This is a genomic window from Streptomyces sp. MP131-18 (assembly GCF_001984575.1).
In the GTDB taxonomy this organism is placed as follows: domain Bacteria; phylum Actinomycetota; class Actinomycetes; order Streptomycetales; family Streptomycetaceae; genus Streptomyces; species Streptomyces johnsoniae.
Map to the genome: position 1 here is coordinate 6,339,967 of NZ_LZNS01000001.1, position 49,694 is coordinate 6,389,660.

Consider the following 49,694-nt stretch of genomic DNA (forward strand, 5'->3'; position numbering starts at 1 on the left):
CGTCGCGTCGCTGGCCGCGGATCTTGCGGCGGCCGGCAGTACCGTCGACGTACTCTCCTGCGATGTCGCCGAACGGGACGAAGTCGGGGCTCTGCTGGACCGGATCTCCGCCACAGGACCCGAACTGTCCGCCGTCGTGCACTCGGCCGGGACGGCGACCGGCGCGCTGGTGGTGGACACCACCGCCGCCGAGCTGGAGGCGGTGTCCGCGGTGAAGGTCGGCGGGGCGCTGCATCTGCACGAGCTGACGCTCGAACGGGGCCTGGATCTGGACGCGTTCGTGACGTTCTCCTCTGGCGCGGCCGTATGGGGCAGCGGCATCCTCGCCGCGTATGGCGCGGCGAACGCGGCGCTGGACGCGCTGGTGGCGCGGCGCCGGGCCGCGGGCCTGGCGGGTACGTCCGTGGCGTGGGGTCTGTGGGGTGGCGGCGGTATGGGCGCCGGCGAGGCCGGCGAGCAGCTCAGCAGCTACGGGCTGCGCCCGATGGCTGCCGAGCGCGGTATCCAGGGCCTGGCCCAGGCGCTGGACGACGGGGAGGACCAGCTGGTCGTCGCCGATATCGACTGGGACCGCTTCCTGCCGACCTACACCGTCTTCCGGCCCAGCCCGCTGCTGTCCACCGTGCCCGAAGCCATCCGCGCCAACGCCGCGGAGGCCGAGAACGAACAGGAAGCGGAGACCTCGATCGAGGCCGCCGCACTGCGCAAGCGGCTCGCCGCGGCGCCGTCCCCGCTCGAACGGGAGACGATCCTGCTCGACGTGGTCCGCGAACACGCCGCCGCCGTGCTCGGTCACACCGGCGCGGCGGCCGTCCAGCCGGACACCACCTTCCTGGAACAGGGCTTCAACTCCCTGTCGGCCGTGGAGCTGCGCAACCGGCTCGCCCGGGTCACCGGCCTGCGCCTGACCGGCCCGATGATGCTCGACCACCCCACCCCGACCGCGACCGCCGCCCACCTCAGGGAGCTGTTCGCGACGGACCAGGCAGGGGAGGGCGGCACGGACCAGCCCGCCCCCCGCTTCCTCCTCCCCGCCGCGCCCCAAGCCGACGGGCCCCCGGCCGGTCCCCCCGACCCGCGCGCCGCGGCTTCGAGTTCCCTGACGGCCCTCTACCTGCGGGCCCACAGCTCCGGCCGCGGGGCCGACGCCATGCGGATGATCACCGGCCTCGGCGCCTTCCGGCCCTCCTTCACCAGCCCGGAGGAACTGGCGGGCATCCCGCCCCTCGTACCGCTCACCCGCGGTCCCGAGGGGCCCACGCTGATCTGCCTGCCGTCGTTCGGCGGCACCGCCGACGCGCAGGAGTTCGTGCGCCTGGCCCACGGCTTCCGCGGCAAGCGGCAGATCCTCGCCGTCACGGTCCCCGGCTACATCCCCGGCGAGCCGCTGGCCGCCGGCCCGGACGCGCTGCTCGACCTCTACGCCGGAACCGTCCTGGGCAGCCCTGAAGCGGCCGCGGACGCGGGCCCGTTCGTACTGGTCGGCTACTCGTCCGGTGGGGTGACCGCGCACGCCCTCGCCGCCCGCCTGGCCGAACGCGGCCGCCCGCCCGCGGCGCTGGTGCTGCTCGACACGTTCACGCCGGACAGGGCAGGCGTGTCCGACGAGGTGATCTCCGAGCTTCCGGCCGCCGTGCTCGCCAACAACGTCGGCGCGGACGGCATCGGCGGCGACGACTGGCTGATCGCCTGCGGCCACTACTACGACTTCGACTGGCGCGCCCACCTGCCGCACGCCGCCGGCCTGCCGACACTGCTCATCCGTCACGCCGACGGCGACGACGGGGCGGCCGACTTCGTCCAGGTCCCGTGGGCCTACTCGGGCGACGTCACCCCGGTGGCCGTGCCGGGCGACCACTTCTCCATGATCGGCTCCCGCGCCGAGACCACCGCGCTGGCCGTCGAATCCTGGCTCGCCACGCGCTTCACCGCCACTCAGGACAGGGACGATGACTGACCAACAGGAGCAACAGGCCGGGCGGCACCGCCTCGCCGTCGTCGGCGCAGGCGTCATGGGCACCAATATTTCCGCCCTCGCCCTCGGCCACGGCGTGGACGTCACGCTCGTCGATGTCGAGGACGCGATCCTGGCCTCGGCCGGCCGGACGATCCGTCACAAGCTCAAGCACGCCCAGCTGATGAAGGCCCTCCCGGCGGACCGCCCCCGCGGCACCCTGGTCACCACGACCTCGCCGGCCGACCTCGCCGACGCCACCACCGTCATCGAGGCCGTCGTGGAGATCGCCGAGGTCAAACGCAAGGTGCTGACCGAGGTTTCGGAGCTCGTCGCGCCCGGCACCCTGCTCATCTCCAACACCTCGTGCATCCCCGTCGACGAAATGGCCGGCTGGGTCGCCCGCGGCGACGAACTCGTCGGCGTGCACTTCATGAACCCCTCCTACCTGATCAAGATGGTGGAGGTGATCCGCGGCACCGCCACCAGCGAAGCCACCATGACCGCGGTCGGTGACCTGCTGACCGCCCTGGGCCGCGACGCGCTGGTGATCAACGACGCTCCCGGCTTCGTCATCAACCGGCTGCTGCACCCGCTGATCAACCGGGCGGCGATGCTCGTGCAGGACGGCGTCGCCACCGCGGAAACCGTGGACGGCCTGCTGGAAGGCTGCCTGGGCCACTCCACGGGACCGCTGCGCACCGCCGACCTGATCGGCATCGACAACCTCGTCGACTCGCTGCGCGTGCTGCACGACCGCACCGGCGACCCCGAATGCGATCCCTGCGAGCTGATGCTGCAAAAGGTCCGCGACGGGGACCACGGCCGCAAGACGGGCCGCGGCTTCTACGACTACCACTCAGCTACGGAAAGGCACACACGATGACTGCCGTGCAAGGCGGTACCGACGGCGCCACCGTCGAGAAGGAGCTGACCGCCTTCCTCGCCGAGCAGACGGGCACCGAGCCCACTGCCGACCAGGACCTCTTCGCCACGGGCGTCATCTCCTCGATGTTCGCCCTGCAACTGGTGGTGCACCTGGAGGACGAATACGACATCGAGATCGTCGGCCCCGAACTGTCCATGGACAACTTCCGCAGCGTCCGCACCATGTCCGCGCTGGTACTGCGCCTCCAGGACGCCGACACGGGCAGCCGGGACGAATGAACGTCGACACCGCCGAGATCGACGCGCTCGTCGGCGACGGGCCGGCCGCCTGGGACGCCGCCGGCCGCATACCCGTCGAACTGCTGCGCCGGCTCGGAAAGATGGGCGTGCTGTGCGCCGAGGTACCGGCCCGCTTCGGCGGGCCGGGCGCCGACAGCCTCGCCAACGGAGAACTGACCGCCCACGTCGGCGCCCTGTGCAGTTCGCTGCGCAGCATCATGACGGTGCAGGGCATCGCCGCCGCCACCGTGCGCCGCTTCGGCGACCGTGAGCAGCGCCGCCGCTACCTCGGGCAGCTGACGGACGGCGGCCTGGCGTGCGTGGCGTTCAGCGAGCCGGGCGCCGGCTCGGACCTGAGCGGCATGGCCACCCGCATCCGCCCGGCCGCCGACGACACCGGCGACCTCCTCGTGTCCGGCGAGAAAATGTGGATCACCGGCGCCGCCTACGCCGACGTCCTCGTGGTCTTCGGCCTGCACGAGGACGCCGGCTCTGCCGCGATGGTCCCGGCCGACGCCCCCGGCGTCCGCATCGAGCCCGTTCAGGACCCGCTGGGCTGCCGCGCCGCGACCCACTGCCGCGTCGTCCTCGACGACGTCAGAATTCCCGCCACAGCCGTCCTCGGCGGCGGCCGTCAGCCGCTCCCGCTGCTGTTCACCACCGCCCTCTCCTACGGCCGCATGTCCGTCGCCTGGGGCTGCACCGGCATCCTGCGGGCCTGTCTGGCCGCCGCCACCGCCGACGCCCGCACCCGCGAACAGGGCGGCGCCCCGATCGCCGAGCACCAGCTGGTCGCCCGGCACCTCGCCGAGCTCTACACCTCGGAACGGATCGCCACCCAGGTCTGCGGCCACGCCGCCGAGCAGTGGGACCGCGGCGCCCCGGACGCGGCAGTGGCGGCCGTACTGGCCAAGCAGGTCGCCGCCACCCACGCGGCGCGCGGCGCCGCCACGGCCGTCCAGGTCCTGGCCTCCCGCGGCTTCACCGACGGCCATGTGGTGGCCCGCGCCTACCGGGACGCCAAGGCGATGGAGCTGATCGAGGGCAGCACCGAGATCTCCCAGCTGATCCTGGCCCGGCACGCCCTCGACGTCCTTTGACGGGCCGCTGCCGTGCACCCCACGAGCCCACCACGACGCAGTAGTAGACGCCCTCGAAGGAGAGACCCGTGTCCGACGCTCCCACCCTCGTGAAATGCCTGGTCTGGGACCTCGACAACACCCTGTGGCGAGGCACCCTGCTGGAGGACTCCGAGGTCGCGCTGCCGGATGAGATCCGCCGCACCATCATCGAACTCGACGCCCGCGGCATACTCCAGGCCGTGGCCAGCAAGAACGACCACGACCACGCCTGGGAGCGGCTGGAACAGCTCGGCGTCGCCGAGTACTTCGTGCTGCCGCAGATCGGCTGGCACCCGAAGTCCCAGTCCATCAAGGAGATCGCCGACCAGCTGAACTTCGCGATGAAGACGATCGCCTTCATCGACGACCAGCCCGCCGAACGGGCCGAGGTCGCCTACCACCACGCCGAAGTCCGCTGCTACGACGCCGACCAGGCGGCCGAGCTGACCGGCCTGCCCGAGTTCAGCCCCGCCGTCGTCACCGTCGACGCCGCCCGCCGCCGCGACATGTACCAGGCGGGCTTCCGCCGCACCGCGGAGCGCGAAAGCTTCACGGGACCCGACGAGGAGTTCCTGCGTTCCCTCGACCTGGTCATGGAGATCAAGCCCGCCGACGAGGGGGACCTGTCCCGCGTCGAGGAACTGACCCTGCGCACCAGCCAGATGAACGCCACCGGCGTGTACTACTCCGACGCCGACCTGCGCGCCCTGATCGCCGACCCGGGGCACGAGGTCCTCACCGTCACCCTCACCGACCGCTTCGGCCCGCATGGCGCCGTCGGCGTGATGCTGCTCGGCTACCACGAGCGGGTCTGGCACCTGAAGCTGCTGGCGACCTCCTGCCGGGTGGTGTCCTTCGGCGCGGGCGCCGTTCTGCTCAACTGGCTGATCACCGAAGCGGCCGAGTCCGGCGTCCACCTGGCCGCCGACTTCCGCCGCACCGACCGCAACCGGATGATGGAGATCGCCTACCGGTTCGCCGGTTTCACCGGCGACGCGTGCGACTGCCTCGCCGAGCTGCCCGCGGAGACCGCGCCCGACCGCGCGGACATCGAGTTCCGCCACCTGGTGGCCGAGCGCCGCCCCGGCCCCACCACCATGAGCGTCGTGGGCCCCGCCCTGGGGGCCGAGGACGCGGCGGGAGCCGCCCTCGCCTGACCACCCGCGCCGCCGACCCGCCCGAGGACCCTTCGCCGAGGGACCTCGGGCGGAGCACGTGGGGGAACGTCAGGGGCGGCCCAGGATGCCGCGGTCGTATCCGACCGCGACCGCCGCGGCCCGGTCCTTCACGCCCAACTTGCCGTAGACGTGGGAGAGATGCGTCTTGACGGTGGCCTCGCTGATGAACAGCTCGGTCGCGATCTCGCGGTTGGACGTGCCCCGGGCGACGAGCGCGAGGACCTCGCGCTCGCGGGCCGAGAGCGTCTCGCCGATGGGCGCGGCAGGGCCGCGCACGGCGCTCAGCAGCCGGGAGGCGATCGCGGGGGAGACGACCGTACGGCCCGCCGCCGTGGCCCGCACAGCGGCGAACAGCTCCTCGCGGGGCGCGTCCTTGAGCAGGTATCCGGTCGCGCCCGCCTCGATCGCGGGGATCGTGTCGGTGTCCGTGTCGTAGGTGGTGAGGACGAGGACCCGGGCGCGGGAGCCGCGGCGCGTCAACTCGGCGATGGCGTCGACACCGTTGCCTTCCGGCATGCGCAGGTCCATCAGGACGACGTCGGGGTCGAGGCGCAGCGCGAGGCCCGTGGCCGCGGCGCCGCTCGAGCACTCCCCGAGCACGGTGAAACCGGGGGCCGCGGTGAACATGGCGCGCAGCCCGTCCCGTACGACGGGGTGGTCATCGACGAGCAGCAGCGTGATGTCAGTCATGTCGTCACCACACTACGCGAGTGAGAATCGCGTACTCCTCGGCGTCCGGTCAATACCGAGGAACGAATCCGGTGGCCGGGACGCATGGCGGAGGCCGCCGCCCGTCGGGGGCGGCGGCCTGTGCCGGAACGTGGGCGTGCCGCCCTCACACGTCGAAGTACAGCTCGAACTCGTGCGGGTGCGGGCGGAGTTGCATCGGGGCGATTTCCTTCTCCCGCTTGAAGTCGATCCACGTCTCGATCAGGTCGGCCGTGAACACGCCACCGGCCTGGAGGTACTCGTTGTCCGCCTCCAGGGCTTCGAGGACCGCGGGGAGCGAGGTCGGGACCTGCGGGAGCTCGGCGTGCTCCTCGGGGGCCAGCTCGTACAGGTCCTTGTCGATCGGCTCGGCCGGCTCGATCTTGTTCTTGATGCCGTCGAGACCCGCGAGCATCAGCGCCGAGAAGGCGAGGTACGGGTTCGAGGAGGGGTCGGGCGCGCGGAACTCGACGCGCTTGGCCTTCGGGTTCGACCCGGTGATCGGGATGCGCATGGCGGCCGACCGGTTCCGCTGGGAGTAGACCAGGTTGACCGGGGCCTCGAAGCCGGGCACCAGACGGTGGTAGGAGTTCACCGTGGGGTTGGTGAACGCCAGCAGCGACGGTGCGTGCTTGAGGATGCCGCCGATGTAGAAGCGCGCGGTGTCCGACAGGCCCGCGTAGCCCTGCTCGTCGTAGAACAGCGGCGTCCCGCCCTGCCACAGGGACTGGTGGACGTGCATGCCGGAGCCGTTGTCGCCGAAGATCGGCTTGGGCATGAACGTCGCGGTCTTGCCGTTGCGCCATGCCACGTTCTTGACGATGTACTTGAACAGCATGAGGTCGTCGGCGGCGGCGAGCAGCGTGTTGAACTCGTAGTTGATCTCGGCCTGGCCCGCGGTGCCGACCTCGTGGTGCTGGCGCTCGACCTTGAGGCCGGCCTCGATCAGCTCCAGGGTGATCTCGGCCCGCAGGTCCGCGAAGTGGTCCACGGGGGGCGCGGGGAAGTAGCCGCCCTTGTAGCGGACCTTGTAGCCGCGGTTGCCGCCCTCCTCGATGGCGCCGGTGTTCCAGGCGCCCGCCTCGGAGTCGATGTAGTAGTAGCCGGCGTTCGACTTGGTCTCGAAGCGGACGTCGTCGAACACGTAGAACTCGGCCTCGGGGCCGAAGTACGCGGTGTCCGCGATGCCGGAGGAGGCCAGGTACGCCTCGGCCTTCTTCGCCACGTTCCGCGGGTCGCGGCTGTACGCCTCGCCCGTGATCGGATCGTGGATGAAGAAGTTGATGTTGATGGTCTTGTCCTTGCGGAACGGGTCCACCCGCGACGTGGACAGGTCCGGGACGAGCGCCATGTCGGACTCGTGGATGGCCTGGAAGCCCCGGATCGACGAACCGTCGAACATCAGGCTCGCGGTCGGGTCGAAGGTCCCGACCGGCACCGTGACGTGCTGCATGATGCCCGGCAGGTCGCAGAATCGGACGTCGATGAACTTGACGTCGTTGTCCGCGATGTACTTCTTGATCTCGTCGGCGTTTCGGAACATCCGGTGTCCTCCTAGTCCCGGCCGGAGGGGGCCGGGAACGTGCAGCTCGGGGATGACCCAGTGCGTGGGCCTGCCGGGGCCGACCCTAAGGACAGGCCATTTCTCAAGGATGACCCGTTTGTTTCGCCACTGTTAACCGGACTTCTCATCTGATACCGCTGACGACCCGCCCGGGCGGGCGCGCTACGGTTGAGGCGTGGACAATCGGCAGGCACTTGGCTCATGGCTCTCCGGGCCCCGCGCGGCGGCCGAGGACATGGGCATCGACTTCGGTTACCGCGGACAGCGGCTCGGCCTCCCCGAGGAGGGCCCCGGCTCGGTGGCGCCCCTGGGCAAGCGGGTCGGCGCCATTCTCGTCGACTGGGGGCTCTGCTTGCTGATCGCATACGGTCTGCTCACCCAGGAGCCGGCCTCCGTCAGCAACTGGACCCTGATCGTCTTCGTCGTGATGACCCTGATCACCGTCGGGACGCTCGGCATGACGCCGGGCAAACGGCTGTTCCACCTGCGGGTCATCGCCCTCGACGGGCAGCGGCTGAGCTTCCCCCGCGCCGCGCTGCGGACCCTGCTCCTGGCCCTGGCCATCCCGCCACTGGTCTGGGACCGCGACACCCGCGGCCTGCACGACCGCCTCGCCGGCGCGGTCCAGGTCCGCACCTGAGGGGCCCTGAGGGACTTCGAGGGGCCGGGGCCCAGGTTCAGGTCCGCGTCTGAGGAGCGGGTCAGGGTCCGAGGCGCAGGTGCCGGCCCTGCGCGTGCCCGTGCCTTCGGCGTGCGCCCGGCCGGCAGCTCCCGGGACGGAGCCGCGCTTCCCGGCCGGGCGGCCCGCGGTACGCCGCGGGCCGGGCCCGCTCAGCGTCCGCGGCGCTGCACGTTCCCCTTGGGGAGACGCATGCCCTTGGGCATCGGGCCCTTCGGGAGCGGCATGTTGTTCATGAGGTCACCCATGGCCCGCAGCCGGTCGTTCACCTCGGTGACGCGCGGACCGGCGAGCACCCGCGGGAACTTGAGGATGGTGGAACGCAGCTTCTTCAGCTCCACCTGCCCCTCGCCCTTCCCCACGATCACGTCGTGCACCGGCACATCGGACACCGTCCGGTTCATCCGGCGCTTCTCGGCGGCCATCAGGGTCTTCAGCCGGTTCTGATTGCCCTCCCCGACCAGCACCACGCCGCACTTGCCGACGGCCCGGTGCACCACGTCCTGCTGGCGGTTGATCGCCACCGCGGGCGTGAAGACGATGCCGCGCTTCATGTTCTCCAGGACGGCGGCCGCCGCGCCGGGCTGGCCCTCCATCTGGCCGAACGCCGCCCGCTCGGCGCGCCGCCCGAAGACGATCGCCGTGGCGAGCAGCGCGACCAGGAAACCGAGGATGCCCAGGTAGATCGGATGCCCGATGAGGAAGCCGAGGCCGAGGATCACCGCGAAAGTGCCCAGGCCGACTGCCGAGATGATCCAGCCGATCCAGCGGTCGCCCCGCTTGGTCATCTTGTACGTCAGGGCGATCTGCTTCAGTCGCCCCGGGTTCTCGGAATCCTGTGCCTTTTCCTTCCGCGCCATGGCCCAAGTCTACGGGGCAGCACGGCGCACCGGCCCCACGGGTCGCGCGCCTCAGGTACCGGGCGCGGGCAGTACGGCGGGCTCGGCCCGCGCCGCCACCGCCGCGAGGGCGCGCTCCGCGTCGCGCCGGGCCGCCGCGCGGGCCCGGTCCTCCTGCACGGCCGCGTGGGCGTTCGCGAGGGCGGTCTGCCGCCCGGCCCGCAGCAGCATCCCCTCAAGCGCGCGCAGTGTCCCGGTCACGCTCGGGCGCACCGGACTGGCGTACGACATGGACGGCCCCTCCCCAGGCGGTCGGACAACGTGCTCCTATTGTTATCGAACGGTGTTACGGGCCCATGACCCGGGGGTCAATCCCGGTGAAAGGCTCCGTCACGCGGCGGACCGCTGCGCCACCGCCTGCTGGTACAGCCGGCCCGCCCGGTACGAGGAACGCACCATCGGCCCGGACATCACCCCGGAGAAGCCGACCTCCTCGGCCTCCTCTCGCAGCTCCACGAACTCCGCGGGCTTCACCCACCGCTCCACCGGGTGGTGCCGCGGCGAAGGACGCAGGTACTGGGTGATCGTGATCAGCTCGCAGCCCGCCGCGTGCATGTCGCGCAGCGCCTGGCTGACCTCCTCGCGGGTCTCGCCCAGGCCCAGGATCAGGTTGGACTTGGTGACCAGACCCTCCTCGCGGGCCCGCGTCAGCACGCTCATCGACCGCTCGTAGCGGAACGCCGGGCGGATGCGCTTGAAGATCCGCGGCACCGTCTCCACATTGTGCGCCAGCACCTCGGGCCGCGCGGAGAACACCTCGGCCAGCTGCTCGGGAACGGCGTTGAAGTCGGGAATCAGCAGCTCCACGCCGGTGTCCGGCATCAGCCCGTGGATCTGCCGCACCGTCTCCGCGTACAGCCACGCCCCGCCGTCCGGCAGGTCGTCCCGCGCCACGCCGGTCACCGTCGCGTACCGCAGCTCCATCTGCCGCACCGACTCCGCCACCCGCCGCGGCTCGTCCCGGTCGAGCTCGGCCGGCCTGCCCGTGTCGATCTGGCAGAAGTCGCAGCGCCGGGTGCACTGCTCGCCGCCGATGAGGAACGTCGCCTCGCGGTCCTCCCAGCACTCGAAGATGTTGGGACAGCCGGCCTCCTGGCAGACCGTGTGCAGGCCCTCCCGCTTCACCAGGCTGTGCAGCTCGCGGTACTCGGGGCCCAGCTTCGCCCTGGTCTTGATCCACTCGGGCTTGCGCTCGATGGGGGTCTGGCTGTTCCGGACCTCAAGGCGCAGCATCTTGCGGCCATCGGGTGCGACAGCGGACACGTCCGGCTCCCTACACTTTCGATTCTTCGGCGAACTCCAGCGTACGCCTGTGCTTGGGGTCCTCTCAGACCGCCCGGGGCAGCGGGTCCGCGGTTTCCAGCACACCGCGCAGATGCCGCTCCACTACCGGAATCACCTCGGTGACCGGAACATTCCGCCCCAGCTCCTGCGAGATCGACGTCACACCCGCGTCCCTGATGCCGCACGGCACGATGCGGTCGAACGAGGTGTTGTCCGGATCGCAGTTCAGTGCGAAACCGTGCATCGTCACGCCCTTGGCGACGCGGATGCCGATGGCGCACAGCTTGCGGTCCTCGTTGCGCTGCCCGGCGTTGGACGGCGCGTACTCGGGGCCGCTCAGCCGCGGGTCGAACTCCTCGTCGTGCAGCCGCGGATCGAAGTCGAGCGCCAGGCCGCCCAGGCCGGGCCGGCCGGCGCCCTCGTCCTCCAGCGCGTCACCCAGCACCCACACCCCGCTGCGGCCCTCCACCCGGGTCGTGGCCAGGCCGAAGTCGGCGCAGGCCCGGATCACGGCCTCCTCGATGCGCCGCACGTGCGCCACGACGTCCACCGGGCGCGGCAGCTTCAGGATCGGGTAGCCGACCAGCTGCCCAGGACCGTGCCAGGTGATCTTCCCGCCGCGGTCGACGTCCACCACCGGCGTGCCGTCCAGGGGCCGTTCGCTGTCCTCGGTGCGCCGCCCGGCCGTGTAGACCGCGGTGTGCTCGAGCAGGAGACAGGTGTCGGGGATCTCGTCGGCGAACCTGGCCGTGTGCACGCGCCGCTGCTCCTGCCACGCCGCGTGATACTCGACGGCCTCGGCGCCGAACCCCAGATGGACAAAGCGCAGCTCGCTCACGGCCGCGGCTCCTTCGTTTTCGTACACACGTTTCGCGTCTCGACCCCACTCTAGACCCGGGCCGAAGCCATCCTCCCGAGGCCCTCGGGCTCACACATATGGATGAATCCTCGGTCGAGGAGCCGACTAAACCGGGCAGGACCGTTACATTCACGCCGTTCCAGCCGCACAGCCGTAAGGCAGGAGACCGCACCGCCGATGTCCACGGAACGACCCGGAGGCCCGCCCTCCCCGCAGTCCGCCACACCGCGTACACCGAACCGCCAGCTCGCCGCACTCATCGCCGAGGCGGGATTCTCGCACGCCGGTCTGGCCAGACGTGTCGACCAGCTCGGCCTCGAACACGGCCTCGATCTCCGGTACGACAAGACGTCGGTCACCCGCTGGCTGCGCGGGCAGCGCCCCCGCGGTACCACCCCGGCGCTGATCGCCGAGGTGTTCACCCGGCGGCTCGGCCGCCGGCTGTCCGCCCAGGACCTCGGTCTCGAGGCCTGCGCCCCCGTCTACGCCGGCCTGGAGTTCGCCGCCAGCCCCGCCGAGGCCGTCGACATCGTCGCCGGCCTGTGGCGCAAGGACTCCGGCAGCTACGCCGAGCTGCGCAAGATCGCGTTCACCCCGGCCGGGCTCGTCGTGCCGAGCCGGGACTGGCTCATCGGGCGCCCGGACGACCGGGTCGCCCGCGGCGAGCCGCCGGAGGGCGCGCCGCCGGGCCAGGAGGCGCCGCCCGCCGCCCGGGTCCCCGAGCAGGCGCGCGGCGCCGTCCGGCCGCCGCAGCCGGGAGAGCCGGCGGCCCCGGGACGCCCGCCGCAGGCGCAGGGCGTCCGCCGCCCCGTGCCGCCGCCCGCGCGGCCGAGCCGCCTCGACCGGGTCGAACGGGGGCCCGGCCAGCGCGTCACCCCGGGCGACATCGCCGCCCTGCGCTCCGTCGCCGACCTGTTCCGCACGCTGGACCAGGCGTACGGCGGCGGCCACGCCAGGCAGGCGCTCGTGCGCTACCTGGAGAACGAGCTGGAGCCGATGCTGCGCGGCGCCTACGGCGAGCAGACCGGCCGCAAGCTGTTCTCCGCCGCGGCCGACCTGACCCGGCTCGCCGGCTGGACCGCGTACGACATCGCGGCCCACGGCCTGGCCCAGCGGTACTTCGTGCAGGCCCTGCGGCTGGCGCAGGCCGCGGGCGACCGCAGCTACGGCGCCTACGTGCTGGTCTCCATGAGCAGACAGGCGGTCTACCTGGGGCACGGCCGTGAGGCCGTCCAGCTGGCCCGCGTCGCCCAGCAGGGCATGGCCAGCTCGGTGCCGCCGGTGGTCCAGGCCCTGCTGCACAGCGTCGAGGCCCGCGGGCACGGCCTGCTCGGCGAGGTCCGCTCGTGCACCGCGGCGCTCGCCCGCGCGGAGCGCGCCCTGGAGACGGCGCGCACGGCCGACGACGTGCCCGCGTGGGCGCGGTTCTTCGACGAGGCGCAGCTGGCCGACGAGTTCGCGCACTGCCACCGCGACCTCCAGCAGTACCGGGCCGCCGCCAGGCACGCGGAGCGCTCCCTCCAACTGCGCAGCCCCGCCTACGCGCGCAGCAGGCTGTTCTGCCGGATCGTGCTGGCGAGCGCGCGGCTCGGCCTCGGCGACGTCGAGCACGCCTGCACGCTGGCCGCCGAGGCCGCCGCGCAGGCCAACGACATGCGGTCCGTGCGGGCCCACGAGTACCTCCACGATTTCGAACGGCGCCTGGACCCGTTCCGCGACGCCGCGGCCGCGCGCGTCTACCGGGAGAAGCTGGCGGCCCTGGGCTGACCGTCAGCCGGCCCGTGCGGGCGGGCGCAGGCCCGCGTCCGCGAGCACCGCGGCGGCGGCGCGGCGGGCCGAGGCCAGGTCGCCCGCCGGTCCTGGCGCGTCCCGGTGGTCGCCGCACACGTACAGGCCGTCGAGCAGCCGGACCGGGCGGACGCCGGTGTACGGGGGCGGCACGGCGGGGACGGCCTGCGCGTCGTGGTGGGCGGCCAGCAGCTCCCAGTCCTCGGCCGTCGTCTGGTGCATCTCGCCGAGCTGGGGCCGCGCTGCCTTGTCCAGCAGTTCGGGCGGCTCCGCGGCCTGCGTGCCGAGGACGACGGACGTGACCAGCGTCCGGCCCGCGGGGGCGCGGGACGGGTCGGCCGCCGAGGCCGCCACGCTGTGCGCGACAGGACCGCGCGCCCCGGCCTCCACGACGAGCGTGGCCCCCGAGGGCACGGCGGCAGGGGCCGCGTGGTGCAGCACCGTCACCGGCCGGAAGGCGGGCACGCGCAGGCCCGGCAGCAGCCGGGCCGCCTCGGCGGCCCCCGTGGCCACGACCACGCCCCGGCAGCCGAACGTGCCGTGCGCCTCGGTCGCGACCGCCGTCGTGGTCACCGCGGTGGCCCGCACGCCGGTGCGCACCGCGCCCGGCGGCAGCCCGGCCGCGAGCAGGTCCGGCAGCACCGCCGCGCCGCCGGCCGGCAGGCCGAGGCCGCGGCGGGCGAACGCGCGCAGCGCCAGATCGCCCAGGCGGCTGGAGGTGGCCAGCTCCGGGTCGTGCAGCAGCACGGACAGCAGCGGGCGCAGCGAACGCTCGGCTATCCGCGGGGGTATCCCGCGGGTGGTCAGGGCGCCGGCCGCCGTCAGCTCGGGCCGCGCGCGCAGCCGCGCCTCGGGGGAGCGGCCGAGGCGGGCGAGGTTGGCCCGCAGCCAGATCCGTTCGAAGACCGGGTCGCCGGCCGCGTCGGGCTCGCCGTCCGCCGGTTCGCAACGGTCGTCCGCGGTGCCGCCGATCCGCCGGGCCGACCCCTGCCCGCGCAGCAGGATGCCACCGGTCAGGCGGCGCAGGGGCAGCGGGCGCGGGAGGCGGCGCAGGGTGGGGGAGTCGGGCAGCGAGAGCTGGCTGGCGCGGTCGAGGCGGAAGCCGTCGCGGACTTCGGTGGCCATCCGGCCGCCGATCCGTCTTTCCGCCTCGAGCACGGTCACCGTGAGCCCGGCGGCGGTCAGGTAGTGGGCAGCGGCGAGTCCCGCCGCTCCGCCCCCGATGACGACGATGTCGGCGATGTCGGAGAACGCGCGAGGCGTTCGGCGCTTAAGCACGTGGCCTCCCTGGTGAGGTGGTCGGTGCATCCGAGCGGCGGGCTCGCGGCCGGCTGGCGGCCTTGGGTGCTGCTGCCCGCGGTGGCGCGGGCCATGCCCGAACCGGAGCCGACCCTCTCACGCCGGGCGGAATGCGGCAGAGCGCATGCACCGGGCATGGAGGCACACAGGTCGCACACCGGTGCGGGAGGTAGCAGACCAGGTCGTCCCCCGTCGATCCCGCCGGATCGGCCTACGCGGGGCGGGCGACCGCGGCGCGTACCGCTTCTTCGACGGTGGGGTGCGCGAAGGTGAACCCGGCGTCGAGCAGCCGCTGCGGCAGCACGCGCTGGCTGCCGAGCACGTCCTCGGCGAACTCGCCGAGCACCAGCCGCAGCAGTGGCCCCGGCACCGCGCACACGGTCGGGCGGTGCAGCACGCGCCCCATGGCCCGGGTGGCCTCGCGGTTGGTCACGGGGGTGGGGCCGGTGAAGTTGACCGGGCCCGCCACCTCGCAGGTGTCGGCGAGCAGGAAGCGCAGCGCGGACAGGTAGTCCGCCAGCGAGATCGCGCTCCAGAACTGCCGCCCGTTCCCGATCCGGCCGCCGAGCCCGGCCAGGAAGATCGGGAACAGCTTCCCCCAGGCCCCGCCGGAGCGCGCGACCACCAGGCCGGTGCGGGTGAAAACGGTCCGCACCCCGGCCGCGGCGGCCGGTGCCGCCGCGGCCTCCCAGTCGCGGGCCAGCTCCGCGAGGAAGCCGGTGCCGTTGGGGGCGTCCTCGGTCACGGCCCGTTCGCCGGTGTCGCCGTAGTAGCCGATCGCGCTGCCGGACAGGAAGACGCGCGGCCGGGTGTCAAGGGAGGCCATCGCGGCGGCGAGCGCGGCCGTGCCGAGCACCCTGCTGTCGCGGATCACGCCCTTGTACGCGGTGGTCCAGCGCCGGGCGGCCACGGGGGCCCCGGCCATGTGCACGACGGCGTCGCAGCCCTCCAGGGCCGCGGCGTTCAGCTCCTGCTCCCGCCCCGTCGGGTCCCACCTGGCCTCGTCCCCCGCCCGCGGCGGGCGGCGCACCAGGCGTACGACGGCGGCGCCGTCCGCGCGGAGCGCGCCCGCGAAGGCGCCGCCGATGAGACCACTGGTGCCGGTGACGGCGATGCGGCGAGGCGTCATGGGCCCATCCTCGTGGATCACGCCGCGCCCCGGCCAACCGGGGCGCCCCGGGCCGGGGATTCCCCCGGAAAGCCCGACAGGAGATGTCGGGTTTCGCTGCGAGGGTCAGGGTCGTGCACAGGCGCACACGCGTCTGTGCGGGACACGGAAGGACGAACGCGTGGATCAGGAGAACGGGCCACTCTCGGGGAAGATCACCCTCGTCGCGGGCGCGACGCGGGGCGCGGGGCGGGCCATGGCCGTCGAACTGGGCGCGGCCGGGGCCACGGTCTATGTCACGGGCCGCACCACCCGCTCGTCGGTGAGCGAGATCGGCCGCGCCACGGAGACGATCGAGGAGACCGCGGAACTGGTCACGGCCGCGGGCGGCGAGGGCGTCGCGGTGCCGACGGACCATCTGGAACGGGACCAGGTGCAGGCGCTGATGGAGCGCATCGACTCCGAGCGCGGCCGGCTCGACGTGCTGGTGAACGACGTGTGGGGCGCCGACCACCTGTGGGCCGATCACCCGTCCACGGGCAAGATGTGGGAGCAGAGCCTGGACGACGGGCTGCGCATGCTCGAACTGGGCGTCAGGACCCACATCATCACCAGCCACTGCGCGCTGCCGCTGCTGATCCGGCAGCCGGGCGGTCTTGTGGTGGAGGTGACCGACGGCACGGCTGAGAGCAACGCGAAGTACCGGGAGCACTTCTTCTACGACCTGGCGAAGTACGCGCCGATCCGCATGGCGCTGGCGCTGGGCGAGGAGCTGAAGGACGCGGGCTGCACCGCGGTCGCGATCACGCCTGGCTTCCTGCGTTCCGAGGCGATGCTCGACACGTACTTCAAGGTCACCGAGGAGAACTGGCGGGCGGGCATCGAGCAGGACCCGGCGTTCGCGATCTCGGAGTCCCCGGCGTTCGTCGGCCGGGCGGTCGCCGCGCTGGCCGCCGACCCGGACGTGGCGCGCTGGAACGGGCAGTCCCTCTCCAGCGGCGGCCTGGCGAAGGTGTACGGGTTCACGGACACGGACGGCTCGCAGCCGGACGCCTGGCCGTTCATCAGTGCGCTGCTGGCGGGCGAGAAGCCGGACGCGGCGGACTACCGCTGAACGTTCCTCACCGGTACTGGTCCGCGGTCCGCTCCGCCGCCCGCGCCATGCGTGCGCGCAGGCCGGGCGGGGCGAGGACCTCGCACTCCGGGCCCAGAGCGAGGAGCTGTGTGTAGGCGACGTCCGCGGACTCGACGGGCAGGGTCACGGTGATCCGGCCCTGCCCGTCCGGGTCCGCGGCGGCGGACAGCGCCTCGTCGGCCGCCGCCCGGTCCGTGACGTACCGCAGGGCCCGCGCCCCGTCCCGGGTCAGGCGCAGCAGGACCTCCTCGTGCAGGATCGAACGGGCGAAGGCCGCGGACCGTTCGGACCAGAAGGCGGACAGGTCGAACGCCTCGTCCCGTTCGAAGCGGGTGCCCGCCGGCTCGGCCGCGGCGAACCGGTCGACGCGGTAGACCCGGTGGCCGCCGCCGGGCGGGCGGGCCGCCAGGTACCAGGTGCCGGCCTTGAGTACGAGGCCGTACGGTTCGAGCCGGCGGTCGACCTCCGTGCCGTCGCCGCGGCGGTAGCGGACGGCGAGCAGCAGGTCGTCCCAGACCGCGTCGGCGACGGCGGGCAGCAGCTCCGGCGTCTCCGGCGGCTGCCACCAGCCGGGGGCGTCGAGGTGGAAGCGCTGCGCGGCGCTGTCGTGTGCGGAGCGCAGCTCCGGCTGGAGGGCCGCGGACACCTTCAGGCGGGCGGCGGACGCGGCGTCGGCCAGCCCCATGTCGCGCAGCGCGGTGGGCACTCCGGAGAGGAAGAGGGCTTCGGCCTCGCTGCGGCCGAGGCCGGTCAGCCTGGTGCGGTAGCCGCCGATCAGCCGGTAACCGCCGGCGCGGCCGCGGTCGGCGTAGACGGGGACGCCGGCCTCGGCGAGGGCCAGCACGTCGCGGGCGACGGTGCGCTCGGACACCTCCAGCTCACCGGCCAGCTCGGCGGCCGTCATCGTCCGCCGCGCCTGGAGCAGCAGAACCATCTTGATCAGGCGGGCAGCTCGCATGGCACCATGATGACCGTGAGGGCCGGGTCCCGTGCGTTGGCGCGACAATCGGGACCCGGTCCTGCGGGCGAGAGCCGCGCCACTGGGCAGGACAGGAGCTTGGCGGCGCGGCTCGCTTTCCCGGGAACTGTATGCCCCTGATCGATGATCGATCAAAGCTTTCCGGGGAAATTCTTTGCGAATCGGCGAAATTGGCATCCCGTGCCAGCGGAGGCCGGGGAGATTTCCGGCGAATCGCCGCGTTCAGGCACGCGGTGCACAGTTCAGGACGTGCTCCTTCACGAGCTGCCCGATGTGCGGATCACGGCGCAGGAAGGCGTCGATCAGCTCCTGGTGCTCCTCCGCGTACGACCGCTGCCTCGTACCGAGCCAGCGGATCGAGAGCGCCGTCCACACCTCGATGCCCAGCGCCTCCCAGGTGTGCAGCAGCACGCTGTTGCCCGACGCCTTCACCAGCTCGCGGTGGAAGGCCACCGTGTGCCCCACCTGCGCCTCCGCGTCCCCGAGCCGGTCGGCCCGCTGCAACGCCGCCACCTCGGGCACCAGCGCCGACACGTCGGCGGCCAGCCGCGCCGCGGCCAGCTCGGCCGCGATCTGCTCCAGGCCGGCCCGCACGGGGTAGATCTCCTCCAGATCGGCGGCGCTCAGCGCCCGGACCCGGACGCCCTTGTTCGGCGCCGATTCGATCAGCCGCAGCGCTTCCAGCTCGCGCAGCGCCTCACGGACCGGCGTCTGGCTGACGTCGAGTTCGACCGCGATCCGCCGTTCCACGATCCGCTCGCCCGGCTGCCAGCGTCCCGAGACGATCCCCTCCAGGATGTGCTCGCGGATCTGCTGGCGCAGCGAGTGGACGACGGGCGGACTCATCTCACCCTCCTATCGGGCCGTGTGGCGGCCCCAACAGGCCGCGCCCCGCCCGGAGGGTCCGGGCGGGGCGCGGCCGGTTTCTGTTGTGGCGCCGGCCGGTGGCGGCCGGCCGTGCTACAGGCCGAGCTCGCCCTCGAACTCGCCCGCTTCCAGACGCTCCTTGACGGCCGTCAGGTACCGGGCGGCGTCCGCGCCGTCCACGAGCTGGTGATCGTAGGACAGGGTCAGGTAGGCCATGTCCCTGATGGCGATGGTCTCGCCGAGATCCGGGTGGTTCACGACGACGGGGCGGCGCACGGTGGCGCCGATTCCCAGCTCCGCGACCTGCGGGTAGTTCACGATGATGGTGTCGAACAGCGCGCCGCGCGACCCCGTGTTGCTGATCGTGAACGTGCCGCCGGACATGTCGTCCGGCGCCAGCCCGCCCTGACGGACCTTCCCGGCCAGCTCCGCCGTCTTCTTGGCGATGCCCGCCAGGCTCAGGTCGCCGGCCCCCTTGATGACCGGGACCATCAGACCCTTCTCCGAGTCCACCGCGATGCCCACGTTCTCCACGTCGTGGTACGTGATGGTGCCGTCGTCGTTGATCTTGGCGTTGATGACCGGGTGGACCTTCAGCGCCTCGGCGGCGGCCTTCACGAAGAACGGCATCGGGGAGAGCTTGACGCCCTCGCGTGCGAGGAACGACTCCTTGGCGCGCGCCCGCAGCCGCATGACGCGGGTGACGTCGACCTCGACGACGGAGGACAGCTGCGCCTGGTTGTGCAGCGCCTTCATCATGTTCTCGCCGATGAGCTTGCGGATGCGCGGCATCTTCACCGTCTGGCCGCGCAGCGGCGAAGGAGCGGCCGGGGCCGCGGCCTTCGCCGGTGCGGCCGGTGCGGCCGGGGCCGCCGCGGCGGCCTTGGCGGCCTCGGCCGCCGCCAGCACGTCCTGCTTGCGAATCCGGCCGCCGATACCCGAGCCCTTGACCGTGCTCAGGTCCACGCCGTTCTCGCCGGCCAGCTTGCGCACCAGCGGGGTGACGTAGGCGCCGTCCGTGGCGGGGGCGGGCGCCGGGGCGGCCTTCGGCTGGGCCTTCGGCTCCGGCTTGGGCGCCGGCGCCGGTGCGGGCGCGGGGGCCTGGGCGGCGGGCGCCGGCTCCTGCTTCGGAGCCTGCGCGGGCGCGGGCGCCGGCTCGGGCTCCTTCGCAGGCGCCGGCGCGGGGGCCGGTGCGGGCTCCTGCGCCGCGGGTGCGGCGCCGGGGGCGCCGATGACGCCCAGCTTGCCGCCGACCTCGGCCGTCTCGTCCTCGCCGACGGTGATCTCCAGCAGCGTGCCCGCGACGGGCGCGGGGATCTCGGTGTCGACCTTGTCGGTGGAGACCTCGAGCAGCGGCTCGTCGGCGTCGACCTCCTCGCCGACCTCCTTCAGCCAGCGGGTGACGGTGCCCTCGGTGACGGACTCGCCCAGCGCGGGCAGCACCACGTCGGTGCCCTCGGCCGCGCCGCCCTGCTGCGCCGCGGGGGCCGGGGTCGGCGCCGCGCCCTCGGCCGGGTCGGCCGCCGGCTCGGCCCGCGCGGGCTGCTCGGCCTGCTGCGGCTGCTGCTGTGCGGGGGCCGGCTCCGGCTCGGCGGCCGGCTCCGGCGCGGCCGCCGGGGCGCCCGAACCGTCGTCGATGACCGCGAGCTCTGCGCCCACCTCGACGGTCTCGTCCTCGGCCACCTTGATGGACGACAGGACTCCGGCGGCGGGCGCGGGGATTTCGGTGTCGACCTTGTCGGTGGAGACCTCGAGCAGCGGCTCGTCGGCCTCCACATGCTCACCTTCGGCCTTCAGCCAGCGGGTGACGGTGCCCTCGGTCACGCTCTCGCCGAGCGCCGGAAGGGTTACGGAAACCGCCATGGTTTCTGTTGCTCCTTACGAAAAGTGGCAAATGATTACTGCGCGCTCTGGTGATAACGCGGCCGGGTCAGTCGTGGGAATGCAGTGGTTTGCCGGCCAGGGCGAGATGAGCCTCGCCCAGCGCCTCGTTCTGTGTCGGGTGCGCGTGGATGAGCTGCGCCACCTCCGCGGGCAGCGCCTCCCAGTTGTAGATCAGCTGCGCCTCGCCGACCTGCTCGCCGAGCCGGTCCCCGACCATGTGCACGCCGACGACCGCGCCGTCCCTGACCCGTACGAGCTTGATCTCGCCCGCAGTCTTCAGGATCTTGCTCTTGCCGTTGCCCGCGAGGTTGTACTTGAGGGTGACCACCTGGTCGGCGCCGTACAGCTCCTTGGCCCTGGCCTCGCTGACGCCGACGGAGGCGACCTCCGGGTGGCAGTAGGTGACCCGCGGCACCCCGTCGTAGTCGATCGGCACCGGCGAGAGGCCCGCCAGGCGCTCGGCCACCAGGATGCCCTCGGCGAAACCGACGTGGGCGAGCTGGAGCGTCGGGATCAGGTCCCCGACGGCCGAGACGGTCGGCACGTTGGTCCGGCAGAACTCGTCGACCAGCACGAAGCCGCGGTCCATCGCGACCCCGGCCTCCTCGTACCCCAGGCCCTGGGACACCGGGCCGCGGCCGATCGCGACGAGCAGCAGCTCCGCCTCGAAGGTCTTGCCGTCCGCCAGGGTGACAGCCACCCCGTCGGACGTGTACTCCACGGACTTGAAGAAGGTACCGAGGTTGAACTTTATGCCGCGCTTGCGGAAGGCCCGCTCCAGCAGCTTGGAGCTGTTCTCGTCCTCGGCGGGCACCAGGTGCGGCAGCCCCTCCACGATGGTGACGTCGGCCCCGAAGGACTTCCACGCGGAGGCGAACTCGACGCCGATGACGCCGCCGCCCAGCACGATGGCGGACTTCGGCACCCGGTCGAGGACCAGCGCGTGGTCCGAGGAGATGACCCGGTCGCCGTCGATCGTCAGGCCGGGCAGCGACCGGGGCACGGAACCCGTCGCGAGGAGCACGTGGCGGCCGTCGTACCGCCGGCCGTTCACGTCGACGGACGTCGGCGAGGACAGCCGGCCCTCGCCCTCCACGTAGGTGATCTTGCGGGAGGCCACCAGGCCCTGGAGCCCCTTGTACAGGCCGGAGACCACCCCGTCCTTGTACTTGTGCACCCCCGCCATGTCGATGCCGTCGAAGGTGGCCTTCACGCCGAACTCGGCGCCCTCGCGCGCCGCGTCGGCGATCTCCCCGGCGTGCAGCAGCGCCTTGGTGGGGATGCAGCCGTTGTGCAGACAGGTGCCGCCCAGCTTGTTCTTCTCGATCAGGGCGACGTCCAGGCCCAGCTGCGAGGCACGCAGGGCCGCGGCGTAACCACCGCTGCCGCCACCGAGGATCACTAGGTCGAAAACGGTGCTGGCGTCGTTCGCCACGTCACGTTCCTCCAAGGATGGGTTCGCCGCGGGCCGGTCGACGGTGACCGGCCGACGGTCCTGTGTGAGCCGCTGGTCGCGGCCCGTGTGTGGCTCGCCTTGGTGGTTGAGCCCGGCCCTGTCCTGCCGGAAACCCATCTTCGCACGCTGCCGCGCCGGGCCGGATCTCCGGGGCCGACCCCCAGGTCACGGGGCCAGCTCACCGTCCGCGATCCGTTCGGCCAGCCGGATCAGGGTCCGCACCGCGGAACCCGTGCCGCCCTTGGGGGTGTAGCCGTAGGGCGCGCCCTCGTGGAACGCGGGCCCGGCGATGTCCAGGTGCGCCCACCGGGTGCCCTCGGCCACGAACTCCTTCAGGAACAGCCCCGCGGACAGACCGCCGCCCATCCGCTCGCCCACGTTCGCCAGGTCCGCGACCGGCGACTTCAGGCCCTCCGCCAGCTCCGGGGGCATCGGCATCGGCCAGGACTGCTCGCCGGCCTGCCCCGCCGTCTCGTGCAGCAGCTCCCGGAACGCGTCGTCCTCGCTCAGCACCCCGAAGGTGCGCTTGCCGAGCGCCAGCACCATCGCGCCGGTCAGCGTCGCCACGTCCACCAGCGCGTCCGGCGACTCCTCGCAGGCGCGGGCCAGCGCGTCCGCCATCACCAGCCGGCCCTCGGCGTCGGTGTTCAGCACCTCGACCGTCTTGCCGCTGTACATGGTCAGCACGTCGCCGGGGCGCACCGCACCGCCCGAGGGCATGTTCTCGGCCAGCGCCAGCCAGCCGGTCACGTTCACCTCAAGGCCCAGGCGCGCGGCGGCCACCACCGCGGAGAAGACCGCGGCGGCCCCGCTCATGTCGCACTTCATCGTCTCGTTGTGCCCCACCGGCTTCAGCGAGAGGCCGCCGGAGTCGTACGTGATGCCCTTGCCGACCAGCGCCAGCGTCGCCGCGGCGGACGGGTGCGTGTAGGTCACGCGCACCAGCCGCGGCGGGGTCGCGGAGCCCTGCCCGACGCCCATGATCCCGCCGTACCCGCCGTCCTTCAGCGCCAGTTCGTCCATGATCTCGGCCGTCACGCCGTACTCGGGCGCCGCGGCCTCGACCACGGCGGCGAAGTCGGCCGGGGACAGCGCGTTGGGCGGGGTGTTGATCAGGTCCCTGGCCCGCGCGACCTCCTCGGCCACCACCAGCGCGCGCTCCGCCGCCTCGGCGTGCTCCTCGTCGCCCGCGTCGGCGTCGAGCACCGTGATGCGGGCCAGCGCGGCACCGGCCGACGTGGCGTTCGCCCGGCCGCGGAACGCCGTGAACGCGTATGCCCCGAGCAGCGCCCCCTCCGCCACGGCCCCGATCGCCTCCGCGTCGTCGGCGGGCAGCGCGAACGTGGCGTGCTCGGAGCCGGTCAGCGCGCGGGCCGCGGCGCCCGCCGCGCGCCGCAGCGCCTCGGGGCGGTAGCCGTCCGTGGGCTCGGCGCCCAGGCCCACCGCCACCACCAGCGGCACCGCCCAGCCCCCGGGGGCGGGCAGCCGGGTGATCTCGTCCTCGGTCCCCTTGGCCCCGAGCGTGGTCAGGGTGGCGGCCAGGGTGCCGCCGAGTGCCTCGTCGGCCGCCGCGGCGGCGGGCGACCCCGCCGGCAGGACGGGCCCGGACTCGCCCTTGGCGACGCCGATGACCACGGCGTCCGCGGGCACCGTGGTCGCGGGGAGGTTGCTGAGGGTCAGTGCAGTCACGGTCAGATATTCCGTTCTGTCTGTGTCATTTCGTCGTGGGCCGGCCGGCGCCGCGGCAATCCGGCAGAAGACTACGCCGCGCCCCTGTTCAGGTGCCGCCCACCGTCAGCACCAGGAGCGTCACCGTGGTGGCGCCCTCGGCGACCGCGCCGAGAACGTCGCCGGTGACACCGCCGAACCGCCGTCGGCAGTGCTGCACCAGCAGCTCCGCCGCGCTCAGCGCCAGCACCACCGCGCACACGCCCACCACCGCGCCCGCCGCGGCCGGTTCGCCGGCCAGGCCGCCCGCGACGGCCGCCGCCAGCGCCACCGAGCCCGCGACCGCCGCCGCGGTGCCGCGCGGCACCGACCCGGCCACCACCGCGCCCAGGCCGTCCGGCCGCGCCGCGGGCACGCCGGTGCGGCAGGCCCACGTCAGTGCGGTGCGGGAGACGAGACCGGCCAGCACCACGGCCGTCACGGCGTAGCCGCGGCCGTGCCCGTACAGCTCGTAGAGCGCCGCGACCTGCGCGAGCAGCGTGCAGACCAGCGCGATGACGCCGAACGGGCCGATGTCGGAGCGCCGCATGACGTCCAGCGCCTCGGCGGCGGGCTTCCCGCTGCCGAGGCCGTCCGCGGTGTCGGCGAGCCCGTCCAGGTGCAGCCCGCGGCTGAGCGCCGCCATCGTCGTCACGGTGAGCACGGCCGTCAGCAGCCAGCCGGTCTCCAGGGCCAGGAACGCCCACGAGACGCCGCCGGCGGCGAGGCCGACCGCCAGGCCGGCCAGCGGCGCGCACCGCATGCCGGCCCCGGCGATGCTCCGGTCCCAGCGCGGCACGCGCACCGGCAGCACGGTGAGCGTGCCGAACGCGAAGCGAAGACCGCCGGCGGACGCGGCGTTTCCCGGCGGCGGGGGCGCACCCGGGGGGTGCGGTGGCGGTGGCGGCGTGGCGTTCATCGTCCGGCAGCGTAGCGCCAGACGCTGGGATGCCATGGAGTACTGGTGGGAACGCAACATCGTCGAACCGGGAAAGCTGCCGCTGCTGCTGGCCCTGACGGCGTTCATCTGCACGTTTCTGGTGACCCGCGCGGTGACGCGGCTGATCCGCGCCGGCCGCGGGCCGTTCCACGACGTGTCGGCGGGCGGGGCGCACGTGCACCACGCCGTGCCCGGCGTGGTGCTGATGACCGTGGGCGGCTTCGGCGGCCTGGCGGCGGGCGGGCGCGGCTGGGCCGCCGGGGCGACGGCCGTCGTGTTCGGCATCGGCACCGGCCTGGTGCTCGACGAGTTCGCGCTGATCCTCTACCTGCACGACGTGTACTGGTCGGACCAGGGCCGCCGCAGCGTCGAGGCCGTGGTGCTGACGGCGGCGCTGGCCACCATGCTGCTGACCGGCTTCACCCCGCTCGGTGTCGACGACGTCGGCCCCGAGGAACGCCTCACCCGCGGCAGCGCGATCGCCACCGTCCTGATCAACCTGGTCTTCGTGCTGATCACCCTCGTCAAGGGCAAGATCAGGCTTGCCGTCGTCGGGGTGCTGGTGCCGCTGGCGGCGCTGACCGGCGCGCTGCGGCTGGCCAGACCCGGCTCGCTCTGGGCTCGGCGCTGCTACGGGCGCCTGCCGCGCACCGCGGCGCGCGCCGAACGCCGCGCGCGGGCGCACGACGCCAGGTGGGGCCGGGTCCGCCGGTGGGTGCAGCAGGTCGTGGGCGGCATCCCGCGCACCACGGGCAAGGAGTGAGCGCCCGTCAGGTCGCCTCGGCCACCGCGGCGGAATGGTCCGCCGGCCCGGGCTCGGCGGCCTGTGCCGCCCCCGCCGCCTCCGCCGCGTCCTCGTCGGGCCGTTCGGGCAGCTCGGCGGCCAGCGCGCCGGCCGCGAGCACCAGCGGCAGGGCGAGCAGCGCGCCCGAGCCCTCCCCGACGGTGACCCCGTGGTCCAGCAGCGGCTCGAGGGCCATCCGGTCCAGGGCCTTGGCCTGCCCCGGCTCCCCGCTCGCCTGCCCGGCCAGCCACCAGTCCGGGGCGCGGAACGCGATCCGCTGCGCCACCAGCGCGCAGGCCGCCGAGACGACGCCGTCCAGGATGACCGGCGTGCGGCGTACGGCGCACTGGAGCAGGAAGCCCGTCATCGCGGTCAGATCGGCGCCGCCGACGGCCGCGAGCAGCTTGAGCTGGTCGCCGAGCACCGGACGGGCGCGGCGCAGCCCGTCGCGGATCGCCGCGCACTTGCGCATCCAGGCCAGGTCGTCGATGCGCACGCCGCCGCGCCCGGTGACCACCGAGGCGTCGGTGCCGCACATCGCCGCGATGAGCACCCCGGCGGCCGTGGTGCCGCCGACCGACAGGTCGCCGAGCACGAGCAGGTCGGTGCCCGCGTCGGCCTCCTCGTCCGCGACGGCCATGCCCGCGCGAAACGCCTGCTCGGCCTCCTCGGCGGTGAGCGCGTCCTCGATGTCCAGGCGTCCGGAGCCGCGGCGCACCCGGTGACGGGTCACCTCCTCGGGCAGCTCCTCGGGCGGGCAGTCGAGGGAGAGGTCGACGACGCGCAGCGGGACCCCGGCGTGCCGGGCGAGCACGGCCGCCGGGCTGCCGCCGTCCAGCACGGCGCGCACCAGGGCGGCGGTGCCGCCGGCCGGACGGGCGGAGACGCCGAGCGAGGCGACGCCGTGGTCGCCGGCGAACAGGACGGCCCGAGGCCGGGCGACCGGCGTGACCGGCACGTGTCCCTGCGCGGCGGCCAGCCAGGCACCGATTGTGTCCAGCCGCCCAAGTGCCTTGGGCGGCAGGCCGGTACGGGTGCGCCGCTCCTCTGCCTTGCGCCGCAGCCGGACACTCGGGCGCTCGATGAGGTCGCCGAAGTCGTCGAGGTTGAGACCGCCGTCACTCATGCGCACGAGACTACCGCCCGGCTCCCCGGGCGCTCAGCGCAGTGGCAGTGCGGTGCCCGCCACGGTCAGCAGCACGTGCTCGCACTCGGCGGCCACCGCCGCGTTGAGGCGGCCGAGTTCGTCGCGGAAGAGGCGTCCGGACGCGGTGGCGGGGACGATGCCGGAGCCGGTCTCGTTGCTCACCAGGACCACCGTGCGCTGCGTGCCGCGTACCGCCGCGACCAGCGCGGCGGTACGTGCGGCGAGTTCGCGCGCCCCGCCGTCCGCCCACCGTTCCCTCTCCCAGGCGCCCGCCGCGTCCATCGCGTCGGTCAGCCACAGCGCGAGGCAGTCGATCAGCAGCGGCGGTCCCTCCGCCTGTGCGAGCAGCGGGACCAGATCGCAGGTTTCGACGGTGGTCCAGCCCGGCGGGCGGCGTTCGCGGTGCGCCGTGACCCGCGCCGTCCACTCCGGATCGTCCCCGCGCCTGCCGCCGGTGGCGACGTACATCACCTCGGGGAACGCGGCGAGCCTGCGCTCCGCCTCGGCGGACTTTCCGGAACGCGCGCCCCCGAGTACCAGCGTGCGCCGGGGCACATCGGGAATCCGCCGGTAGTCACCGGCGGTGAGGGTGGCGCCGTCCGGTTCGGTGCGCGCCCCCAGCGCGGCCAGCCGGCGGCGCAGTTCCGCGCCCGGCTGGACGTCGTGGTCCAGGTGCACGGCCACCACGTCGGTCGTGAGCGCCGCGGCCCCCGCGCCGCGCAGCCGGGCCAGGGCATCGGGCCTTTGCACCACGTCGAGCAGGCACAGGTCGTACGCGGGCCCCGCGAATTCACCGGCCGGGCCGGCCCCGGGCGGCAGGTACAGCAGCCGCCCGCCGTCTGGCCCGGTGACCGCATAGCCGGTGCCGGGGCCGTCCACCGCGAGCGCCCGCACCCGGTGCCCGTCGAGCAGCGTCAACTCGCGGCCGTCCGGCAGCCGTACCGGGACCGGCAGTTCCCGCGGCAGTTCGAGCGCGGGCCCTTCGTGCGGGTGGCTGAGCAGGACCTGCCGGATGCCGTGGAGGGACTGCCCGGCCCGCGCGGCGGACAGCGCGAGGCCCGGCGTGAGGTCGAGCAGCAGCACGCCGTCGACCAGCACGGCGGTCGCGGTGCGGACCTCGTCCCCGAACGCACGGGCGCAGGCGGCACAGGGACAGCCGGGGCGCGGGAGCCCGGCCGGGGCGCCCGTGCCGAGCAGAGTGACGTGCATGCCCCGATCCTCTCGCCCCGCGCCCGGTCACGCGCGCGGTGGTGCGCTGGGAGCGTCGGCCGTGATTTAGTCTGCGATCAGGCAGTCGGGCGATCCAACAGTCGGTCAGGAAGCGGAGGCTTCGCATGGCGTGGGAGTGGCGGTTCGAAAAGGCGGACGGCACGGCGGCCGAGCCGACCGCGGCCCCCGGCGACTTCGGTACCCAGGGCGATGCCGAGTCCTGGATCGGCGAACTGTGGCCCGAGCTGCTGGCCGAGGGCATCGACCAGGTCTCGCTGTTCGAGGACGGCGTGAAGATCTACGGGCCGATGAGCCTCCACGGCGCCGAGGGCTGAGCCGGCTCAAGCCTCTGCTCGCGCCCCCGCTCACGCCTCGCCGAGCGCGACCTCTGCGGTGCGCCGTTCGCCGTTGCGCTCGTAGGTGACCTCCACCTTCTCGCCCGGCCGGTGCCCGGCCAGCGCCTCGGCCAGCGAGACGACGTCGGTGACCTCGTCGTCGCCGACCCGCACCACCACGTCGCCGGGCCGCAGCCCCGCGCGGCCGGCCGGGCCGTCCTCCTCGGCATTCACGATCGCCGCGCCCGCGGGCTGGAAGCCGTCGCCGAGCACCGTGCGCACCGAGACGCCGAGCGCTGCGCGCCCCGAGTCGACGACGCGGCCGTGCTCGATCATCTGGTCGGCCAGGAAGATCACCGTCGAGGCGGGGATCGCGAAGCCGATCCCGGGCGCCTGCCCGCCCCCGAGCCCGGGGTCGCGGGCGGCCAGCGTGGGGATGCCGACGACGTGCCCGGAGAGGTTGACCAGCGCGCCGCCGCTGTTGCCCGGATTGATCGCGGCCGAGGTCTGCACCATGTTCCCGAGCGTCGCCTGTCCCTCGCCCTCGCTGACGGAACGGCCCACGGCCGAGACGATGCCCTGCGTGACGCTGGAGGACAGGCCGAGCGGGTTGCCCATGGCCAGGACGATCTGTCCGACCGCCACGCGCGAGGAGTCCCCGAACGTCGCGGGGCGCAGCTGGTCCGGCACGTCGTTAAGGGCGACGACCGCGAGGTCCTGCTCGGGGTAGGACGCCACCAGCTCGGCCCGTTCCGGCTCCTGCCCGGTGGCCAGCAGCACATCGAACGTGCGCTCGCGCCCCACGACGTGCGCGTTGGTCACGATGTGGCCCTCGTCGTCGTAGACGACCCCCGAGCCCTGGCCGTCGGGCGTGGTGATCTGCACCACCGAGGGCAGCACGTCGGTCACCACCTCCTCGTACCTCTCCTGGAGCGCGTCCGAGACGGTGGGGGCCGGTGCGCGGGAGGCGCGTCCCGCGGGGGTCTGGTCCGGGTCGGACGCCGAGGTGCAGGCGCCGCCCGCGGCGAGCAGCGCCCCCGCGCAGAGCAGCGCGGCACCGGACCGGGGCAGGGGCGGGGCAGTGAGGGCCATAGCCGCATTGTGTCCGCGGCACCGACCACGGCCCGGGAACCCCGCTACGCCGTTCCGGGCGAGCTCCCGCCGCAGCCACGGCGGGCCGGGCGCCGGGCCGCGCAGATCGTCCGGTCAGGACCCAGCGGAGCCCTAACGGGGGACTTCGCCGCGCTTGATCTGGGGTTTCGGCAGGCGCATGCGGCGCATCTGCATGGTGCGCATCAGCGCGTACGCCGAGGTGCCGCGCAGGCTCTCGTCGGGGAAGCGGGCCCGCAGCTGCTTCTTCAGGCGCCGGGTCAGCAGGACCGAGTCGGCGACGATCATGAGGATGACCGCGAGCCACAGCAGCAGCGCGATGTTCCGCAGCTGAAGCGACGGCATCATGCTCAGCACGAGGATGAGCACGGCGATCGGCAGGAAGAACTCCGCCACGTGCCACTTGGCGTCCACGAAGTCACGCGTGAAGCGCCGCAGCGGACCGCGGTCACGGGCGGGCAGGTGCCGCTCGTCGCCGGAGAGCAGGGCCTCCCGCTGCTTGGACAGCGCGGTCTTCCTCGCCTCCTTGGCCCGCCTGGCCGCCTCCTTGCGGTTCGTCGCCGGCTTGACGACGGCGCGGCGCAGTGCCTCCGCCTCGCTGCGCTTGGGCGTGGGGCGGCCTTTCGGCGCCTGCGGGTCACGGACATGGGACTGCTCCGCCGGCGGCTCGGCGGCGGAGTCTTCTTTCGAACGGCTTCGGAACACGCCACAAGAGTACGGTCTCCGCGCGCCGACCCCAACGGGTGCGGCTACTCCTCAGGCGGGAGGGCCCGTGGCGCGTGATCGTCCTCGGGGAGGAGTCATTCGGGGACGAGCAGTGCGCTAATGGATACAGGCCCCGTAGGGTAGTAGGGGATCAGCAGCAGTATGGTCAGAGGTTCGAGCCCGTCATGAAGGGGGCGCGCGAAGCCCATGAGCGGTGTCATGAAGCGGATGGGGATGATCTTCCGCGCGAAAGCCAACAAGGCCCTGGACCGGGCCGAGGACCCGCGCGAGACGCTGGACTACTCGTACCAGAAGCAGCTGGAGCTGTTGCAGAAGGTGCGGCGCGGCGTCGCCGACGTCGCGACGTCCCGCAAGCGCCTGGAGCTCCAGCTCAACCAGCTGAACGGCCAGTCCGGCAAGCTGGAGGAGCAGGGCAAGAAGGCGCTGGCCCTGGGCCGGGAGGACCTGGCCCGCGAGGCGCTGACCCGGCGGTCGTCGCTGCAGCAGCAGGTCAGCGACCTCCAGCAGCAGCACGCGACGCTCCAGTCCGAGGAGGACAAGCTCACCCTGGCGGCCCAGCGCCTCCAGGCGAAGGTCGACGCGTTCCGCACCCGCAAGGAGACGATCAAGGCGACCTACACGGCCGCCCAGGCGCAGACCCGCATCGGCGAGGCGTTCTCCGGCATCTCCGAGGAGATGGGCGACGTCGGCATGGCCATCCAGCGGGCCGAGGACAAGACGGCCCAGCTCCAGGCCCGCGCCGGTGCCATCGACGAGCTGCTGGCCTCCGGTGCCCTGGACGACCCGACGGGCGCCTCGAAGGACGATCTGACCGCCGAGCTGGACCGCATTTCCGGCAACGCGGACGTAGAGTTCGAGCTGGAGCGGATGAAGGCCGAGCTGGCCGGTGGCAGCTCCGCGGGACGGCAGGCCCTGGAGGGCGGCAACACCGCGGGGGCGCAGCCGGAGCAGCAGGAATCCCCCAAGTTCGACAAGCAGTGATTCCCTGGAGGGCATCGTGATCGTGCGGATCATGGGGGAGGGGCAGGTGAAGCTGGACGACAGTCACTTCCCCACTCTCAACGCGCTCGACGACGAGTTGATGGCCGAGCTGGAGTCGGGGGACGGCGACGGTTTCCGCCGCACGCTCGGCGCCCTGCTCGAAGCCGTCAGGACGATGGGCACCCCGCTCCCGGACGACTCGCTCGAACCCTCGGAGCTGATCCTCCCCGCCCCCGAGGCGTCCATTGACGAGGTGCGCACGATGCTCACCGAAGACGGGCTCATTCCGGACTGAGACGAAGCCGCAAGGCCGTGACTCCTCGACAGCCGGCCCGCGCCGTGCAGTGGCTGCGTGCCCACCCTCTCGCGTTCGACGCCGTGCTGGCCGTCGTCGTGCTGTGCGCCGTGTTGTGCGCCTCGGTCACGGTGGCGCGCCCGCCGGACGGCGGACCCGGCTTCGGCAAGCGCGAGCTGCCGCTGCACACACTGCTGATGACCGTGCTTGCCTGCGCCGTGCTGGTGCAGCGCCGCAGGTACCCGATGACGGTGCTGTCCCTCGTGGGCGGCCTGTCCCTGATCGAGCTGATCCTCGGCACGTCCTCGCACTCGCCGCAGGAGCGGCACGTGTCGTTCCTGATCTTCGTGGTGGTGGCGCTGTTCACGGTGGCGGTGAGCACCGACAGGTCCACCACCTGGCGGGCGGGCCTGGTCACCGCCGCGGTGTTCACGCCGACGTCGATGATGCTGGGCGCCCAGCCCTGGTACGACTCGGAGAACCTGGGCGTCTTCGCCTGGACGGCGCTGGCCGCCGCCTCGGGCGAGGCGGCGCGCAGCCGCCGTGCCGCGCTGGACGCCATCAGGGAACGGGCCGAGCGGGCCGAGCGCACCCGCGAGGAGGAGGCGCACCGCAGGGTCGCGGAGGAGCGCATGCGGATCGCACGTGAGCTGCACGATGTCGTCGCCCACCACATCGCGCTGGTCAACGTGCAGGCCGGCGTCGCCTCGCACGTGATGGACAGCCGCCCGGACCAGGCCAAGGAGGCGCTGGGGCACATCCGCGAGGCCAGCCGCAGGGCGCTGGGCGAGCTCCAGACCACCGTGGGCCTGCTGCGCCACCGGGACGAGCCGATCGCCCCGACCGAGCCGGCGCGTGGCCTCGGCGTTCTCCAGGAGCTGGTGGACGGCTTCACCAGGGCCGGGATGGCGGTGACCGTGGACGCCCCCGCGGCGGCCGGGCCGCTGCCGTCCGCCGTCGACCTGGCCGCCTACCGGGTGGTCCAGGAGGCGCTGACCAACGTGCACAAGCACGCGGGCCCGGGGGCCGGCGCCCGGGTCCGCATCGTTCGCGAGGGGAAGGCCGCGGACGCGGCGCTCGACATCACCGTCGACGACGACGGGCCCGGCGTGCCGCCGCCGCGCAACGGCACTCCCGGCAGCGGCCACGGCCTGACCGGGATGCGCGAACGGGCCGCCGCGCTCAGCGGCACGTGCGAGGCGGGCCCCCGGCCGGGCGGCGGGTTCCGGGTGCGGGTGACCCTGCCGCTCCAGCCGCCGCGGCCGGAGGAGCCGGCGATCGAGCACGTCAGGGGATGGTGCATGTGATCCGTGTGGTGCTGGCCGACGACCAGGCGCTGCTGCGCAGCGCGTTCCGGGTGCTGGTCGACTCCGATCCGGGGATGACGGTCACGGGCGAGGCGTCCGACGGGGCGGAGGCGCTCGCGGTGATCCGCGAGGCGGGTGCCGACGTGGTGCTCATGGACATCAGGATGCCGGGTGTGGACGGCCTCGCCGCGACGCGCGAGATCGGCGCCGACCCCGGCCTCGCCGATGTGAAGGTCGTGATCCTCACCACGTTCGAATCGGACGACTACGTCGTGGAGGCGGTGCGGGCGGGCGCGTCCGGGTTCCTGGGCAAGGGTGCGGAGCCGGCGGAGCTGCTGGCGGCCATACGGCTGGCGGCGGCGGGTGAGGCACTGCTCTCGCCGTCCGCGACGCGGGGGCTGATCGCGCGGTTCGTCGCCGAGGCGGGGGAGCGCGAGGGCGTCGGCCTGGACGACTCGGTGCTCCGGGTGCTGACCGCACGCGAGCGGCAGGTGCTGGTCGAGGTGGCCGGCGGGCTGTCGAACGACGAGATCGCCGGGCGGCTGTCGGTCAGCCCGCTGACGGTCAAGACCCACATCAACCGGCTGCTGACCAAGCTGTCGGCCCGGGACCGCGCGCAGCTGGTGGTGACCGCCTACGAGACCGGCCTGGTGCGCCCGCGCACCGGCTGACCGCCGGGGCGCCCGGGGCGCCCGGGGCTGCGCGGCGGTGCGTGCGCCGGGGCGTGCGCCGGTCACAGGTACGCGACGGAGGGCAGGTAGGGCGCGGGCGGGCGCATGCCGCGCAGGCACAGGTAGCCGTCCGCGGCCAGTTCGAGACCGGCGGCCAGGCCCACGTCCACGGCCCACTCCTGCTCGGCCGTCAGGTGCCGCACGGCGGTGTCGGCGCCGGCCGGGAGGCTGAGCAGCGCCGAGGTGAGCAGCCGGACGGCGATGCGGCGCGAGGTGGCGGCGAGCAGTTCGATGCGGCCACCGTCGTCGAGGTAGCAGTAGCCGCTGCCCGCAAGGTCGTCGGCGACGACGACCCGGCAGTGCAGGAGCAGTTCGCCGTGGTCGGGGCCGTGGGCGGCGCCGCGCACCCTGCGGTCCACGGAGTCCATCAGGTCGCGGTGCGCCGCCCCGCCCTCGATGGCCGGGCCGTCCGGCGGCGTCAGCCGGGCGGCGTCGACCGTGCCCGTCAGCCGCATCGTGGGGTGCAGGCTGAATCCGGCGGCGCGGCAGACACGGGGCGCAGCCGGGTGCGGGGTGGCGCAGATCATGCCGCGCAGCGTGCCGCGGCCGTGGGCCGCCGCCCGGCGCATCAGCTCGCCGCCCACGCCCTTGCCCCGCGCCTGCGGCAGCACGGCCAGCAGCGAGAGCCCCCACAGATTTTCGCGCAGCCCGGCCAGCACGGCGCCGAGCGGGCGGCCCGCGTCGTCCTCGGCGAGCCAGCAGCCGTTCGGGTCGGTGGCCGCCAGGTGCCTGACCCTGCGCAGGAAGCGGACCCGCCGCCGTTCGTCGTGCGCGCCGGGCCCGAAGGCGGTGGCGGCCACCGCGCGGACGGCCTCGGCATCGGCTCGGTTGTCGCGTACCCGGCGCAGGAGCATGGCACCCATCGTGGCGCGGCCGGCGGACTGCGGGCTACGGCAGCGCAAGCATCCGGTCAAGGGCGAGCCGCGCGAAGTGCTCGGTGTCCTGGTCGACCTGGATGCGGTTGACGACCTTTCCGTCGGCCAGCGACTCCAGCGCCCACACCAGGTGCGGCAGGTCGATGCGGTTCATGGTGGAGCAGAAGCAGACGGTGCGGTCGAGGAAGACGATCTCCTTGCCCTCGGGGGCGTAGCGGGCGGCGAGGCGGCGCACGAGGTTCAGCTCGGTGCCGACGGCCCAGCTGGAGCCGGCCGGGGCCCGGTCGAGGAGGCGGATGATGTGTTCGGTGGAGCCGACGTGGTCCGCGGCGGCGACGACCTCGTGGCGGCATTCGGGGTGCACGAGGACGTTGACGCCGGGGATGCGGGCGCGGACCTCCTCGACGGAGTCGAGCGAGAAGCGGCCGTGCACCGAGCAGTGGCCCCGCCACAGGATCATCCTGGCCCGCCGCAGCTGGTCGGCGGTCAGGCCGCCGCCCGGCTTGTGCGGGTTGTAGACGACGCAGTCGTCGGGGGAGAGCCCGAGATCGCGCACCGCGGTGTTGCGGCCGAGGTGCTGGTCGGGCAGGAACAGGACCTTGCCGTTCTCCCCGGCCTGGGCGAAGGCCCAGGTGAGTGCGCGTTCGGCGTTGGACGAGGTGCAGACGGTGCCGCCGTGCCTGCCGGTGAACGCCTTGATGTCGGCCGAGGAGTTCATGTAGGTCACGGGAACGGTGGACCGGGCCACGCCCGCGTCCGTGAGTACGTCCCACGCCTCGGCGACCTGCTCGGCGGTGGCCATGTCGGCCATGGAGCAGCCGGCGGCGAGGTCGGGAAGGATCACCGCTTGCGCGTCGCTGGTCAGGATGTCGGCCGACTCGGCCATGAAGTGGACGCCGCAGAAGACGATGTACTCGGCTTCGGGGCGGGCCGCGGCGTCGCGCGCCAGTTTGAAGGAGTCGCCGGTGACGTCAGCGAACTGGATGACCTCGTCCCGCTGGTAGTGGTGGCCGAGGACGAACAGGCGGCTCCCGAGCCGTTCCCTGGCGGCGCGGGCCCGTTCCACGAGTCCCGGGTCGGAGGGGGAGGGGAGGTCGCCGGGGCAGTCCACGCCGCGTTCACTCGACGGGTCGGACGCGCGTCCGAGCAGCAGGAGGGCCAGCGGGGTCGGCGTGACGTCCAGGGGCTGGGCGGTGGTCACGGCACTCAGCCTTCTTTCTGTTGCTGTTCCGACGGCTTTTCGTCGAACTGACACAATGGATCATAACTCCTTCGCGTCAGTTTGACGATGCCCATTGCGTCACTGTGACGCATTCCGCCCCGCCGTCCGGTGTGCGAGCATGAGGGAAATGAATAAGGACGGCCCCGCCCGGAATGAATCCGGGCCGTCGTCTGTTGGTGCACTCGCCAGAGCTTTCCGTACTACCCGGGAGATACGCAGATGTCCGTAACGGAAGAGACCGCTGTCAGCGGCGGCATCATCGTTTCCGACACGGCCGTGGCGAAGGTCAGGAGCCTGCTTGAGCAGGAGGGACGCGACGACCTCGCGCTCCGCGTGGCGGTCCAGCCCGGCGGATGCTCCGGTCTGCGCTACCAGCTCTTTTTCGACGAGCGGTCGCTCGACGGCGATGTCGTGAAGGACTTCGACGGTGTGAAGGTGGTCACCGACCGCATGAGCGCCCCCTACCTGGGCGGCGCCTCGATCGACTTCGTCGACACCATCGAGAAGCAGGGCTTCACCATCGACAACCCGAACGCCTCGGGCTCCTGCGCCTGCGGCGACTCGTTCAGCTGAGCCGGCCGACCCGGCCGCCACGCACACGGAAGGGCCCGGCACCCCCCACGGGTGCCGGGCCCTTCCGCGTGCCGCCGCCACGCCACGGCGGTCAGCCCACCGGCAGCTCCCGGCCCTGCTCGTCGGTCAGGGTCCGCTCGCCCACCGGCTCATCCAGCTCGACCTCGGCCGTCCGCTCCTCGGCCAGCTGGATGCACATGCGCTCCGGGTCCGGGTTCACCACGTCCACGTGCACCGCCACCTCGTCGCCCGACTCCCGGGCCGTCGCCTCGTACTCGTCGCACGGGCTGGCCCAGAAGGTCACCGTCAGCGACTCGGCCGACTCCTCGTACGGCTCGACGGACCACCCGGTCTCCGTGCCGTCCGGCGCCTCGCCGGGCGCGCCCGGCTGCGACTGCCCTGGCTCGGCACCGTCGCCGCCCGCCCCGGCGCCCGGCTGCTCCTCCGGCTCGGCGGGCTGCGCCGGTGCCTCCTCCGACTGCCCGGCCCCGCCATCCGACTGCGTCCGGTACTCGTGCGGCACCGCGGGCTGGCTCGCCGCGAACGCCTCACCCGACTCCCGCTCGCCCCGGAACAGCCAGGACGGGACCAGCACCGGCTCCTCCTCGGCGTAGGTCATCGCCAGGCCGAACTCGGCGGTCACCGACACCGGTTCCGGCTTCCCGGCCGGTGAGGGGCAGGTGCCGTCGGCCTCCTGCCGCTGCGCGTCACCGCCTGCCTCGGCCTCGGCCTCCTCCGGCATCGGCAGTGGCAGCGGCTCCGGCTGCCCGGCCGGGTCGCCCGCACCGCACTGGATCGCCGGCAGCTCCACGTCCCCGGCCGTCCGGTTGTACTCCTCGACCGCGTCCTCGGCGCCCGTCACCGAGCGCTCCTCGGCCGCGGCGAACGCGTGCAGCGTGCCGAACGCCATCGTCAGCTCGCCGTCGGGGCCGATGTACAACTCGGTGTCCAGACCGTGCACCGGCAGCCCGTCGATCACGGGAGCCGCGGAAACGATCCGGTCCGCGCCGCTCGTCTCCCGCGCGTCGACCGCCGCATCACCCAGGCCCAGCGCGTCGAGCACCTCGTCCGCCGCCGCCAGCGCCTCCGCCTCGGAGGGCGCCTCGCCGCCGTCCGCGCCGTCGTCCGCGCGACGGTCCGCGCCGTCGTCCGCCGAAGCCTCGCTGCTCACCGTGCCGTCGGGGCCGCCGACCGAGATGCTCAGCTCCGCCTCGGGGCCGTAGTACCAGAAGCCGGGCTCTCCCACCACATTGAGCGCCGGGGCGTCCGCGCCCGCGCCCGCGCCCGCCATCGTCCAGGAGTCCTCGGCCCCCCGCTGCGGCGCGCCGTCCAGGCCGAGGGCCGCGCCCAGCTCCGCCACCCGCTCCTCGGCGACGCCCTCGAACCGGTACACCGCCGCCTCGTCCGGTGCGTCGGCCGGGCTCTCCGCCAGCCGCAGCGTGGCCGCGCCGGGCCACGCCGGGGCCGCCCCGTCCCCGGCGGCCGCCTCCGAAGCCGCCTCCGGAGCCGCGGCCATCGGGAACGCCGGCGGGGCGTCGAGCACCAGCGCCTCGTCCGCGTCCCCGGCCGGGTCGTCCGCGTCGTCGCCGGTGAGTGCCTGCGCTCCGTACAGACCGCCCGCGACGACCGCGACGGCCACCGCCGCGGCCGTGACCACCGGCCACCGGCGCCGCGCCGCGGTGCCGTCCTGGCCGCTCCCGGGGGTGTCCGCTTCCTCGCGGATCTCCTCGTCAGCCACTGCAATCGCTCCTCGGAATCACGGAATCCGTACGCCGGTTGGACGGGCACCGGTGGCCGCCGGTTCCCCGCGGGCGCCGCGCGCCCGCGCAGGCTCCCGTGCGCGCCCGCCGACGTGACGTACGCCGTTGCCAGTTCCTCCATCCGCAAGAGCCGCTCGGTAGCCTGGTCCCCCCTGTCGCCTCCCCGGGAGCAGACCACCGTGCGCATCGCCGTCTCCGGCTCCATCGCCAACGATCACCTGATGACCTTCCCCGGCCGCTTCGCCGACCAGCTCGTCGGTGATCAGCTGCACACCGTCTCGCTGTCCTTCCTGGTCGACTCCCTGGAAGTGCGCCGCGGGGGAGTCGCGGCCAACATCTGCTTCGGCATGGGACAGCTGGGTGCCTCCCCGATCCTCGTGGGCGCGGTCGGCGCCGACTTCGAGGAGTACCGGGCCTGGCTCGACCGGCACGGCGTGGACACCGCCTCGGTACGGATCTCCGAAATACTGCACACCGCGCGCTTCGTGTGCACCACGGACGCCGACCACAATCAGATCGGTTCCTTCTACACCGGCGCCATGAGCGAGGCCCGCCTCATCGAGCTCAAGTCCGTCGCCGACCGCGTCGGCGGCCTCGACCTGGTGCACATCGGCGCCGACGACCCCGAGGCCATGCTGCGGCACACCGAAGAGTGCCGTACCCGGAGCATCCCGTTCGCCGCCGACTTCTCCCAGCAGTTGGCGCGCATGGACGGCGAGGACATCAGGACGCTGACCGAGGGCGCCGCCTACCTCTTCCACAACGAGTACGAGAAGGCACTCGTGGAGTCCAAGACCGGCTGGTCCGCCGAGCAGGTGCTCGGCAAGGTCGGCACCCGCGTCACCACCCTCGGCCCGCGCGGCGTCCTGATCGAACGGGCGGGCGAGGACCCGATCGAGGTCGGCTGTCCCGAGGAGGAGCGGAAGGCCGAGCCCACCGGCGTCGGCGACGCGTTCCGCGCCGGTTTCCTCGCCGGTCTCGCCTGGGGCACCTCCCTGGAGCGCTGCGCCCAGGTCGGCTGCATGGTCGCCACCCTGGTCATCGAGACGGTCGGCACCCAGGAGTACACGCTGACCCGCGGCTCGTTCCTCGACCGGTTCGCCAAGGCGTACGGCACCGACGCCGCGGAAGAGGTGCGCGGCCACCTCATCTGACCGCGTCATCCGACCGTTTCAAACCGCATCCGACCGCGCGGCGGCCGGGGCCCGCCCTCAGACGAGGCGGCGCACCCGGTAGGCCGTGCCGGGCCCGTCCCCGTGCGGTGACTCGCCCAGGTACTCCTGGCCGCGCATCGTGCACCAGGCCGGGATGTCGAGGCGGGCCGCGGCGTCGTCGGCCAGCACGGTGACGACGCCGCCGACCGCCACCCGGCCGATGGCGCCGGCCAGTTCGATGACGGGGACCGGGCAGCGTTTGCCGAGCGAGTCGACGGTGAACGTCCCGGTCCCCGCCGGTTCCGCCGCCCCGGCCGCCGCGCCCGCCACCGTGGGCGGCGTCAGCTGGGCGCGCACCCCCGCCACCGCCTCCGGCAGTACGGCGAGGAAACGTTCCACGTCCTCCTCCGCGGTGCCCGGCGGCAGCGAGACCCGGACGTTCCCCTCCGACAGCACGCCCATCGCGCGCAGCACGTGGCTGGGCGTCAGAGTGCTGGACGTGCACGACGAACCGGAGGAGACCGCGAAGCCCGCCCGGTCCAGCGCGTGCAGCAGCGCCTCCCCGTCGACATGGAGACACGAGAAGGTGACGACGTGCGGCAGCCGGTGCGCCGCTTCGCCCACGACCTCCACATCGGGCACCAGCCGCGGCACCCGCTCGCGGATGCGGTCCACCAGAACGGACAGCCGCGCCGCCTCGGCCCCCGCCTCCGCCCGGAACGCGCGCAGCGAGGCCGCCGCGGCGACCACGGCCGGGATGTTCTCGAAGCCGGGTGCCCGCCCCGACTCCCGTTCGTCCACCGGTGAAGCGGGCGCGAACCGCACGCCCTTGCGCACCGCCATCAGCCCGACGCCCCCGGGGCCGCCCCACTTGTGCGCGCTCGCCGCGAGCAGCGACCAGGCGCCCGCCACCGGACCCCAGGGCAGCGACTGGGCCGCGTCCACCAGCAGCGGTACCCCCGCGGCGCGGCAGATCTCGGCGATGTCCGCGACCGGCTGACGGGTGCCCACCTCGTGGTTGGCGGACTGCACGCACACCAGGGCGGCGGCGGGCCCCGCGGCCAGCGCGGCGGCCACGTCCGCGGGCGCCACAAGACCGCCGCGGTCCACCCCGATCTCGGCCACCGTGCCGCCCGCGGCGCGGTGGGCCTCCGCGGCGTGCAGCACCGCCGAGTGCTCCACCGCGGACACCAGCAGGTGCCGCCCGGCCCTGGCGCGGCCGGCCAGGGCCCCGGCCATACCCGTGTGCAGGGCCCGTGTGCCCGAGGAGGTGAACGTCAGCTCGTCGGGCCGGCAGCCGACGGCCTCGGCGGCCGTCTCGCGGGCCGCGTCGAGCAGCATCCTGGCCCGGCGCCCCTCCCGGTGCAGGCGCGAGGGGTCGGCCCAGCCGTCGTCGAACGCGGCCAGCAGGGCCTGGCGCGCGACGGGGTGCGGCGGCAGCGAGGAAGCGGCGTCGAAATAAGGCACGATCAGCACGCTAACGCCTGTCCCCGTCCGGCCGGAGGGCGCGCGGGAAAAGCCGCCACGGCGCCGGGCACGCCCGCCCCCCGGCCGCCCCGGCGCGTTGACGTACCCTCCCCGCGTGACGCCCGGGGGCGTCCAGTAGGGTTTGGTCCGCATAAACATCCAAACCCCTGCCCGTGTCAGGGCCGGCCCCCGCCACTCCGTGCGAAGGCAAGCCCGGGCCATGGGCGAGACTCTCGGGAAGGCGCTACGTGAGTCCCAACGGCTCCGACCGCTCGTCGCGGCGCCCGGTGCGGCGGTTCCTGCCGCGGGCGCTGATCGCGGGCCTGGTCCTGGCAACCGCGACAGGTTGCACATCCGAGGACTTTCCCCGTCTCGGCATGCCCACCCCGGTCACGGAGGAGGCGCCGCGGATTCTGTCCCTGTGGCAGGGCTCGTGGGCCGCGGCGCTCGTCACCGGTGTGCTGGTGTGGGGTCTGATCCTGTGGAGCGTGTTCTTCCACCGGCGCTCCAGGACGAAGGTCGAAGTTCCCCCGCAGAACCGGTACAACCTCCCCATCGAGGCGCTGTACACGCTCGTGCCGCTGATCATCGTGTCGGTGCTGTTCTACTTCACCGCCCGCGACCAGACGGAGCTGATGAAGACCTCGGACGAGCCCGACCACATCATCAACGTGGTCGGATTCCAGTGGAGCTGGGCGTTCAACTACATCGAGCCCGTCGGTGCCGGGGACGGCGACGCACGCGACGCACCGGAGCTCTCCGCCATCCCGGACCGGATCGCCGAGCGCTTCCCGGACAACGCCGACGGCGTGTACGAGGTCGGCACCCCGAGCGACCGCAACGAGAACACGGGGAACCCCGGCCCGACGCTCGTGCTGCCCGAGGGCGAGACGGTGCAGTTCGTCCTCACCTCACGGGACGTCATCCACTCCTTCTGGGTGGTGCCGTTCCTGATGAAGATGGACGTGATCCCCGGGCACACCAACACCTTCGAGGTGACGCCCGACCGGCAGGGCACCTTCATGGGCAAGTGCGCCGAGCTGTGCGGCACCGACCACGCCCGCATGCTGTTCAACGTCGAGGTCGTCTCCCCCGAGGAATACGACGCGTATCTGCAGGAGCTGGCGGACGCCGGCCAGACCGGCTACGTCCCGGCGGGCATCGAGCAGACGGATGCCGCCCGGAACGCCGAGACCAACGAGGGGCAGTCGTGACCATCCTCGACAAGAACCAGGCGTCGGACGTCGCGCCCGCCGTCCGGGCCGCGCGCCGTAGCGAGCCGGGCTCCACCGTGGTCAAGTGGCTCACCACCACCGACCACAAGACGATCGGCACGATGTACCTGCTGACGTCCTTCGCCTTCTTCATCATCGGCGGCGTCATGGCGCTGATCATGCGTGCCGAGCTGGCCCGCCCGGGCACCCAGGTCGTCTCGAACGAGCAGTTCAACCAGCTGTTCACCATGCACGGCACCATCATGCTGCTGCTGTTCGCGACCCCGCTGTTCGCCGGGTTCGCCAACTGGATCATGCCCATCCAGATCGGCGCGCCCGATGTGGCGTTCCCCCGGCTCAACATGCTGGCCTACTGGCTGTACCTCTTCGGCGGCCTGCTCGTCGTGGCCGGCTTCTTCACCCCGCAGGGCGCGGCGAGCTTCGGCTGGTTCGCCTACTCGCCGCTGTCCGACGCGATCCGTTCACCGGGCGTCGGTGCCGACATGTGGGTGATGGGCCTGGCGCTGTCCGGCTTCGGCACCATCTTCGGTGCGGTCAACTTCATCACCACCATCATCTGCATGCGCGCCCCCGGCATGACCATGTTCCGGATGCCGATCTTCACCTGGAACGTGCTGCTGACCGGTGTGCTGGTCCTGCTGGCCTTTCCGGTGCTGGCCGCCGCGCTGTTCGGGCTCGCCGCGGACCGCCTTTTCGACGCGCATATCTTCGACGCGGCCAACGGCGGTGCCATCCTGTGGCAACACCTCTTCTGGTTCTTCGGCCATCCAGAGGTGTACATCATCGCGCTGCCGTTCTTCGGTATCGTCTCGGAAATCATCCCGGTGTTCAGCCGCAAGCCCATCTTCGGCTACATCGGTCTGGTGGCGGCGACGATTCTGATCGCCGGTCTCTCCGTGACGGTCTGGGCACACCATATGTACGTCACGGGCGCGGTACTCCTACCGTTCTTCTCCTTCATGACCTTCCTGATCGCGGTCCCGACCGGTGTGAAGTTCTTCAACTGGATCGGCACCATGTGGAAGGGCTCGCTCAGTTTCGAGACGCCCATGCTGTGGTCGGTCGGCTTCCTGGTCACCTTCCTCTTCGGCGGTCTCACCGGCGTCATCCTGGCCTCGCCGCCGCTCGACTTCGCCATCTCCGACAGCTATTTCGTGGTGGCTCACTTCCACTACGTGGTCTTCGGAACGGTCGTCTTCGCGATGTTCGCCGGCTTCCACTTCTGGTGGCCGAAGTGGACGGGCAAGATGCTCGACGAGCGCCTCGGAAAGATCACGTTCTGGACGCTGTTCATCGGCTTCCACGGCACCTTCCTGGTCCAGCACTGGCTGGGCGCCGAGGGCATGCCGCGCCGCTACGCCGACTACCTCGCGGCGGACGGCTTCACGGCCCTGAACACCATCTCCACCATCAGTTCGTTCCTGCTCGGCATGTCGATGCTGCCGTTCTTCTACAACGTCTGGAAGACCTGGAAGTACGGCGAGAAAGTCGACACGGACGATCCGTGGGGCTACGGCCGTTCGCTCGAATGGGCGACCTCGTGTCCGCCACCGCGGCACAACTTCACCACCCTGCCCAAGATCCGCTCCGAGTCGCCCGCCTTTGATCTGCACCACCCCGAGATCGTGGCGCTCGACCAGCTGGAGAACGACGCCCGCCACGAGGCGGAGGCCCTCACCGGAAAGGAGGCGGGCCAGTGAGGATTCAGGGGCACCTGTTCAGCTGGATCGCCGTCTTCATGCTCGCCGTGGCCATCGTCTACGGCGTGTGGTCGAAGGAGCCGGTCGGCACCACGGCGCTGTTCCTGTCGTTCGCGCTGTCCGCGATGATCGGGTTCTACCTGATCTTCACGGCACGCCGGGTCGACACCGGTGCGCAGGACAACAAGGAGGCGGACGTCGCCGACGACGCCGGCGAGATGGGCTTCTACAGCCCGCACAGCTGGGCGCCGCTGGTACTCGGCGCCGGCGCTCTCGCGGCCTTCATGGGCCCGGTCTTCGGCTGGTGGTTCCTGTACTTCACCGCCCCGCTCGTGGCCATCGGCCTGTGGCTGTGGGTCTTCGAGTACTACCGCGGCGAGAACCAGAACCAGTGACGCGGCGGTGACGCACCAACGGCGCGGCCCCCGGGGATGCCCCGGGGGCCGCGCCGCCCGTTTGCAGTAGGCCGCCGCGCCTCGTGACCGACATGTCCGTACGTTGTGGCTATGAGTCACAAAAATGGCATAAAGCTCGGTTGCGCGCTGATACTCGCCCCCCTGCTGGCCGGGCTCACCGCCTGCGGCGGGGGCGGCCGCTCCCTCACCGGCGACCTCCAGGACGCCGCCGGGTCCCTGTCCTTCGGCGCGGCCGGCGGCAAGGACGCCACCGCCGTCGACCCCGACCAGCCGCTGAAGATCAGCACCAAGGGCAACGGCACCCGCATCACGGACGTCCAAGCCACCGATGCGGGCGGTCGCCCGCTGGCCGGCGAACTGTCCGCGGACGGCCGCGGCTGGCACAGCACCTCGCCGCTGGCCGCCGACGCCACCTACACCGTCCGGGTGAGCACGGAGAGCGGGAGCGGCACCCCCGGCCGCGGCGTGCACAGCTTCACCACGCGCCCCGCGGGCGGCAAGCGCCTGGACGTCGCCTTCGGCCCCGAGCCGGGCACCTACGGCGTCGGGCAGCCGGTCACGGCCGAGCTGAACCGCAAGGTCGGCGACCCCGCGGAGCGGGCCATGGTCGAGGGCGCCCTGACGGTCACCTCGACGCCCCGCGTGGAGGGCGCCTGGCACTGGGTGGACGACAAGGAGCTGCACTACCGGCCGCGCGACTACTGGCCGGCGAACGCGCGGATCTCCGTGCAGTCCCACCTCGCCGGCCTCCCCATCAGGGAGGGCCTGCGCGGCGGCAACGGCACGTCACTCGAGCTGACGACGGGGGACCGCATCGAGGCGGTCGCCGACATCGGCGCGCACACCATGACGGTGTCCCGCAACGGCGAGGAGCTGCGCACCATCCCGATCACCACGGGCAAGGAAGGCTTCGCCACCCGCAACGGCAAGAAGGTGATCCTCGGCCGCGAGCAGTTCGTCCGGATGACGGGCACCAGTATCGGCATCCCGGCCGGCTCCGCCGAATCCTACGACCTGCCCGTCTACTGGGCCGCCCGCCTGACCTGGAGCGGCGAGTACGTGCACGGCGCGCCCTGGTCGGTGGCCTCCCAGGGCTCGGCGAACGTCAGCCACGGGTGCACCGGCCTGAGCACGGAGAACGCGCAGTGGTTCTACGAGCTGGTCAAGCCGGGCGACATCGTGGAGCACGTCAACGGCTTCGGCGAGGACATGGCCCCGTTCGGCAACGGCTTCGGCGACTGGAACCTCAGCTGGGAGGAGTGGCTGACGGGCAGCGCCGTGCACGCCGGTGGCGGCGCGGACACCGACCGGCGCGCCGACCCGGTGGCGGGCCGCCTCCAGCCCCGTGTGTGACCTTCCGCGGGCCGCTCAGGCCACGGAGGGCAGCCGGTCCCGCAGCAGCGCGGCCAGGGCGGCGGCCAGGTCCGAGGGGTCCAGCGGATGGGCCACGGCGGCCTCCGCCCGGCACCACGTGGCCAGCCACGCGTCCTGCGGGCGGCCGATCAGCACGAGCACCGGCGGGCACTCGAAGATCTCGTCCTTGATCTGCCGGCACACGCCCATCCCGCCGGCCGGGGCGGACTCGCCGTCCAGGATGCAGACGTCGATGCCCCCGTTCTCCAGCGCGGAGAGCACGGCGGGCAGTGTGGCGCACTCCAGGTACTCGACCGCGGGAACGTCGGGCGCGGGCTGCCGGCCGGCAGCGAGCCGCACCTGCTCGCGGGTGTTGGTGTCGTCGCTGTAGACCAGCACCGTGGCGGTGCGCTGCATCGTTCCTCCGCGAGGTGGACGGATCTCGTTGGGCCGGATGCTACTCCGTCAGGGACGGTGTGGGCAGTGCCGGAACTGCCAGGACACACCGAACCCCACCCCCGGGACAAGCCCCGGAAAAGCGACCGACATAATGACGGGCGTGGCGACAGCAACAGCAGCAGAAACCGGGCACGCGATCCCTTCGGTCAACCGGCCGAACGTCACCAGTGTCGGAACCGTCATCTGGCTGAGTTCCGAGCTGATGTTCTTCGCGGCCCTCTTCGCGATGTACTTCACCCTGCGGTCGGTGATGGGGGCGGACTACTGGCAAGAGAACGCGGACACGCTCAATCTCCCGTTCGCCGGCACCAACACCCTGATCCTGGTGCTCTCCTCGCTCACCTGTCAGCTCGGCGTGTTCGCGGCCGAGCGGGGCGACGTGAAGAAGCTCCGCAAGTGGTTCGTGGTCACCTTCGTCATGGGGGCCATCTTCATCGGCGGTCAGATCACGGAGTACGTGGAGCTGGTGCACCATGGCATCTCGCTCTCCTCCGGCCCCTACGGCTCGGCCTTCTACCTGACCACCGGCTTCCACGGACTGCACGTCCTCGGCGGGTTGATCGCCTTCCTGTTCGTCCTGGGCCGTACCTACGCCGCTCGGCGCTTCACCCATGAGCAGGCGACGACGGCCATCGTCGTGTCCTATTACTGGCACTTCGTCGACGTTGTCTGGATCGGCCTGTTCGCCACGATCTACTTGATCAAGTAGCACCGTCGACCACACCGGACGCGCACCTTTCAAGCACCGACGCAGAAGATCCTGACACCGGGGTAATCCGTGAAAAAGCTCTCCGCACGACGGCGCCATCCGCTGGCGGCGCTCGTCGTCCTCCTCTTCGCGCTGGCGGCCACGGGGGGGCTGTACGCCGCGCTCGCCCCCGCGGGTGAGGCCCAGGCCGACGCCTCGGCCCAGTCCCTGGCCATCGAGGAGGGCAAGAAGCTCTACGACGTTGGCTGCTCCAGCTGTCACGGCGCCGGCGGCGAGGGCGGCAGTGACGGCCCGAGCCTGGTGGGCGTCGGCGCCGCCGCCGTCGACTTCCAGGTCGGCACCGGGCGCATGCCGTTGCAGGCCCCCGGGCCGCAGGCACCGGAGAAGCCCGTCGCCTACACGCAGGCCGAGATCGACCAGCTCGCCGCGTACGTCGCCTCCCTGGGCCCCGGGCCCGCCGTGCCGGACGCGTCGAGCTACGACCCCTCGCAGGGCGACGCCGCCCGCGGTGGCGAGCTCTTCCGCACCAACTGCACGCAGTGCCACAACTTCACCGGCCAGGGGGGCGCCCTCACCCACGGCAAGGAAGCCCCCGCGCTGGACAACGTCGACCCGCGGTACATCTACGAGGCCATGGTGACGGGCCCGTCGAACATGCCCTCCTTCCCGGACACCACGCTGCCCGAGGACGAGAAGCAGGACATCCTCGCGTGGCTGCACGCGGTCAACACCTCCGAGTCCCCCAACCCCGGCGGCTTCTCGCTCGGCGGCTTCGGTCCGGTCAGCGAAGGGCTCTTCGCCTGGACGTTCGGCATCGGCCTGCTCATCGCGGTGGCCGTGTGGATCGGGGTCAGCACCGCTAAGGCCAGGAAGTCATGAGTAGCCACACGGAACACACAGAAGCGCGCGACGACGCGCAGGGGGGCCACCTCACCGAGAGCCGCGAGGGCGGCGCGGTCGCGGTGGCGGACGACCCGTTCGCCGACCCCGGCCTCCCGCCCCACGAGCCGCGCAGGCAGGACGTCGACGAGCGGGCGGCCAAGCGCTCCGAGCGCACGGTCGCCTTCCTGTTCACGCTGTCGATGCTCGCCACGGTCGGGTTCATCGTCAGTTACGTGGCCATCCCGATCGACGAGATCGTCTTCATCTGGCCGTTCGGGCACGTCAGCGGACTCAACTTCGCTCTCGGCCTGACCCTGGGCGTGGCCCTCTTCTGCATCGGTGCCGGCGCCATCCACTGGGCCAGGACGCTGATGTCGGACGTCGAGGTCGCCGAGGAGCGGCACGCCATCGAGGCCACGCCCGAGGTGAAGGCGCACGTCCTGGAGGAGTTCCGCAAGGGCGGCGAGGAATCGCAGATCGGCCGCAGGAAGCTCGTCCGCAACACCATGTTCGGCGCGCTGGCCCTGGTGCCGCTCTCCGGCGTGGTGCTGCTGCGTGACCTCGGCCCGCTGCCGGGCACGAAGCTGCGGCACACGGCATGGAAGGAGGGCTCGCTGATCATCAACGAGGCCACCATGCAGCCGCTGCGGCCCGAGGACATCACGGTCGGCTCGCTGACCCAGGCGATGCCCGAGGGGCTGGACCCGCACTCCGAGGACTTCAACGTGGAGATCGCCAAGGCGGCGGTCATGCTCGTGCGGCTCGAACCTGAGGACATCAAGGACGAGCGCTCGGCCGACTGGGGTTACGAGGGCATCCTCTGCTACTCCAAGATCTGCACCCACATCGGCTGCCCGGCCACCCTGTACGAGCAGCAGACCCACCATGCGCTCTGCCCCTGCCACCAGTCGACGTTCGATCTCGCGGACGGCGCGCGGGTGCTCTTCGGCCCGGCGGGTCACCCGCTGCCGCAGCTGCGCATCAGGGCGAACGACGAAGGCTTCCTCGAAGCGCTCGGCGACTTCGATGAGCCCACCGGCCCGAGCTTCTGGGAGCGCGGATGAGTACGGCCACGAAGTCCCCGAAGGCACGGGGCAAAGCACCGGCCGGCGAGAAGGTCGCCGACTGGGCCGACGGCCGGCTGGGCCTCTACAGCCTCGCCAAGGCCAACATGCGCAAGATCTTCCCCGACCACTGGTCGTTCCTGCTGGGCGAGATCTGCCTGTATGCCTTCATCATCATCATCCTGACCGGCGTCTACCTGACCCTCTTCTTCGTCCCGAGCATGGGCGAGATCGAGTACGACGGGTCGTACGTGCCGATGCAGGGCGTGCGGATGACCGAGGCGTACGCCTCCACGCTGGACATCAGCTTCGACGTGCGCGGCGGTCTGCTGGTCCGGCAGATCCACCACTGGGCGGCGCTGATCTTCATCGTCGGCATCATGTTCCACATGATGCGGGTGTTCTTCACGGGCGCCTTCCGCAAGCCGCGCGAGCTGAACTGGCTGTTCGGCTGGACGCTGTTCATCCTGGCCGTCTTCACCGGCCTCACCGGCTACTCGCTGCCGGACGACCTGCTCTCCGGCACCGGCGTCCGCTTCGCCGAGGGTGCCATCCTGGCCACGCCGGTCGTCGGCACGTACCTCCAGATGTTCCTGTTCGGCGGGGAGTTCCCCGGGCACGACATCATCCCGAGGTTCTTCGTCATCCACGTGCTGCTGCTGCCGGGCATCATGCTGGGTCTCGTGGTCGCCCACCTGATCCTGATCGTGTACCACAAGCACACGCACTACGCGGGCCCCGGCCGCACCAACAACAATGTGGTCGGCATGCCGCTCCTGCCCGTCTACATGGCCAAGGCCGGCGGCTTCTTCTTCCTCGTCTTCGGCGTGATCGCGGCCATCGCGGCGACCGTGCAGATCAACCCCGTCTGGGTACTGGGGCCATATCGACCGGACCAAGTGTCGACCAACGCCCAACCGGACTGGTATCTCGGCTTCTCCGAGGGACTGATCCGACTGATGCCGGGATGGGAGTGGGTCATCCCGGGCGGCTACACGCTGAACTTCGGCATCCTCATCCCGCTCGGCCTCTTCCCGCTGATGCTGGTGCTCATCGGCATCTACCCGTTCTTCGAGTCCTGGCTGACGAAGGACAACCGCGAGCATCACATCGCGCAACGGCCACGGAACGCCCCGACCAGGACCGGCCTCGGTGTGGCCTGGCTGACGGCCTACTTCGTCACTCTGGTGGCCGGCGGCAACGACGTCTGGGCGATCAACTTCAACCTGTCGATCAACGCCATCACCTGGTTCTGCCGCATCGCGTTCTTCGTGCTGCCGGTGCTCACGTTCATCGCCACCCGGCGCATCTGTCTCGGCCTCCAGCGCCGCGACCGGGAGAAAGTGCTGCACGGGCGGGAGACGGGCATCATCAAACGGCTGCCGCACGGCGAGTTCGTCGAGGTGCACGAGCCCCTGTCGCGGGACGCGCTGTACACGCTCACGGCGCACGACCAGGACGCGCCGCAGGAGCTGGGCTCCCCGACCGACGAGAACGGGGTCCGGCGCAAGATCAGCCCGCTGGAGCGGCTGCGGGTCAGGATCAACCGCGGCTACTTCGGTGAGCACGCGCAGATTCCGAAGCCGACCAGCGAGGAGTACCGGGAGATCACCAGCGGCCACGG

46 protein-coding genes and 1 pseudogene are annotated in these 49,694 nt (G+C 72.5%); 24 read left to right on the top strand and 23 right to left on the bottom strand.

All coding sequences use genetic code 11. The annotated features are described in order from the left end of the window. The 5 genes from STBA_RS38065 to STBA_RS28265 all read left to right on the top strand — a co-directional run. Nucleotides 1-1,957: SDR family oxidoreductase (locus STBA_RS38065; protein ID WP_171987808.1), on the top strand; the 1,957-nt coding region annotated here is incomplete at its 5' end. Beyond that, nucleotides 1,950-2,840 (top strand): 3-hydroxyacyl-CoA dehydrogenase family protein, encoded by an 891-nt coding sequence (locus STBA_RS28250; protein ID WP_077061886.1) that lies wholly within the window; start codon nucleotides 1,950-1,952, stop codon nucleotides 2,838-2,840. The genes STBA_RS38065 and STBA_RS28250, both read left to right, overlap by 8 nt. Further along, the gene (locus STBA_RS28255; RefSeq protein WP_077061887.1) at nucleotides 2,837-3,121 is read left to right on the top strand and encodes an acyl carrier protein; all 285 of its coding nucleotides are present in this window, start codon (nucleotides 2,837-2,839) and stop codon (nucleotides 3,119-3,121) included. Before STBA_RS28250 ends, STBA_RS28255 begins: the two co-directional genes overlap by 4 nt. Beyond that, nucleotides 3,118-4,221 carry an acyl-CoA dehydrogenase family protein gene (locus STBA_RS28260; protein ID WP_077061888.1) on the top strand — a complete coding sequence of 368 codons (1,104 nt, stop codon included), beginning with the start codon at nucleotides 3,118-3,120 and terminating at the stop codon, nucleotides 4,219-4,221. The genes STBA_RS28255 and STBA_RS28260 overlap by 4 nt, the downstream gene beginning before the upstream one ends. Nucleotides 4,222-4,289: 68 nt before the next feature. Continuing rightward, nucleotides 4,290-5,399, top strand: a complete 1,110-nt coding sequence (locus STBA_RS28265) for an HAD family hydrolase (protein ID WP_077061889.1) — start codon at nucleotides 4,290-4,292, stop codon at nucleotides 5,397-5,399. Between the two features lie 69 nt (nucleotides 5,400-5,468). On the opposite strand, the gene STBA_RS28270 is transcribed toward STBA_RS28265, so the two are convergent. After that, entirely contained in the window at nucleotides 5,469-6,110 is a 642-nt protein-coding gene (locus STBA_RS28270) for a response regulator transcription factor (protein ID WP_077061890.1), read from the bottom strand. A gap of 145 nt (nucleotides 6,111-6,255) precedes the next feature. Next, nucleotides 6,256-7,671, bottom strand: coding sequence for a type I glutamate--ammonia ligase (gene glnA, locus STBA_RS28275; protein ID WP_077061891.1), 1,416 nt, complete (start codon nucleotides 7,669-7,671; stop codon nucleotides 6,256-6,258). Nucleotides 7,672-7,867: 196 nt separating this feature from the next. Here glnA and STBA_RS28280 point away from each other — a divergent pair, with 196 nt between their 5' ends. Further along, the gene (locus tag STBA_RS28280) at nucleotides 7,868-8,332 is read left to right on the top strand and encodes an RDD family protein (protein ID WP_077061892.1); all 465 of its coding nucleotides are present in this window, start codon (nucleotides 7,868-7,870) and stop codon (nucleotides 8,330-8,332) included. Nucleotides 8,333-8,523: 191 nt separating this feature from the next. Here STBA_RS28280 and STBA_RS28285 read toward each other — a convergent pair whose 3' ends face one another. The 4 genes from STBA_RS28285 to lipB all read right to left on the bottom strand — a co-directional run bounded on the left by STBA_RS28285 (nucleotide 8,524) and on the right by lipB (nucleotide 11,392). Next, nucleotides 8,524-9,231, bottom strand: a complete 708-nt coding sequence (locus STBA_RS28285) for a DUF4191 domain-containing protein (RefSeq protein WP_077061893.1) — start codon at nucleotides 9,229-9,231, stop codon at nucleotides 8,524-8,526. A gap of 51 nt (nucleotides 9,232-9,282) precedes the next feature. Further along, on the bottom strand, nucleotides 9,283-9,501 hold the full coding sequence (locus tag STBA_RS28290; protein WP_077061894.1) for a hypothetical protein: 219 nt from the start codon (nucleotides 9,499-9,501) through the stop codon (nucleotides 9,283-9,285). A 99-nt stretch (nucleotides 9,502-9,600) separates the two neighbouring features. After that, the gene (gene lipA / locus STBA_RS28295; RefSeq protein ID WP_077061895.1) at nucleotides 9,601-10,533 is read right to left on the bottom strand and encodes a lipoyl synthase; all 933 of its coding nucleotides are present in this window, start codon (nucleotides 10,531-10,533) and stop codon (nucleotides 9,601-9,603) included. Nucleotides 10,534-10,597: 64 nt separating this feature from the next. Further along, complete coding sequence (lipB, locus tag STBA_RS28300) at nucleotides 10,598-11,392, bottom strand: lipoyl(octanoyl) transferase LipB (RefSeq protein WP_077061896.1); 795 nt, start codon at nucleotides 11,390-11,392, stop codon at nucleotides 10,598-10,600. A 198-nt stretch (nucleotides 11,393-11,590) separates the two neighbouring features. Here lipB and STBA_RS28305 point away from each other — a divergent pair, with 198 nt between their 5' ends. Continuing rightward, nucleotides 11,591-13,180: a regulator gene (locus STBA_RS28305; protein ID WP_077061897.1), complete on the top strand. Its 1,590-nt coding sequence runs from the start codon at nucleotides 11,591-11,593 to the stop codon at nucleotides 13,178-13,180. Between the two features lie 3 nt (nucleotides 13,181-13,183). Here the strand turns inward: STBA_RS28305 and STBA_RS28310 are convergent, their stop codons facing one another. Both STBA_RS28310 and STBA_RS28315 read right to left on the bottom strand, forming a co-directional pair. Then, nucleotides 13,184-14,479 (bottom strand): FAD-dependent oxidoreductase, encoded by a 1,296-nt coding sequence (locus STBA_RS28310; protein ID WP_077061898.1) that lies wholly within the window; start codon nucleotides 14,477-14,479, stop codon nucleotides 13,184-13,186. 232 nt (nucleotides 14,480-14,711) lie between these two features. Next, nucleotides 14,712-15,629, bottom strand: coding sequence for a TIGR01777 family oxidoreductase (locus STBA_RS28315; RefSeq protein ID WP_077061899.1), 918 nt, complete (start codon nucleotides 15,627-15,629; stop codon nucleotides 14,712-14,714). A gap of 160 nt (nucleotides 15,630-15,789) precedes the next feature. On the opposite strand from STBA_RS28315, the gene STBA_RS28320 reads away from it, so the two are divergent. Beyond that, nucleotides 15,790-16,722 (top strand): SDR family oxidoreductase, encoded by a 933-nt coding sequence (locus tag STBA_RS28320; protein ID WP_253195070.1) that lies wholly within the window; start codon nucleotides 15,790-15,792, stop codon nucleotides 16,720-16,722. Nucleotides 16,723-16,729: 7 nt separating this feature from the next. Here STBA_RS28320 and STBA_RS28325 read toward each other — a convergent pair whose 3' ends face one another. From STBA_RS28325 to STBA_RS28350, 6 genes are all read right to left on the bottom strand, one after another. Further along, the gene (locus tag STBA_RS28325) at nucleotides 16,730-17,701 is read right to left on the bottom strand and encodes a WYL domain-containing protein (RefSeq protein ID WP_077061900.1); all 972 of its coding nucleotides are present in this window, start codon (nucleotides 17,699-17,701) and stop codon (nucleotides 16,730-16,732) included. A 243-nt stretch (nucleotides 17,702-17,944) separates the two neighbouring features. Further along, on the bottom strand, nucleotides 17,945-18,568 hold the full coding sequence (locus STBA_RS28330) for a GntR family transcriptional regulator (RefSeq protein WP_077061901.1): 624 nt from the start codon (nucleotides 18,566-18,568) through the stop codon (nucleotides 17,945-17,947). A gap of 114 nt (nucleotides 18,569-18,682) precedes the next feature. Further along, nucleotides 18,683-20,452 (bottom strand): 2-oxoglutarate dehydrogenase, E2 component, dihydrolipoamide succinyltransferase, encoded by a 1,770-nt coding sequence (gene sucB / locus STBA_RS28335; RefSeq protein WP_077061902.1) that lies wholly within the window; start codon nucleotides 20,450-20,452, stop codon nucleotides 18,683-18,685. 67 nt (nucleotides 20,453-20,519) lie between these two features. Further along, nucleotides 20,520-21,908, bottom strand: coding sequence for a dihydrolipoyl dehydrogenase (lpdA, locus tag STBA_RS28340; RefSeq protein WP_077063670.1), 1,389 nt, complete (start codon nucleotides 21,906-21,908; stop codon nucleotides 20,520-20,522). 186 nt (nucleotides 21,909-22,094) lie between these two features. Then, entirely contained in the window at nucleotides 22,095-23,618 is a 1,524-nt protein-coding gene (locus tag STBA_RS28345) for a leucyl aminopeptidase (RefSeq protein WP_077061903.1), read from the bottom strand. Nucleotides 23,619-23,706: 88 nt separating this feature from the next. Then, complete coding sequence (locus tag STBA_RS28350; RefSeq protein ID WP_077061904.1) at nucleotides 23,707-24,555, bottom strand: adenosylcobinamide-GDP ribazoletransferase; 849 nt, start codon at nucleotides 24,553-24,555, stop codon at nucleotides 23,707-23,709. A 34-nt stretch (nucleotides 24,556-24,589) separates the two neighbouring features. On the opposite strand from STBA_RS28350, the gene STBA_RS28355 reads away from it, so the two are divergent. After that, nucleotides 24,590-25,339 (top strand): hypothetical protein, encoded by a 750-nt coding sequence (locus STBA_RS28355; protein WP_077061905.1) that lies wholly within the window; start codon nucleotides 24,590-24,592, stop codon nucleotides 25,337-25,339. Between the two features lie 7 nt (nucleotides 25,340-25,346). Here the strand turns inward: STBA_RS28355 and cobT are convergent, their stop codons facing one another. Further along, a complete protein-coding gene (gene cobT / locus STBA_RS28360) occupies nucleotides 25,347-26,486 on the bottom strand; it encodes a nicotinate-nucleotide--dimethylbenzimidazole phosphoribosyltransferase (RefSeq protein WP_077061906.1) in 1,140 nt (379 codons plus the stop codon). Nucleotides 26,487-26,519: 33 nt separating this feature from the next. Next, entirely contained in the window at nucleotides 26,520-27,716 is a 1,197-nt protein-coding gene (locus tag STBA_RS28365; protein WP_077061907.1) for a bifunctional adenosylcobinamide kinase/adenosylcobinamide-phosphate guanylyltransferase, read from the bottom strand. A gap of 125 nt (nucleotides 27,717-27,841) precedes the next feature. Between STBA_RS28365 and STBA_RS28370 the strand changes: the two genes are divergently transcribed. Beyond that, nucleotides 27,842-28,051, top strand: a complete 210-nt coding sequence (locus STBA_RS28370; RefSeq protein ID WP_077061908.1) for a hypothetical protein — start codon at nucleotides 27,842-27,844, stop codon at nucleotides 28,049-28,051. A gap of 30 nt (nucleotides 28,052-28,081) precedes the next feature. Here the strand turns inward: STBA_RS28370 and STBA_RS28375 are convergent, their stop codons facing one another. Continuing rightward, complete coding sequence (locus tag STBA_RS28375) at nucleotides 28,082-29,143, bottom strand: trypsin-like peptidase domain-containing protein (protein ID WP_077061909.1); 1,062 nt, start codon at nucleotides 29,141-29,143, stop codon at nucleotides 28,082-28,084. A 132-nt stretch (nucleotides 29,144-29,275) separates the two neighbouring features. Continuing rightward, a complete protein-coding gene (locus STBA_RS28380) occupies nucleotides 29,276-29,866 on the bottom strand; it encodes a DUF3043 domain-containing protein (protein ID WP_077061910.1) in 591 nt (196 codons plus the stop codon). Nucleotides 29,867-30,085: 219 nt separating this feature from the next. Here STBA_RS28380 and STBA_RS28385 point away from each other — a divergent pair, with 219 nt between their 5' ends. Genes STBA_RS28385 through STBA_RS28400 form a run of 4 tightly spaced genes read left to right on the top strand, consistent with a single transcriptional unit; the run spans nucleotide 30,086 to nucleotide 33,141 of the window. Then, the gene (locus tag STBA_RS28385) at nucleotides 30,086-30,868 is read left to right on the top strand and encodes a PspA/IM30 family protein (RefSeq protein WP_077061911.1); all 783 of its coding nucleotides are present in this window, start codon (nucleotides 30,086-30,088) and stop codon (nucleotides 30,866-30,868) included. A 16-nt stretch (nucleotides 30,869-30,884) separates the two neighbouring features. Further along, nucleotides 30,885-31,163, top strand: coding sequence for a hypothetical protein (locus tag STBA_RS28390; protein WP_077061912.1), 279 nt, complete (start codon nucleotides 30,885-30,887; stop codon nucleotides 31,161-31,163). 17 nt (nucleotides 31,164-31,180) lie between these two features. Further along, entirely contained in the window at nucleotides 31,181-32,470 is a 1,290-nt protein-coding gene (locus STBA_RS28395; RefSeq protein WP_171987809.1) for a sensor histidine kinase, read from the top strand. After that, on the top strand, nucleotides 32,458-33,141 hold the full coding sequence (locus STBA_RS28400; protein WP_077061914.1) for a response regulator transcription factor: 684 nt from the start codon (nucleotides 32,458-32,460) through the stop codon (nucleotides 33,139-33,141). The genes STBA_RS28395 and STBA_RS28400 overlap by 13 nt, the downstream gene beginning before the upstream one ends. A 62-nt stretch (nucleotides 33,142-33,203) precedes the next feature. On the opposite strand, the gene STBA_RS28405 is transcribed toward STBA_RS28400, so the two are convergent. Beyond that, entirely contained in the window at nucleotides 33,204-34,055 is an 852-nt protein-coding gene (locus STBA_RS28405) for a GNAT family N-acetyltransferase (RefSeq protein ID WP_077061915.1), read from the bottom strand. A gap of 34 nt (nucleotides 34,056-34,089) precedes the next feature. Then, nucleotides 34,090-35,277, bottom strand: a complete 1,188-nt coding sequence (nadA, locus tag STBA_RS28410) for a quinolinate synthase NadA (protein WP_077061916.1) — start codon at nucleotides 35,275-35,277, stop codon at nucleotides 34,090-34,092. A 240-nt stretch (nucleotides 35,278-35,517) separates the two neighbouring features. Here nadA and STBA_RS28415 point away from each other — a divergent pair, with 240 nt between their 5' ends. Further along, entirely contained in the window at nucleotides 35,518-35,871 is a 354-nt protein-coding gene (locus STBA_RS28415) for an iron-sulfur cluster assembly accessory protein (RefSeq protein WP_077061917.1), read from the top strand. Nucleotides 35,872-35,962: 91 nt separating this feature from the next. Here STBA_RS28415 and STBA_RS28420 read toward each other — a convergent pair whose 3' ends face one another. Then, entirely contained in the window at nucleotides 35,963-37,609 is a 1,647-nt protein-coding gene (locus tag STBA_RS28420) for a hypothetical protein (RefSeq protein WP_077061918.1), read from the bottom strand. Nucleotides 37,610-37,810: 201 nt separating this feature from the next. On the opposite strand from STBA_RS28420, the gene STBA_RS28425 reads away from it, so the two are divergent. Further along, nucleotides 37,811-38,785 (top strand): carbohydrate kinase family protein, encoded by a 975-nt coding sequence (locus STBA_RS28425; protein ID WP_077061919.1) that lies wholly within the window; start codon nucleotides 37,811-37,813, stop codon nucleotides 38,783-38,785. 57 nt (nucleotides 38,786-38,842) lie between these two features. Here STBA_RS28425 and STBA_RS28430 read toward each other — a convergent pair whose 3' ends face one another. Further along, entirely contained in the window at nucleotides 38,843-40,252 is a 1,410-nt protein-coding gene (locus STBA_RS28430) for a cysteine desulfurase/sulfurtransferase TusA family protein (RefSeq protein WP_077063671.1), read from the bottom strand. A gap of 248 nt (nucleotides 40,253-40,500) precedes the next feature. Here STBA_RS28430 and coxB point away from each other — a divergent pair, with 248 nt between their 5' ends. From coxB to STBA_RS28450, 4 genes and pseudogenes are all read left to right on the top strand, one after another. Beyond that, on the top strand, nucleotides 40,501-41,466 hold the full coding sequence (coxB, locus tag STBA_RS28435) for a cytochrome c oxidase subunit II (protein WP_077061920.1): 966 nt from the start codon (nucleotides 40,501-40,503) through the stop codon (nucleotides 41,464-41,466). Nucleotides 41,467-41,519: 53 nt separating this feature from the next. Beyond that, nucleotides 41,520-43,187: pseudogene (gene ctaD / locus STBA_RS28440) on the top strand (cytochrome c oxidase subunit I); the annotation flags it as partial. Beyond that, entirely contained in the window at nucleotides 43,184-43,582 is a 399-nt protein-coding gene (locus STBA_RS28445; RefSeq protein WP_077061922.1) for a cytochrome c oxidase subunit 4, read from the top strand. The pseudogene ctaD and the gene STBA_RS28445, both read left to right, overlap by 4 nt. Nucleotides 43,583-43,693: 111 nt before the next feature. After that, a complete protein-coding gene (locus STBA_RS28450; protein WP_077061923.1) occupies nucleotides 43,694-44,956 on the top strand; it encodes an Ig-like domain-containing protein in 1,263 nt (420 codons plus the stop codon). Nucleotides 44,957-44,971: 15 nt separating this feature from the next. On the opposite strand, the gene STBA_RS28455 is transcribed toward STBA_RS28450, so the two are convergent. Beyond that, complete coding sequence (locus STBA_RS28455; RefSeq protein WP_077061924.1) at nucleotides 44,972-45,373, bottom strand: response regulator transcription factor; 402 nt, start codon at nucleotides 45,371-45,373, stop codon at nucleotides 44,972-44,974. 133 nt (nucleotides 45,374-45,506) lie between these two features. On the opposite strand from STBA_RS28455, the gene STBA_RS28460 reads away from it, so the two are divergent. From STBA_RS28460 to STBA_RS28475, 4 genes are all read left to right on the top strand, one after another. After that, on the top strand, nucleotides 45,507-46,124 hold the full coding sequence (locus tag STBA_RS28460; RefSeq protein ID WP_077061925.1) for a heme-copper oxidase subunit III: 618 nt from the start codon (nucleotides 45,507-45,509) through the stop codon (nucleotides 46,122-46,124). Between the two features lie 69 nt (nucleotides 46,125-46,193). After that, a complete protein-coding gene (locus tag STBA_RS28465; protein WP_077061926.1) occupies nucleotides 46,194-47,003 on the top strand; it encodes a c-type cytochrome in 810 nt (269 codons plus the stop codon). After that, entirely contained in the window at nucleotides 47,000-48,070 is a 1,071-nt protein-coding gene (locus tag STBA_RS28470; protein ID WP_077061927.1) for a Rieske 2Fe-2S domain-containing protein, read from the top strand. Before STBA_RS28465 ends, STBA_RS28470 begins: the two co-directional genes overlap by 4 nt. Beyond that, the coding region (locus tag STBA_RS28475) for a ubiquinol-cytochrome c reductase cytochrome b subunit (RefSeq protein WP_077063672.1) at nucleotides 48,067-49,694 on the top strand (1,628 nt) is incomplete at its 3' end. The genes STBA_RS28470 and STBA_RS28475, both read left to right, overlap by 4 nt.

What these genes read in the sequence shown, in the direction of transcription:
- STBA_RS28305 (WP_077061897.1), top strand. Translation starts at nt 11,591, where the DNA reads ATGTCCACGGAACGACCCGGAGGCCCGCCCTCCCCGCAGTCCGCCACA.
- STBA_RS28385 (WP_077061911.1), top strand. Translation starts at nt 30,086, where the DNA reads ATGAAGCGGATGGGGATGATCTTCCGCGCGAAAGCCAACAAGGCCCTG.
- STBA_RS28455 (WP_077061924.1), bottom strand. Translation starts at nt 45,373, where the DNA reads ATGCAGCGCACCGCCACGGTGCTGGTCTACAGCGACGACACCAACACC.
- STBA_RS28370 (WP_077061908.1), top strand. Translation starts at nt 27,842, where the DNA reads ATGGCGTGGGAGTGGCGGTTCGAAAAGGCGGACGGCACGGCGGCCGAG.
- STBA_RS28405 (WP_077061915.1), bottom strand. Translation starts at nt 34,055, where the DNA reads ATGCTCCTGCGCCGGGTACGCGACAACCGAGCCGATGCCGAGGCCGTC.
- STBA_RS28450 (WP_077061923.1), top strand. Translation starts at nt 43,694, where the DNA reads ATGAGTCACAAAAATGGCATAAAGCTCGGTTGCGCGCTGATACTCGCC.
- STBA_RS28330 (WP_077061901.1), bottom strand. Translation starts at nt 18,568, where the DNA reads ATGAGTCCGCCCGTCGTCCACTCGCTGCGCCAGCAGATCCGCGAGCAC.
- STBA_RS28285 (WP_077061893.1), bottom strand. Translation starts at nt 9,231, where the DNA reads ATGGCGCGGAAGGAAAAGGCACAGGATTCCGAGAACCCGGGGCGACTG.
- STBA_RS28260 (WP_077061888.1), top strand. Translation starts at nt 3,118, where the DNA reads ATGAACGTCGACACCGCCGAGATCGACGCGCTCGTCGGCGACGGGCCG.
- sucB (WP_077061902.1), bottom strand. Translation starts at nt 20,452, where the DNA reads ATGGCGGTTTCCGTAACCCTTCCGGCGCTCGGCGAGAGCGTGACCGAG.
- STBA_RS28400 (WP_077061914.1), top strand. Translation starts at nt 32,458, where the DNA reads ATGGTGCATGTGATCCGTGTGGTGCTGGCCGACGACCAGGCGCTGCTG.
- STBA_RS28255 (WP_077061887.1), top strand. Translation starts at nt 2,837, where the DNA reads ATGACTGCCGTGCAAGGCGGTACCGACGGCGCCACCGTCGAGAAGGAG.
- STBA_RS28270 (WP_077061890.1), bottom strand. Translation starts at nt 6,110, where the DNA reads ATGACTGACATCACGCTGCTGCTCGTCGATGACCACCCCGTCGTACGG.
- STBA_RS28350 (WP_077061904.1), bottom strand. Translation starts at nt 24,555, where the DNA reads ATGAACGCCACGCCGCCACCGCCACCGCACCCCCCGGGTGCGCCCCCG.
- STBA_RS28365 (WP_077061907.1), bottom strand. Translation starts at nt 27,716, where the DNA reads ATGCACGTCACTCTGCTCGGCACGGGCGCCCCGGCCGGGCTCCCGCGC.
- STBA_RS28460 (WP_077061925.1), top strand. Translation starts at nt 45,507, where the DNA reads ATGACGGGCGTGGCGACAGCAACAGCAGCAGAAACCGGGCACGCGATC.
- STBA_RS28325 (WP_077061900.1), bottom strand. Translation starts at nt 17,701, where the DNA reads ATGCGAGCTGCCCGCCTGATCAAGATGGTTCTGCTGCTCCAGGCGCGG.
- STBA_RS28470 (WP_077061927.1), top strand. Translation starts at nt 47,000, where the DNA reads ATGAGTAGCCACACGGAACACACAGAAGCGCGCGACGACGCGCAGGGG.
- STBA_RS28290 (WP_077061894.1), bottom strand. Translation starts at nt 9,501, where the DNA reads ATGTCGTACGCCAGTCCGGTGCGCCCGAGCGTGACCGGGACACTGCGC.
- STBA_RS28315 (WP_077061899.1), bottom strand. Translation starts at nt 15,629, where the DNA reads ATGACGCCTCGCCGCATCGCCGTCACCGGCACCAGTGGTCTCATCGGC.
- STBA_RS28250 (WP_077061886.1), top strand. Translation starts at nt 1,950, where the DNA reads ATGACTGACCAACAGGAGCAACAGGCCGGGCGGCACCGCCTCGCCGTC.
- STBA_RS28415 (WP_077061917.1), top strand. Translation starts at nt 35,518, where the DNA reads ATGTCCGTAACGGAAGAGACCGCTGTCAGCGGCGGCATCATCGTTTCC.
- STBA_RS28375 (WP_077061909.1), bottom strand. Translation starts at nt 29,143, where the DNA reads ATGGCCCTCACTGCCCCGCCCCTGCCCCGGTCCGGTGCCGCGCTGCTC.
- cobT (WP_077061906.1), bottom strand. Translation starts at nt 26,486, where the DNA reads ATGAGTGACGGCGGTCTCAACCTCGACGACTTCGGCGACCTCATCGAG.
- STBA_RS28355 (WP_077061905.1), top strand. Translation starts at nt 24,590, where the DNA reads ATGGAGTACTGGTGGGAACGCAACATCGTCGAACCGGGAAAGCTGCCG.
- glnA (WP_077061891.1), bottom strand. Translation starts at nt 7,671, where the DNA reads ATGTTCCGAAACGCCGACGAGATCAAGAAGTACATCGCGGACAACGAC.